The 54,328-nt window shown below is 73.7% G+C and carries 62 protein-coding genes, 1 pseudogene and 1 riboswitch (2 of these 64 running past the window's edge); of the genes and pseudogenes, 34 read left to right on the top strand and 29 right to left on the bottom strand.

Translation table 11 applies throughout. The features are described 5' to 3' along the window. Both Q2K19_RS23265 and Q2K19_RS23270 read right to left on the bottom strand, forming a co-directional pair. Nucleotides 1-1,111: the 5' portion of an alkaline phosphatase family protein gene (locus Q2K19_RS23265; RefSeq protein ID WP_302763685.1), read on the bottom strand. It extends 641 nt beyond the left edge of the window; the window shows 1,111 of its 1,752 coding nt (coding positions 1-1,111); it begins with the start codon at nt 1,109-1,111; its stop codon lies off the left edge, out of view. Between the two features lie 46 nt (nt 1,112-1,157). Next, nucleotides 1,158-2,042 (bottom strand): CDP-alcohol phosphatidyltransferase family protein, encoded by an 885-nt coding sequence (locus Q2K19_RS23270; protein ID WP_302763687.1) that lies wholly within the window; start codon nt 2,040-2,042, stop codon nt 1,158-1,160. 91 nt (nt 2,043-2,133) lie between these two features. Between Q2K19_RS23270 and Q2K19_RS23275 the strand changes: the two genes are divergently transcribed. The 7 genes from Q2K19_RS23275 (at nt 2,134) to Q2K19_RS23305 (ending at nt 7,809) form a co-directional block, all read left to right on the top strand. After that, the gene (locus Q2K19_RS23275) at nt 2,134-3,111 is read left to right on the top strand and encodes a zinc-dependent alcohol dehydrogenase (protein ID WP_302763688.1); all 978 of its coding nucleotides are present in this window, start codon (nt 2,134-2,136) and stop codon (nt 3,109-3,111) included. Nucleotides 3,112-3,114: 3 nt separating this feature from the next. Beyond that, a complete protein-coding gene (locus tag Q2K19_RS23280; RefSeq protein WP_302763690.1) occupies nt 3,115-3,513 on the top strand; it encodes a 6-pyruvoyl trahydropterin synthase family protein in 399 nt (132 codons plus the stop codon). A gap of 3 nt (nt 3,514-3,516) precedes the next feature. Then, nucleotides 3,517-4,554 (top strand): glycosyltransferase family 4 protein, encoded by a 1,038-nt coding sequence (locus Q2K19_RS23285; RefSeq protein ID WP_302763692.1) that lies wholly within the window; start codon nt 3,517-3,519, stop codon nt 4,552-4,554. Then, on the top strand, nt 4,551-5,360 hold the full coding sequence (locus tag Q2K19_RS23290; RefSeq protein WP_302763693.1) for a class I SAM-dependent methyltransferase: 810 nt from the start codon (nt 4,551-4,553) through the stop codon (nt 5,358-5,360). The genes Q2K19_RS23285 and Q2K19_RS23290 overlap by 4 nt, the downstream gene beginning before the upstream one ends. A 50-nt stretch (nt 5,361-5,410) precedes the next feature. After that, nucleotides 5,411-6,397, top strand: coding sequence for a lysylphosphatidylglycerol synthase domain-containing protein (locus tag Q2K19_RS23295; RefSeq protein ID WP_446839605.1), 987 nt, complete (start codon nt 5,411-5,413; stop codon nt 6,395-6,397). Between the two features lie 69 nt (nt 6,398-6,466). After that, complete coding sequence (locus tag Q2K19_RS23300; protein ID WP_302763694.1) at nt 6,467-7,120, top strand: GTP cyclohydrolase II; 654 nt, start codon at nt 6,467-6,469, stop codon at nt 7,118-7,120. Then, nucleotides 7,117-7,809, top strand: coding sequence for a RibD family protein (locus tag Q2K19_RS23305; protein ID WP_302763695.1), 693 nt, complete (start codon nt 7,117-7,119; stop codon nt 7,807-7,809). Before Q2K19_RS23300 ends, Q2K19_RS23305 begins: the two co-directional genes overlap by 4 nt. A gap of 8 nt (nt 7,810-7,817) precedes the next feature. Here the strand turns inward: Q2K19_RS23305 and Q2K19_RS23310 are convergent, their stop codons facing one another. The 6 genes from Q2K19_RS23310 to Q2K19_RS23335 form a co-directional block, all read right to left on the bottom strand. Beyond that, a complete protein-coding gene (locus Q2K19_RS23310; RefSeq protein WP_302763697.1) occupies nt 7,818-8,924 on the bottom strand; it encodes an FUSC family protein in 1,107 nt (368 codons plus the stop codon). Between the two features lie 186 nt (nt 8,925-9,110). Beyond that, nucleotides 9,111-9,860 (bottom strand): amino acid ABC transporter ATP-binding protein, encoded by a 750-nt coding sequence (locus Q2K19_RS23315; RefSeq protein ID WP_302763699.1) that lies wholly within the window; start codon nt 9,858-9,860, stop codon nt 9,111-9,113. Continuing rightward, the gene (locus Q2K19_RS23320) at nt 9,857-10,654 is read right to left on the bottom strand and encodes an amino acid ABC transporter permease (RefSeq protein ID WP_302763700.1); all 798 of its coding nucleotides are present in this window, start codon (nt 10,652-10,654) and stop codon (nt 9,857-9,859) included. Before Q2K19_RS23320 ends, Q2K19_RS23315 begins: the two co-directional genes overlap by 4 nt. A gap of 35 nt (nt 10,655-10,689) precedes the next feature. Next, complete coding sequence (locus tag Q2K19_RS23325; RefSeq protein ID WP_302763701.1) at nt 10,690-11,547, bottom strand: ABC transporter substrate-binding protein; 858 nt, start codon at nt 11,545-11,547, stop codon at nt 10,690-10,692. Nucleotides 11,548-11,650: 103 nt separating this feature from the next. Then, entirely contained in the window at nt 11,651-11,782 is a 132-nt protein-coding gene (locus Q2K19_RS23330; RefSeq protein ID WP_302763702.1) for a hypothetical protein, read from the bottom strand. Between the two features lie 32 nt (nt 11,783-11,814). Then, nucleotides 11,815-11,925, bottom strand: a riboswitch (SAM riboswitch). A 68-nt stretch (nt 11,926-11,993) separates the two neighbouring features. After that, nucleotides 11,994-13,469: an NAD(P)/FAD-dependent oxidoreductase gene (locus Q2K19_RS23335; protein WP_302763704.1), complete on the bottom strand. Its 1,476-nt coding sequence runs from the start codon at nt 13,467-13,469 to the stop codon at nt 11,994-11,996. Nucleotides 13,470-13,666: 197 nt separating this feature from the next. On the opposite strand from Q2K19_RS23335, the gene Q2K19_RS23340 reads away from it, so the two are divergent. From Q2K19_RS23340 to Q2K19_RS23360, 5 genes are all read left to right on the top strand, one after another. Next, complete coding sequence (locus Q2K19_RS23340; protein WP_302763707.1) at nt 13,667-14,926, top strand: hypothetical protein; 1,260 nt, start codon at nt 13,667-13,669, stop codon at nt 14,924-14,926. Nucleotides 14,927-14,968: 42 nt separating this feature from the next. Further along, nucleotides 14,969-15,544, top strand: a complete 576-nt coding sequence (locus Q2K19_RS23345; RefSeq protein ID WP_302763709.1) for a PadR family transcriptional regulator — start codon at nt 14,969-14,971, stop codon at nt 15,542-15,544. After that, the gene (locus Q2K19_RS23350) at nt 15,541-17,262 is read left to right on the top strand and encodes an acyl-CoA dehydrogenase family protein (RefSeq protein ID WP_302763712.1); all 1,722 of its coding nucleotides are present in this window, start codon (nt 15,541-15,543) and stop codon (nt 17,260-17,262) included. The genes Q2K19_RS23345 and Q2K19_RS23350 overlap by 4 nt, the downstream gene beginning before the upstream one ends. Before the next feature lie 81 nt (nt 17,263-17,343). Next, complete coding sequence (locus Q2K19_RS23355; RefSeq protein ID WP_302763714.1) at nt 17,344-17,886, top strand: GNAT family N-acetyltransferase; 543 nt, start codon at nt 17,344-17,346, stop codon at nt 17,884-17,886. 60 nt (nt 17,887-17,946) lie between these two features. Continuing rightward, nucleotides 17,947-18,357, top strand: coding sequence for a type II toxin-antitoxin system Phd/YefM family antitoxin (locus Q2K19_RS23360; RefSeq protein WP_302763716.1), 411 nt, complete (start codon nt 17,947-17,949; stop codon nt 18,355-18,357). A gap of 45 nt (nt 18,358-18,402) precedes the next feature. On the opposite strand, the gene pgi is transcribed toward Q2K19_RS23360, so the two are convergent. Beyond that, nucleotides 18,403-20,037, bottom strand: a complete 1,635-nt coding sequence (pgi, locus tag Q2K19_RS23365; RefSeq protein ID WP_302772722.1) for a glucose-6-phosphate isomerase — start codon at nt 20,035-20,037, stop codon at nt 18,403-18,405. A gap of 215 nt (nt 20,038-20,252) precedes the next feature. Between pgi and Q2K19_RS23370 the strand changes: the two genes are divergently transcribed. Further along, nucleotides 20,253-20,918, top strand: coding sequence for a DUF402 domain-containing protein (locus Q2K19_RS23370; RefSeq protein ID WP_302763717.1), 666 nt, complete (start codon nt 20,253-20,255; stop codon nt 20,916-20,918). Nucleotides 20,919-20,958: 40 nt separating this feature from the next. Here Q2K19_RS23370 and Q2K19_RS23375 read toward each other — a convergent pair whose 3' ends face one another. Further along, the gene (locus tag Q2K19_RS23375; protein WP_302763719.1) at nt 20,959-21,795 is read right to left on the bottom strand and encodes an IS5 family transposase; all 837 of its coding nucleotides are present in this window, start codon (nt 21,793-21,795) and stop codon (nt 20,959-20,961) included. A 547-nt stretch (nt 21,796-22,342) separates the two neighbouring features. Between Q2K19_RS23375 and Q2K19_RS23380 the strand changes: the two genes are divergently transcribed. Together Q2K19_RS23380 and Q2K19_RS23385 are read left to right on the top strand one after the other, a co-directional pair. After that, nucleotides 22,343-23,614, top strand: coding sequence for a hypothetical protein (locus tag Q2K19_RS23380; RefSeq protein WP_302763722.1), 1,272 nt, complete (start codon nt 22,343-22,345; stop codon nt 23,612-23,614). 42 nt (nt 23,615-23,656) lie between these two features. Beyond that, the gene (locus Q2K19_RS23385; protein ID WP_302763724.1) at nt 23,657-24,196 is read left to right on the top strand and encodes an RNA 2'-phosphotransferase; all 540 of its coding nucleotides are present in this window, start codon (nt 23,657-23,659) and stop codon (nt 24,194-24,196) included. Nucleotides 24,197-24,209: 13 nt separating this feature from the next. Here the strand turns inward: Q2K19_RS23385 and Q2K19_RS23390 are convergent, their stop codons facing one another. The 3 genes and pseudogenes from Q2K19_RS23390 to Q2K19_RS23400 form a co-directional block, all read right to left on the bottom strand. Then, a complete protein-coding gene (locus Q2K19_RS23390; RefSeq protein WP_302763726.1) occupies nt 24,210-25,493 on the bottom strand; it encodes a sulfite oxidase in 1,284 nt (427 codons plus the stop codon). Nucleotides 25,494-25,602: 109 nt separating this feature from the next. Further along, on the bottom strand, nt 25,603-26,118 hold the full coding sequence (locus tag Q2K19_RS23395) for an NUDIX domain-containing protein (protein WP_302763728.1): 516 nt from the start codon (nt 26,116-26,118) through the stop codon (nt 25,603-25,605). Nucleotides 26,119-26,217: 99 nt separating this feature from the next. Continuing rightward, nucleotides 26,218-26,337, bottom strand: a pseudogene (locus tag Q2K19_RS23400) (NADAR domain-containing protein); the annotation flags it as partial. A gap of 105 nt (nt 26,338-26,442) precedes the next feature. On the opposite strand from Q2K19_RS23400, the gene Q2K19_RS23405 reads away from it, so the two are divergent. Next, complete coding sequence (locus tag Q2K19_RS23405) at nt 26,443-26,787, top strand: ADP-ribosylation/crystallin J1 (RefSeq protein WP_302763731.1); 345 nt, start codon at nt 26,443-26,445, stop codon at nt 26,785-26,787. Nucleotides 26,788-26,883: 96 nt separating this feature from the next. Here the strand turns inward: Q2K19_RS23405 and Q2K19_RS23410 are convergent, their stop codons facing one another. The 5 genes from Q2K19_RS23410 to Q2K19_RS23430 all read right to left on the bottom strand — a co-directional run bounded on the left by Q2K19_RS23410 (nt 26,884) and on the right by Q2K19_RS23430 (nt 30,406). After that, the gene (locus tag Q2K19_RS23410; RefSeq protein WP_302763733.1) at nt 26,884-27,525 is read right to left on the bottom strand and encodes an SRPBCC family protein; all 642 of its coding nucleotides are present in this window, start codon (nt 27,523-27,525) and stop codon (nt 26,884-26,886) included. After that, on the bottom strand, nt 27,522-27,884 hold the full coding sequence (locus Q2K19_RS23415; protein ID WP_302763735.1) for an ArsR/SmtB family transcription factor: 363 nt from the start codon (nt 27,882-27,884) through the stop codon (nt 27,522-27,524). Before Q2K19_RS23415 ends, Q2K19_RS23410 begins: the two co-directional genes overlap by 4 nt. Nucleotides 27,885-28,052: 168 nt before the next feature. Beyond that, nucleotides 28,053-28,727, bottom strand: coding sequence for a peptidoglycan recognition protein family protein (locus Q2K19_RS23420; RefSeq protein WP_302763737.1), 675 nt, complete (start codon nt 28,725-28,727; stop codon nt 28,053-28,055). A 70-nt stretch (nt 28,728-28,797) separates the two neighbouring features. Next, a complete protein-coding gene (locus tag Q2K19_RS23425; protein WP_302763739.1) occupies nt 28,798-29,544 on the bottom strand; it encodes a lysozyme in 747 nt (248 codons plus the stop codon). 151 nt (nt 29,545-29,695) lie between these two features. Beyond that, entirely contained in the window at nt 29,696-30,406 is a 711-nt protein-coding gene (locus Q2K19_RS23430; protein ID WP_302763741.1) for an MBL fold metallo-hydrolase, read from the bottom strand. A gap of 146 nt (nt 30,407-30,552) precedes the next feature. Here Q2K19_RS23430 and Q2K19_RS23435 point away from each other — a divergent pair, with 146 nt between their 5' ends. The 3 genes from Q2K19_RS23435 (at nt 30,553) to Q2K19_RS23445 (ending at nt 32,935) form a co-directional block, all read left to right on the top strand. Beyond that, nucleotides 30,553-30,903, top strand: coding sequence for a YciI family protein (locus Q2K19_RS23435; protein WP_302763742.1), 351 nt, complete (start codon nt 30,553-30,555; stop codon nt 30,901-30,903). Next, nucleotides 30,900-32,126 (top strand): RNA polymerase sigma factor, encoded by a 1,227-nt coding sequence (locus Q2K19_RS23440; protein ID WP_302763743.1) that lies wholly within the window; start codon nt 30,900-30,902, stop codon nt 32,124-32,126. The genes Q2K19_RS23435 and Q2K19_RS23440 overlap by 4 nt, the downstream gene beginning before the upstream one ends. 95 nt (nt 32,127-32,221) lie before the next feature. Next, nucleotides 32,222-32,935, top strand: coding sequence for a hypothetical protein (locus Q2K19_RS23445; RefSeq protein ID WP_302763744.1), 714 nt, complete (start codon nt 32,222-32,224; stop codon nt 32,933-32,935). Between the two features lie 46 nt (nt 32,936-32,981). Here the strand turns inward: Q2K19_RS23445 and Q2K19_RS23450 are convergent, their stop codons facing one another. After that, on the bottom strand, nt 32,982-33,659 hold the full coding sequence (locus tag Q2K19_RS23450) for a TetR/AcrR family transcriptional regulator (RefSeq protein ID WP_302763746.1): 678 nt from the start codon (nt 33,657-33,659) through the stop codon (nt 32,982-32,984). Next, a complete protein-coding gene (locus tag Q2K19_RS23455; protein WP_446839604.1) occupies nt 33,656-34,870 on the bottom strand; it encodes an acyl-CoA dehydrogenase family protein in 1,215 nt (404 codons plus the stop codon). The genes Q2K19_RS23450 and Q2K19_RS23455 overlap by 4 nt, the downstream gene beginning before the upstream one ends. Nucleotides 34,871-35,200: 330 nt before the next feature. Here Q2K19_RS23455 and Q2K19_RS23460 point away from each other — a divergent pair, with 330 nt between their 5' ends. The 6 genes from Q2K19_RS23460 to Q2K19_RS23485 all read left to right on the top strand — a co-directional run bounded on the left by Q2K19_RS23460 (nt 35,201) and on the right by Q2K19_RS23485 (nt 40,902). Then, nucleotides 35,201-36,028: an ABC transporter ATP-binding protein gene (locus Q2K19_RS23460; protein ID WP_302763748.1), complete on the top strand. Its 828-nt coding sequence runs from the start codon at nt 35,201-35,203 to the stop codon at nt 36,026-36,028. Continuing rightward, nucleotides 36,025-36,741 carry an ABC transporter ATP-binding protein gene (locus Q2K19_RS23465; protein ID WP_302763750.1) on the top strand — a complete coding sequence of 239 codons (717 nt, stop codon included), beginning with the start codon at nt 36,025-36,027 and terminating at the stop codon, nt 36,739-36,741. The genes Q2K19_RS23460 and Q2K19_RS23465 overlap by 4 nt, the downstream gene beginning before the upstream one ends. Before the next feature lie 28 nt (nt 36,742-36,769). Then, entirely contained in the window at nt 36,770-37,648 is an 879-nt protein-coding gene (locus tag Q2K19_RS23470; RefSeq protein ID WP_302763751.1) for a branched-chain amino acid ABC transporter permease, read from the top strand. Beyond that, nucleotides 37,645-38,784 carry a branched-chain amino acid ABC transporter permease gene (locus Q2K19_RS23475; RefSeq protein WP_302763753.1) on the top strand — a complete coding sequence of 380 codons (1,140 nt, stop codon included), beginning with the start codon at nt 37,645-37,647 and terminating at the stop codon, nt 38,782-38,784. Before Q2K19_RS23470 ends, Q2K19_RS23475 begins: the two co-directional genes overlap by 4 nt. Nucleotides 38,785-38,834: 50 nt before the next feature. Then, nucleotides 38,835-40,106: an ABC transporter substrate-binding protein gene (locus Q2K19_RS23480; protein WP_302763755.1), complete on the top strand. Its 1,272-nt coding sequence runs from the start codon at nt 38,835-38,837 to the stop codon at nt 40,104-40,106. A gap of 169 nt (nt 40,107-40,275) precedes the next feature. Next, nucleotides 40,276-40,902 (top strand): TetR/AcrR family transcriptional regulator, encoded by a 627-nt coding sequence (locus tag Q2K19_RS23485; protein ID WP_302763758.1) that lies wholly within the window; start codon nt 40,276-40,278, stop codon nt 40,900-40,902. Nucleotides 40,903-40,938: 36 nt separating this feature from the next. Here the strand turns inward: Q2K19_RS23485 and Q2K19_RS23490 are convergent, their stop codons facing one another. Further along, nucleotides 40,939-41,358, bottom strand: coding sequence for a MarR family winged helix-turn-helix transcriptional regulator (locus Q2K19_RS23490; RefSeq protein ID WP_302763759.1), 420 nt, complete (start codon nt 41,356-41,358; stop codon nt 40,939-40,941). 121 nt (nt 41,359-41,479) lie between these two features. Here Q2K19_RS23490 and Q2K19_RS23495 point away from each other — a divergent pair, with 121 nt between their 5' ends. Both Q2K19_RS23495 and Q2K19_RS23500 read left to right on the top strand, forming a co-directional pair. After that, on the top strand, nt 41,480-43,231 hold the full coding sequence (locus Q2K19_RS23495; RefSeq protein ID WP_302763762.1) for an ABC transporter ATP-binding protein: 1,752 nt from the start codon (nt 41,480-41,482) through the stop codon (nt 43,229-43,231). A gap of 70 nt (nt 43,232-43,301) precedes the next feature. Next, complete coding sequence (locus tag Q2K19_RS23500; protein WP_302763764.1) at nt 43,302-43,988, top strand: VOC family protein; 687 nt, start codon at nt 43,302-43,304, stop codon at nt 43,986-43,988. 6 nt (nt 43,989-43,994) lie between these two features. On the opposite strand, the gene Q2K19_RS23505 is transcribed toward Q2K19_RS23500, so the two are convergent. Further along, complete coding sequence (locus Q2K19_RS23505) at nt 43,995-44,210, bottom strand: hypothetical protein (RefSeq protein ID WP_302763766.1); 216 nt, start codon at nt 44,208-44,210, stop codon at nt 43,995-43,997. Nucleotides 44,211-44,239: 29 nt separating this feature from the next. Here Q2K19_RS23505 and Q2K19_RS23510 point away from each other — a divergent pair, with 29 nt between their 5' ends. After that, nucleotides 44,240-44,764 (top strand): M23 family metallopeptidase, encoded by a 525-nt coding sequence (locus tag Q2K19_RS23510; RefSeq protein WP_302763767.1) that lies wholly within the window; start codon nt 44,240-44,242, stop codon nt 44,762-44,764. A 25-nt stretch (nt 44,765-44,789) separates the two neighbouring features. Here the strand turns inward: Q2K19_RS23510 and Q2K19_RS23515 are convergent, their stop codons facing one another. The 4 genes from Q2K19_RS23515 to Q2K19_RS23530 form a co-directional block, all read right to left on the bottom strand. After that, on the bottom strand, nt 44,790-45,800 hold the full coding sequence (locus tag Q2K19_RS23515; protein ID WP_302763768.1) for a hypothetical protein: 1,011 nt from the start codon (nt 45,798-45,800) through the stop codon (nt 44,790-44,792). Between the two features lie 296 nt (nt 45,801-46,096). Beyond that, nucleotides 46,097-46,306 (bottom strand): type II toxin-antitoxin system VapB family antitoxin, encoded by a 210-nt coding sequence (locus Q2K19_RS23520; RefSeq protein ID WP_302763769.1) that lies wholly within the window; start codon nt 46,304-46,306, stop codon nt 46,097-46,099. Between the two features lie 68 nt (nt 46,307-46,374). After that, nucleotides 46,375-46,677 (bottom strand): hypothetical protein, encoded by a 303-nt coding sequence (locus Q2K19_RS23525; RefSeq protein WP_302763771.1) that lies wholly within the window; start codon nt 46,675-46,677, stop codon nt 46,375-46,377. 2 nt (nt 46,678-46,679) lie between these two features. After that, nucleotides 46,680-46,958: a DivIVA domain-containing protein gene (locus Q2K19_RS23530; RefSeq protein ID WP_302763772.1), complete on the bottom strand. Its 279-nt coding sequence runs from the start codon at nt 46,956-46,958 to the stop codon at nt 46,680-46,682. A gap of 318 nt (nt 46,959-47,276) precedes the next feature. Here Q2K19_RS23530 and Q2K19_RS23535 point away from each other — a divergent pair, with 318 nt between their 5' ends. The 5 genes from Q2K19_RS23535 (at nt 47,277) to Q2K19_RS23555 (ending at nt 52,090) form a co-directional block, all read left to right on the top strand. Then, entirely contained in the window at nt 47,277-47,516 is a 240-nt protein-coding gene (locus Q2K19_RS23535; protein ID WP_302772725.1) for a winged helix-turn-helix domain-containing protein, read from the top strand. 139 nt (nt 47,517-47,655) lie between these two features. Beyond that, entirely contained in the window at nt 47,656-50,586 is a 2,931-nt protein-coding gene (locus Q2K19_RS23540; protein ID WP_302763776.1) for a M36 family metallopeptidase, read from the top strand. Nucleotides 50,587-50,850: 264 nt separating this feature from the next. Then, nucleotides 50,851-51,222, top strand: coding sequence for a ribonuclease domain-containing protein (locus tag Q2K19_RS23545; RefSeq protein WP_302772727.1), 372 nt, complete (start codon nt 50,851-50,853; stop codon nt 51,220-51,222). Between the two features lie 61 nt (nt 51,223-51,283). After that, on the top strand, nt 51,284-51,709 hold the full coding sequence (locus Q2K19_RS23550; RefSeq protein ID WP_302763778.1) for a barstar family protein: 426 nt from the start codon (nt 51,284-51,286) through the stop codon (nt 51,707-51,709). A 51-nt stretch (nt 51,710-51,760) separates the two neighbouring features. After that, nucleotides 51,761-52,090 carry a nucleoside triphosphate pyrophosphohydrolase family protein gene (locus Q2K19_RS23555; protein ID WP_302763780.1) on the top strand — a complete coding sequence of 110 codons (330 nt, stop codon included), beginning with the start codon at nt 51,761-51,763 and terminating at the stop codon, nt 52,088-52,090. Nucleotides 52,091-52,099: 9 nt separating this feature from the next. Here Q2K19_RS23555 and Q2K19_RS23560 read toward each other — a convergent pair whose 3' ends face one another. Both Q2K19_RS23560 and Q2K19_RS23565 read right to left on the bottom strand, forming a co-directional pair. Beyond that, the gene (locus tag Q2K19_RS23560) at nt 52,100-52,819 is read right to left on the bottom strand and encodes an HD domain-containing protein (RefSeq protein WP_302763781.1); all 720 of its coding nucleotides are present in this window, start codon (nt 52,817-52,819) and stop codon (nt 52,100-52,102) included. A 7-nt stretch (nt 52,820-52,826) separates the two neighbouring features. Next, a complete protein-coding gene (locus Q2K19_RS23565; protein ID WP_302763783.1) occupies nt 52,827-53,321 on the bottom strand; it encodes an ATP-binding protein in 495 nt (164 codons plus the stop codon). 185 nt (nt 53,322-53,506) lie between these two features. On the opposite strand from Q2K19_RS23565, the gene Q2K19_RS23570 reads away from it, so the two are divergent. Next, nucleotides 53,507-54,145 carry a DedA family protein gene (locus Q2K19_RS23570; protein WP_302763786.1) on the top strand — a complete coding sequence of 213 codons (639 nt, stop codon included), beginning with the start codon at nt 53,507-53,509 and terminating at the stop codon, nt 54,143-54,145. Nucleotides 54,146-54,182: 37 nt separating this feature from the next. Here the strand turns inward: Q2K19_RS23570 and Q2K19_RS23575 are convergent, their stop codons facing one another. Further along, nucleotides 54,183-54,328: the final stretch of a LacI family DNA-binding transcriptional regulator gene (locus Q2K19_RS23575; RefSeq protein WP_302763788.1), read on the bottom strand. It continues 862 nt past the right edge of the window; the window shows 146 of its 1,008 coding nt (coding positions 863-1,008); the start codon falls outside the window, past its right edge — the gene reads right to left on this strand; its stop codon occupies nt 54,183-54,185.

Genomic DNA, 54,328 nt, shown 5'->3' on the forward strand with positions numbered 1-54,328 from the left:
CGCCGACGGTCTGCCAGCCGGCCCGGTGGAACGCGCCGTTGAGCGTGAGCCGATCCCCGGCCAGCAGATCCCGGTGGCGCTGGTCGTTGTCGATCCACAGGCCGGAGAGCAGGGTGGCGTGGGCCAGCCAGCTCCCGCCGCCGAACGTGGGCGAGGTGAGGAAGCCGCTGCGGGCGTCGTACCCGGCCGCGCGCAGTTGCCGGTAGCCGTCGTCGAGCACCGCGGTCACGCCCGGCGCGAGCGCCGGGTCCTCCACGGCGTCCCGGCCGTAGCTCTCCACGAACGCGACCAGCACGTCCTTGCCGCGCAGCCCGGTCAGCAGCCGGTCGCCGGGGACGTCCCGGTAGGCGTCGGCGGCGGCCTCCCCGGCGAACACCGTCCGGTCCCGCAGGCCGTGCCGGATCTGGCCGGCGTGCGCCGCGACCAGGGTGGTCGCCTCCCGGTCGGCGACCGGGACGCCGGTGGCGAGGCGTACGCCGAAGACCGCGCAGCCCAGCCAGAGCACCGCGAGGGCCGCGACGACCCGCGCCGACCCGGCCCGGTGCCGGGCCAGCAGCCGGGTCAGCCGCAGCACCGCCAGGGTGACCAGGACGAGCAGGCCGACGACGAGCAGCCCGGCGCCGAGCGCCGTGACGACCGCTGCGGCCCGGCCCGTCGAGTCGGTGAGGTAGCCGAAGGCGTCGTCGAACAGCCCCCAGTCGAGCAGCACGTCGAACGGCCGGTCCCGGGCCACGAAGAAGCCCATGTCCAGCAGCTTCAGCACGGTGAGCAGGCCGAGGAGCAGGCCGGTCAGCGCGGCCACGGGCCGGCGTGCCCGGGGCGGGAGGACGAGCAGCAGGGCCACCGCGACCAGCGCCTCCGCCGGGATCCGCAGCACGGCGGCCGGCCCGACCCGGTCCAGCTCGTCCGGCGTCACGAGCGCCGCCACCACGAGCAGCGCGGCGAGTCCGGTCAGGAGACCGGTGGCGATCCGGCGGGCCCGCGACGGCGGTGGCCCCGCCGCGGGCGGTGCGGTCCCGTCGGATGCGGAGGTCGCGTCCGAGGTGGCGGAGGTGGCCGCGTCGGTCGGGGAGTTCCGGGTCGGCCGGCGCAGGCGGGCGAGAGGCGACAAGAGGGGGTCCTTCGGCTGCGAGGGGAGGGGGTCGGGCGGCGCGGCGTCAGACGGGTTGGTGGGCGGCGATCCGGGCGGCCAGCGGCCGGGCCACCGGATCCGCTGGGCGGGCGTCCCGGAGGGTGGGCTCGAGAACGATCCGGGCGGGTTGCGCGGGAGTTCGCGCGGCGTCCCCGGCCAGCCGGGCGCGCCCGCCCGCCGGCCCGGTGGCGGCGGGGAGGCCGGCGGTGACCGGCCGCGCGGCCGGTCGGTGCCGCCACAGCCAGGCCACGTCGTGGCCGAACGACTCGACCAGCAGGGCCAGCGCGCCGGCGACCAGCGCGGTGGTGGCCACCGGGGGCAGCGCCAGGCCGGCCGCGACCGCCAGGACCACGCCCTGCGCCGCCGCGACGACCTTGCGCCAGTACCGGGGTGGCAGCCCCTGCCGCATCCAGGGCAGCACCCAGCTCGCCGCGACGAAGGCGTACCGCATCCCGCCGATGGCCAGCACCCAGCCGCCGACGGACGGCGCGAGGTGGACGCTGAGCACCAGGATCAGGAACGCGTCGACCTCCATGTCGAAGCGCGCGCCCAGGGCGCTGGTGGTGCCGGTGCGCCGGGCCACCCAGCCGTCGACCGCGTCCAGCGCCAGCGCCACTGCGGTGAGCGGGACCAGCACCGCCACCGGGGCCGGCCCGCCGCCGGCGTGCGCGACCAGGGCGAGCACCCCGCCGACCAGCAACGCCCGGGCCAGGGTCACCCGGTCGGCCGGGCCGAGCCGCCGCGCGCCGGCCGCCCGCAGGCCGCGCCGGAGCAGGCCGCAGAGCACCCCGGCGTACGCCAGGCCGGCGAGCCAGCCCGCCACGCCGATCCCCACCGTGCCGGAGAGCGCGGCCAGCAGCAGGAACTGGACGGCCAGCCCGAGCAGTGGGCCGTTTCGAACCGCGGACACCCTGCCTCCGTGTCTATGATCGACAACCCTGCCCCCCATTACGCGGAAACCGCCCGTTCGGTTCGGCCCGATGCGGAAAAGAGGAGAATTCGTGACCCGCGACGCCCGCGCCTTCTGGCTCCGCGCCCCCGGCGAGGGTGAGCTCCGCCCGGTCGAGCTGCCCCGGCCCGGCCCCGACGAGGTGCTGGTCCGGACGCTTTTCTCCGGCGTCAGCCGGGGCACCGAGACCCTGGTCTTCACCGGCCGGGTCCCCGCCGACCAGTACGCCACCATGCGCGCCCCGTTCCAGGAGGGCGACTTCCCGGCCCCGGTGAAGTACGGCTACCTCAGCGTCGGCACCGTCGAGCAGGGACCGCCGGCGCTGCGCGGGCGGACGGTCTTCTGCCTGCACCCGCACCAGACCGCGTACGTGGTCCCCGCCGACGCCGTGGTGGTCGTACCGGACGGGGTGCCGGCGGCCCGGGCGGTGCTGGCCGGCACGGTGGAGACCGCGGTGAACGCGCTCTGGGACGCCGCGCCGCTGGTCGGGGACCGGGTGAGCGTCATCGGCGGCGGCATGGTCGGCTGCTGCGTGGCCGCCCTGCTGGCCCGCTTCCCCGGCGTACGCGTCGAACTGGTCGACGCGGACCCGGCGCGGGCGGAGGTGGCCGCCGCGCTCGGCGTCGACTTCGCCCGGCCCGCCGACGCGGCCGGCGAGCGCGACCTCGTGGTCCACGCGAGCGCCACCGCCGACGGCCTGCAACGCGGGCTCGACCTGCTCCGGCCGGAGGGCACGGTGCTGGAGCTGAGCTGGTACGGCGACCGCCCCGTCACCCTCGCCCTCGGCGGCACCTTCCACTCCCGGCGGCTCGCCATCCGCAGCAGCCAGGTCGGCACGGTGTCGCCCCGGCGGGCCGACCGCAGCTACGCCGACCGGCTGGCGCTGGCCCTGGAACTGCTCGCCGACCCGGCGTTCGACGCGCTGCTCACCGGCCCGTCCCGCTTCGCCGAGCTGCCCGACGTGCTCGACCGGCTCGCCTCGGGCCGGCTGTCCGCGCTCTGCCACCTGATCCGCTACGACGAGGAGTGATCCGTGTTCAGCGTGACCGTCCGGGACCACATGATGGTCGCCCACAGCTTCCGCGGCGAGGTGTTCGGCCCCGCCCAGCGGCTGCACGGCGCCACCTTCGTCGTCGACGCCACCTTCCGCCGCCCGGAGCTCGACGCCGACGGGATCGTGGTCGACATCGGCCTGGCCACCGAGCAGCTCAAGGCCGTGCTCGGCGAGCTGACCTACCGCAACTTGGACGACGAGCCGGCCTTCGCCGGGGTCAACACCACCACGGAGGTGCTGGCCCGCACGGTCGCCGACCGGCTCGCCGAGGCGGTGCACGCCGGGCGGCTCGGCGCCGGGGCGCGCGACCTCGCCGGGATCACCGTCACGCTGCACGAGTCGCATGTCGCCTGGGCCAGCTACGAGCGGTCGCTGTAGCGGATGACCCTCGTCCACGTGGTGCTGCCGGGCGACATCGACGACCCGGCCAGCCCCAGCGGCGGCAACGGGTACGACCGGCGGGCCTGCCGGGGCCTGGCCGCGCTCGGCTGGACCGTACGGGAGCACCCGGTGCCCGGCGGCTGGCCCCGCCCGGGGGCGGGGGAGCGGGACGCGCTCGCCGGGCTGCTCGCCGCGCTGCCCGAGCACGCCCTGGTGCTGCTCGACGGCCTGGTCGCGTCCACCGTGCCGGAGGTGCTGACCCCGCACGCCGGCCGGCTGCGCCTGGTGGTGCTCGTGCACCTGCCGCTGGACGACGAGGTCGAGGCGCGCGCGCTGGCTACGGCCACCGCCGTGGTCACCACCAGCGAGTGGACCCGGCGCCGGCTGCTCGACCGCTGTCCGCTCGCCCCCGACCGGGTGTCGGTGGCCGCGCCCGGCGTGGACCCGGCGCCGCTCGCGGCCGGCTCGCCCGCCGGCACCCGGCTGCTCTGCGTCGCTGCGGTCACCCCGGTCAAGGGCCACGACGTGCTCGCCGCCGCCCTGGCCGAGGTCGCCGACCTGCCCTGGACCTGCGAGTGGGTCGGCGCGCTCACCCGCGACCCGGGCTTCGTCGACCGGCTCCGCCGGCAACTCGCCGATGCCGGCCTGACCGACCGGGTACGCCTGCCCGGCCCGTGCACCGGGCGAGCGCTGGACGCCGCGTACGCGGGCGCCGACCTGCTGGTGCTGCCCTCCCGGCGGGAGACCTACGGGATGGTGGTGACCGAGGCCCTCGCCCGGGGCCTGCCGGTGCTGGGCAGCGACACCGGCGGGCTGCCCGATTCGCTCGGGCACGCCCCGGACGGCACCCGACCCGGCCTGCTCGTGCCGCCCGGCGACCCGGGAGCCCTGGCCGGCGCGCTGCGTACCTGGCTCACCGGGCCGGCGCTGCGGGCCCGGCTGCGCCACGCCGCCCGGCAGCGGCGGGACACCCTCACCGACTGGACGGTCACCGCGGACCGGCTGGCGGCTGCCCTGAAGGAGGCGACGGCGGCATGACCACCCAACTACCCCCTCAGTTCGCCGACTGGCTGCGGTTGCGGGAGCCGGTGGACGGGGCGGCCCGCTCGGCGGACCTGGTCGACCTGGTCCGCCGCCGGCTGCCCGCCGACCGGCCGCTCGTGGTGCACGACCTGGGCAGCGGCACCGGGTCGATGGCCCGCTGGCTGGCGCCGCGGCTGCCCGGACCGCAGCGCTGGGTGCTGCACGAGCGCGACGCCGACCTGCGGGCGCTCGCCGCCGACGAGGCGGTGCTCGCCGCCGACGGCAGCCCGGTCATCGTGGCGACCCGCGGCTCCGACATCACCCGGTTGGGTGACGCCGACCTGGCCGATGCCCACCTGGTCACCGCGTCGGCGCTGCTGGACATGCTCACCGCCGAGGAGATCGAGCGGGTGGTGGCCGCCTGCGCCGGCCACCTCACGCTCTTCGCCATCTCCGTGGTCGGCCGGGTGGAGTTCGCCCCGGCGGACCCGCTCGACGCCGAGTTCGCCGCCGCCTTCAACGCCCACCAGCGCCGCACCGTCGCCGGCCGCACCCTGCTCGGGCCGGACGCCGTGCCCGCCACCGTGGCGGCGTTCCGGCGTCGGGGGGTCGGCGTGCGGGTCCGCGCCACGCCGTGGCGGCTCGGCCCCGACCAGTTCGCGCTGACCGCCGACTGGCTGACCGGCTGGCTCGAGGCGGCCGTGGCGGAGCGGCCGGAGTTGGCCGGCGCCGCGCCGGCGTACCGGGAGCGGCGGCTGGCGGAGGCGGCGGCCGGGCGGCTCCGGGTGGTGCTGCACCACGCCGACCTGTTGGCCGGGTGAACCGCGCGGCGTCGGAGCACGTGACATCTGGTGGATCGAGGGAGGACCGCTTGTCACACGCCACCGCGGCGCCCGCCGACCCGGCCGCGCCGCCGGCCGGGAGCGCACCGGCCCGGTCCCACTGGGCCTGGGTACGCCTGCTCGGCGGGCTCGGCGTCCTCGCCCTCCTGGTCTGGTCGGTGGGCACCGGCCCGTTCCTGGCCGGGCTGCGGCTGATCGACGCGCCCGCGCTCGCCGCCGCGCTCGGCATCGGCGCGCTCACCACCGTCTGCTGCGCCTGGCGCTGGTCGCTGGTCGCCGGCGGGCTGGGCGTACGGCTCCCGCTGGCCGCCGCGGTCGCCCACTGCTACCGGGCGGTATTCCTCAACTCCACCCTCCCCGGCGGGGTGCTCGGCGACGTGCACCGGGCGGTCCGGCACGGCCGGGACGCCGGCGACGTGGCCCGGGGCGTCCGGGCCGTGGTCTGGGAGCGGACCGCCGGGCAGGTGGTGCAGCTGGTCATCGCGGTGGCCGTGCTCGCGGCGCTGCCCTCCCCGGTCCGGCCGTACCTGCCGGCGCTGGTCGCCGGGCTGGCCGGCGCCACGCTCGGGCTGGTGCTGCTGGCCCGGGCGGTGCCCCGCTCCGGCGCCTCCCGGTGGGCCCGGACGGTCCGGACCGCCGTGGCCGACGTCCGCGCCGGCCTGCTGGCCCGCCGCACCTGGCTGGGCGTGGTGGCCGCCTCCGCGGTGGTGGTCGCCGGCCACCTCGCCACCTTCGTGGTCGCGGCGCGCACCGCGGGCGCGGACGCGCCGCTGGCCCGGCTGCTGCCGCTGACCCTGCTGGCCCTGCTCGCCATGGGGCTGCCGATGAACGTTGGCGGCTTCGGGCCGCGCGAGGGGGTGGCCGCGTGGGCGTTCGGCGCCGCCGGCCTCACCGCCGGCCAGGGCGTCGCCGCCGGCACCGTGTACGGGGCGTTGGTCCTGGTCGCCAGCCTGCCCGGCGCGGTGGTGCTGCTGCGCCGTCGGCCCGTTGCCCGGCTGCCCGGCGACTGTCGGTGATCCGGCCTACGGTGTGGATGCGAGGTGTGCGTTGCCGGTCCGTCCGGCAGCCCCGGACGGAGGAGAAGCATGGACGAACCCCTGCCCACGGCCACGGTCCGCACCCAGGTCATGGTCCCGCTGCGGTTCCCCGACGGCTACCTGACGACCGCCCGGGTCTACTCCTTCCACGGGCTGGTGGACGGCCGCGAGCACCTCGCGTTCGGGCTCGGTGACCGGGCGGTCGGCGGCGACCGGCGGGCGGCGGACCTGCCCCCGCCGCTGGTCCGACCGCACAGCGAGTGCCTCACCGGGGACGTCTTCGGCAGCCAGCGCTGCGACTGCGGGCCGCAGCTGCGGGAGGCGGTCGAGCGGATCGCCGACGCCGGGGGATACCTGCTCTACCTGCGCCAGGAGGGCCGGGGCATCGGCCTGTACGCCAAGCTCGACGCGTACGCCCTCCAGGACGGGGGCCTGGACACGTACGAGGCGAACGTGGCGCTCGGCCGGGGCGCCGACGAGCGCGACTACACCGTGGCCGCGCAGATGCTCGCCGCGCTGGGCGTGACCCGGGTGGCCCTGCTCAGCAACAACCCGGACAAGGCGGCCCAGCTGGACCGGCTGGGCGTGACGGTGGTCGCCCGGGTGCTCACCGGCGTGCACCTGTCCCCGACGAACGCCGGCTACCTCGCGGCCAAGGTGAGCCGCGCCGACCACGCCCTCGACCTGCCGTTCGTGCCGTGACCACCCGGCCGTACGTGCTGCTCAGCTGCGCGATGTCGATCGACGGCTACATCGACGACGCCTCGGCCGAGCGGCTGCTCCTCTCCAACGACTCCGACCTCGACCGGGTCGACGCGGTCCGGGCCGCCTGCGACGCGATCCTGGTTGGCGCGGCCACGGTCCGGCGGGACGACCCCCGACTGCTGGTGCGCTCCGCGCGGCGGCGCGCCGACCGGATGGCCCGCGGCCTGCCGCCGTCCCCGGTGAAGGTCACCGTCACAGGCAGCGGCGACCTCGACCCGGCCGCCCGCTTCTTCACCTTCGGCGACGGGACGAAGCTGGTCTACTGCGCGAGCGGCGTCGTGGAGAAGGCCCGGGAGCAGGTGGGCGAGGTGGCCACCGTGGTCGACGGGGGCGACCCCGTCACCCCCGACGTGGTGCTCACCGACCTGGCCGACCGGGGCGTACGCCGGCTGATGGTGGAGGGCGGCGGCAGCCTGCACTGCCAGTTCCTCACCGCCGGCCTCGCCGACGAGCTGCACCTCGTGGTCGCGCCGTTCTTCGTCGGAGACCGCCGGGCGCCGCGCTTCGTCGGGGACGGCCGCTTCCCCTGGCACCCGGGCCGGCGCGCCCGGGTCGTCGAGGTACGCCAGATCGGCGACGTCGTGCTCACCCGGTACGCCCTCTCCGACCGCTGCGCCGGCGGCTGAGCGGCGGGTCACCGCGTCGGCAGGCCGAGCACCTCGTCCACCCGGCTCAGCACCGCCACGTCGTCCTTGCCGAGCCCGCGCACCAGGTCGATGGCGGTGGCCCGGATCTGGCCCACGATCATGACCACGGGCAGGGGCGGCTGGGCCCGGAGCAGCTCGGCCGCCATCCGCACCGCGGTCAGCGCGGTGTCGTCGGCCCGCACCGCGTGGGCGTCCGCGTCCTCCCCGGTCAGATCGGTGGCCAGGGCCGCCCCGGCAGCGCGGACCGCCTCGGCCAGGCACCGGATCGCCGCCCCCAGCTCGGGCGGGGTGGCGATAGGCAGCCGGGTCAGCGTGAGCCCGTTGCGGGCCAGCACCCGCACGTTGCGTACCGCGTCGTCGAGCTGCTGGGCGGTGGCGTCGACCTGGGCGAGCTGGCCGAGGCGCCGGCGGCGGCGGACCCGCAGCCGGAGCGTTTCGGCGGACGCGTGCAGGGCACCCCGCAGCCGTTCCATGCAGCCCTCCAGCTGCCGGGCCCGGACCAGCGCGGCCTGGGCGGCCTCCTCGTCGCGGCGCCGCAGCGCGTCGCCCACCCGGTCCAGCACGTCGGCCAGGTCGGTGTACGTCTGCCGGGCCTCCGCCACCAGCGGGGCGAGCGGGTTCCGGGCGACCATGAGCTGGCTCACGGCCAGGGCGACCGCGCCGCCGATCAGCGCGTCGACGAAGCGGAACGGGGTGAACTCGCCCTTCGGCACGGCGACCGCCACCAGGTAGAGGGCGGAGATCGTGGTCTGCACGATCAGGGTGCTGCTCGCCCCGGCCGCCACCGTGACGCCGAGGGTCACCAGCAGGACGAGGAGCATGGTGGCCGTACCCGGACCGAGGGCGTGGACCACCAGGTCGGCGATGAGCACCCCGGCGGCCACCCCGAGGATCAGCTCGATGCTCTGCCGCACCCGCTGCCCCCGGGACTCGCCGAGCACGATCAGCGCCGCGCTCGGGGCGAAGAACGGGTCCGGGTGGCCGATCAGCCGGGCGGCGATGAGCCAGGCCACGGTCGCCGCGAGCGCGGCCTCCACCACCGGCGCCCACGCGCCCCGCACCCGCCCCACGGCGGCCGTCCACCATCTGCCCACTGACGCCGGTCCTCCCCTGGCGGACCGGCGCACCCACGGACCCTCCGTTCCGGCCGGATCTCCTCCTACCCGCGAAGTTGATCGTCTTAACCGGAGCGTTCGGAGCGGTGTGGATCTGGCTCCGGGACCGGACCACCCGGCACCGCTACCGGAGGACGGGGCGGCGGGGCCGGGCGGTCGCGGAGGTCAGAGCACCTGGGACAGGAAGCGCCGCAGCCGCGGGTGTTCCGGCGCCTCGAAGACGGCGGCCGGCTCGCCGGCCGCCAGCACGACACCCCGGTCCATGAAGGCCACCCTGTCGGCGACCTCGCGGGCGAAGCCCATCTCGTGGGTGACCACCACCATGGTCATGCCGGCGGCGGAGAGGTCGGCCATCACCCCGAGCACGCCCTTGACCAGTTCCGGGTCGAGCGCCGAGGTGGCCTCGTCGAAGAGCATCACCTGGGGCCGCAGGGCCAGCGCCCGGGCGATCGCCACCCGCTGCTGCTGCCCGCCGGACAGGTGCGCGGGCCGGGCGTCGGCCTTGCCGGCCAGCCCGACCAGGTCCAGCTGGGCCCGGGCGATCTGCACCGCCTCGTCCTCGGGCAGCTTCTTGAGCTTGCGCAGCGCGAGGGTGAGGTTGCGCAGCACGGTCATGTGCGGGAAGAGGTTGAACTGCTGGAAGACCATGCCGATCCGCTGGCGCAGCGCGTCCGGGTCGTCGCGCAGCACGCTGCGGCCGTCCAGCAGCACGTCGCCCCGGTCCGGCTCGATGAGCCGGTTGATGGTGCGCAGCAGGGTCGACTTGCCGGAGCCGGACGGCCCGATCACGCAGGCGGTGGCGCCGCGCGCGACCTCCAGGTCGGCGCCGCGCAGCACCTGGTGCGCGCCGAAGGCCAGGTGCACGTCGCGGACGGCGAGGCTGACCGAGGTGGCGGTGGCCGTGGCGGTGCTCATCGCGGGTCCTTCCGTCCGGTGCTGGGCAGGGCGGTCTCGCCGGCCAGGGCCAGGCCGGCGTCGTCGGCGTCGTCGGGTGCCACGGCGACCGTGCGGCCCTGGCGCAGCCGCCGGTCGATCCAGTTGACCGCGTGCGTCAGCGGCACGGTCAGCACCAGGTAGAAGAGGCCGGCCAGCAGCAGCGCGGACTCGTTGCCGGTGGTGGCCGCGTAGTCCTGGCCGATCCGGAACAGCTCCCGCTGGCTGGCCACCAGGCCGAGGAAGTAGACCAGGCTGGAGTCCTTGATCAGGGCGATGAGCTGGTTCACCCAGGCGGGCAGCACCCGGCGTACGCCCTGCGGGACGATGACCAGGCGCATCGCCTCACCCCAGGAGAAGCCGAGCGCCCGGGCCCCCTCCAGCTGGGCGGCCTCCACGCTCTGGATGCCGGAGCGGAAGATCTCCCCGATGTAGGCGGCGGCGATCAGCGACAGCGCCAGGACGCCCAGCGGGTACGGGTTCGGGCCCCACACCTGCATGCCCAGCGGTGCCAGTCCGACGCCGATGAGCAGGATCGTCGCCGCCGCCGGCAGGCCGCGGAACACATCGGTGTAGACCCGGGCCGGCCACCGCAACCAGCGGGTACGTGAGATGCCGGCGACGGCCAGCAGCATGCCCAGCACCGAGCCGAGCAGGGCGGCGGAGACCGCCAGGATCAGCGTGTTCGGCAGCCCGACGGTCAGCATGTCGGGCAGCGCCTCGCGCATGGAGTCCCAGTCGAAGAAGGTCTCCCAGAGGGTGCTCAGTGGATCCATCTCTCCGTCCGCCCTGCTCGTTCTCGTCGCTCCGGTCAGGAGGCCGCCGACGGCGACGGCACGGCGACCGTGCCGCTGCCCGGCTTGAAGTCGGCCGGGATGGGCCGGCCGGGGTAGTACTGCGCCTGGAGCTTGCTCCAGGTGCCGTCGGCGATCACCTCGTCGAGGCCCTTGTTCAGCGCCTCCCGCAGCTTGTCGTTGCCCTTGCCCACGGCGTACGCGGTCGGGGCGGGGCTGAGCTGCTTGGCGGCCACCTTGATCTTGCCGTTGCTGTCGGCGGCCGACGTGTCGCCGATCTCGGCCGGGGCGATCCAGGCGTCGGCGGTCCCGGCCTTGAGCTGGTTGACCGCACCGTTGTAGTCGGGCACCCGCACCGGGTTCAGGTTCTGCTTGGTGGCGTAGTCGTCCTGCACGGTGCCCTGCACGACCACCACCCGCTTGCCGGCGAGCTGGTCGAAGCCGGTGATCGACGAGCCGGCCGGCACGTCGAGTCCGAAGTAGCCGAAGTCGTAGCCGTTGCCGAAGTCGACGGTCTTCTTCCGCGCCTCGGTGATCGTGATGGAGGAGCTGCCGACGTCGAACTTGTGGTTGTTGACCTGCGCCAGCAGGGCCGAGAAGTCGGTGCCCACGAACTCGACCTTCAGGCCCACCTTGGCGGCGACCGCGGTCAGCAGGTCGTTGTCGAAGCCGGTGAACTTGCCGTCCTTCAGGTACACGTTCGGCGGGGCGTCGGTGAGCGTGCCGGTCCGCAGCACGCCGGCCTGGAGCAGGCCGTACGGGTTGGCGGCTTCGCTGGTGGAGCCGTCGTCGCCGCAGGCGGTGAGGGCGGTCGCGGCGAGCACGGCGGCGGCGCCGAGCGCGGCGACGCGGGTCAGGGTGGATCGGATGCGCACGTTGTTCTCCAGAGGTGACACCGTTGGCGCGGACGCGCGCCGACGACGGCTGCGCCGGGCAGCGGCGAGCCGTAAAGGTGGATCTAGGGAAGGGTGGTGGCGCTCAGCGCGCGCCGGCGCGGCGACAGGCGTCGCTGCACACCCGCATCAGGTCGACGTGCCGCCGCTTGACCAGCGCGAAGCGGGCCGGGTAGGCGACGCCGTCGGCGAGCGGGGTGCGGAGCTGTGCAGACATGGTTCTCCCTGGTCGGTGATGACCTGGGTACCAGGCCACGCTTGCACCGGTGGCTGCCGGTGCCTGGTCCTCACCCGGGGCACCCCACCGCGGAGGAGGGTTGCCGGCCAGCGAGCCGGGGCTTGGCGCTGGCGCTCATGACCTGCCGAGAAGGCTAGCAGCAGCCCCGCCCGGCCCGTCCAGCCGTTATGACCACCCTCACGTGCGTGCCTCACCGCCGGGCGGGCATGACCGGCGCGTCCCGGCCGGTGCCGTGCCGCGACGGGCTGCGCTGCTCGTGGTAGTCCTGCTCGACGTTGACCGTCCAGACGTCGTGGCCGGCGTCGTGGGCGATGTTCTCGGCGGCGAGCATCGCGGTGAGCATCGAGTGGTCCGCGTTGTTGTAGCGGTGCATGCCGTTGCGCCCGACCGGGTGCACGTTCGGCACCTCGCGGGCCAGCCAGTCCCGGATCACGTCGACGTTGTGCTGGTAGCGCTCGTCGTAGACCGGGTACGCCTTCGGCATGCGCACCACGTAGCCGGCCTCGACGCAGCCGCGGCGGACCAGGCCGAGCCGCTCCAGCTCGGCGGTGGCGAAGGTGACCAGCTCGGCGTCCGGGGTCCGCCACATCTCGTCGTCCTCGAAGACGAAGTACTCCAGCCCCAGGCAGGTCCGCCCGTTCTTGACCAGGTACGGCGACCAGGAGCCGAAGTTCTGGATCCGGCCCACCTTCGCGGCCGGATCGTGCACGTAGATCCAGTTGTCCGGGAAGGAGAACTCCTCCGGCACCACCAGCGCCACGGTCAGGAAGTCCCGGTAGCGCAGGTCGTCGGCGGCGGCCCGGACCTCCGGCGGCGCCTGCGGGCGCATGGCGTGCACCAGCGCGGAGATCGGCATCGAGGAGACCACGTGGTCCGCGGGCTCGGTCCGCTCCCCGTCCCCGTCGGCCACGGTCACCCCGGTGGCCCGCCGGTCCGCCGGGTCCCGGTGCACCACGGTCACCCGGGTGCCGGTGCGCACCGTGCCGCCCTGCTTCTCCACCTCCTCGGTGCAGCGTTCCCACATCATCCCGGGGCCGTGCTTCGGGTACTGGAACTCCTCGATCAGGCTGGTGACGTCCTTGCGGTTGCGCCGGGGCAGCAGGGCGTTGAGCACCGCCGTGGAGAGCGACAGGTTCTTGATCCGCTGGGCCGCCCAGTCCGCCTGCAACTGGTCGGCCGGCATGCCCCAGACCTTCTCCGTGTAGGTCTTGAAGAAGATCGAGTAGAGCCGCCAGCCGAACCGGGCGGAGACCCACCCCTCGAAGTGCGACTGGTCCTTCGGCGGGCGCAGCCGGGCCCGCCCGTACGAGCCGACGCAGCGCAGCGCCTCCAGCAGGCCGAGGTTGCGCAGCGCGTTGCCGGCGTTGAGCGGGTAGTCGTAGAGCGCGCCGCGGTAGTAGATCCGGCTCATCCGCGGCCGGAGCAGGAAGTCCTCGTCCGGCAGGATCTCGTGCCAGAAGTCCTCCACCCGGGAGACCTTGGTGAAGAACCGGTGCCCGCCGATGTCGAAGCGCCAGCCGTCCCGCTCCACCGTGCGGCTGATCCCCCCGACGACGTCGTCCCCCTCGTAGACGCGGACCGCCTCCCCGTGCCGCAGCAGCTCGTACGCGGCGGTCAGCCCCGCCGGTCCCGCCCCGATGACCACGGTCCCGTTGCCGTAATCCATGCCGTCCGCGCCCCCCGCCAGCGTGCCGATGCGGCACCGCCCTTACCCGTCCTGACCGCCGTCTCACCTGCGTCCGGCGAGGCCACCGCGGCCCGGTCACCCGTTCGGGTCGGGCGGGTGTGAACCGGGACGGAACGGGGATGCGGGTCGGGTTTCCCGGTCCGGGGGTCGGTCGCGGGGCGACCGGTGGGAGCGGGATGGCGGACGAGCGGCGGGCCGGGACGGCCGGCGCACCCGCCCCGGCGCGACGGCCGGGCGCACCCGCCCGACTGGTGTCGGCGGCCGGGCGGGTGCCCGCGCCCTGGGGTTTCGTGCTCGCCGTCTTCGCCGGCTCGAAGCTCGTGCTCAGCCTGGTCGGCGTGCTGGTGCTGACCGCCTGGGACGGGGTGCCCGGCGCGCCGCCCGCCGACGAGACGATGATGCGGGCCCAGCAGGACGCCGTCTCGCCGCACCGCTGGTTCTCGCTCTGGTTCGCCTGGGACTCGTTCCTCTACGACCACCTGGCCCGGATGCCGCTGGACCGGCCGTGGACCGAGTTCGGCTTCCCGCTGCTCTACCCGTTCCTGGCCCGGCCGGTCGCGCCGCTGCTCGGCGGGCACCCCGACTGGGCGCTGCTGCTGGTGAGCAACGTGGCGCTGCTGTTCGAGCTCTACTACGCGTACCGGCTGGGGGTCCGGCTGCTCGGCGGCGACGACCCGGACGGGTCCGGCGCGGACGGCCGGCGGGTCGTGCGGTACCTGCTGCTCCTGCCGGCCGCGTTCCTGTTCCAGGCGGCGCTGACCGAGTCGCTCTTCGTCTGCCTGGCCCTGGCCGCGTTCTGGTACGCCGAGCAGCGGCGCTGGCTGGTGGTCGGGATCGTCGGCTACTTCCTGGCCCTGAGCCGGTCGATCGGCTTCGTGGTGGTGATCCCGCTGGCCCTGGTGCTGCTGCGGCAGCACGGCTGGCGCCTCGATCCCCGTACCCTGCTGCGCTACCTGCGGGAGGGCTGGGCGCTGCTGCTGGTCCCGGCCGGCTGGCTGAGCTTCATGGCGTTCTGCCGCTGGCAGGGCGGCGACTGGTTCGCCTACCAGCACGCCCAGGAGAAGGGCTGGGGGATCCGGCTGCAGAACCCGCTCTGGGTGGCCTGGCACGCGCTGACCGACGGCAACTCGGCCGACGCGCTGCGGGTCTGGATCGCGGTGGCGATGCTGCTCGTGGCGATTGTCGGGCTGCGCCGGCGGGCCGAGTGGCCGTATCTGGTCTACACGGTGATCGTGGTGCTGGTGCCGCTGTCGATGGGCCCGTCGGTGTACAAGAGCCTGCTGCGCTACCTGCTCGCCGCGTTCCCGGTGGCGCTGGTGCTGGCCCGCTGGGCCCGCCGGCCCGGCCTCGATCCCTGGCTGACCGCCGGCCTGGCGCTGCTCCAGGGCGCGCTGTTCGCGGTCTGGCTCGCCTACTGGACCCACCTCATCATCTGACCGCCCTTGCTATGCAACTCGTTGCATAGCAAGATGGGCGGCATGTCGCTGGAGCACGCCATCCTGGTCTCGCTGCTCGAGCAGCCCGCCTCCGGCTACGAGCTGGCCCGGCGCTTCGACCGGTCCATCGGCCGCTTCTGGACCGCCACCCACCAGCAGATCTACCGGGTGCTCAAGCGGATGGAGGGCGACCGGTGGATCACCGGGGAAGAGGTCGGCCAGGAGGGCCTGCCCGACAAGAAGATCTGGTCGGTCACCCCCGACGGGCGGTCCGCGCTGGTCGCCTGGCTGCGCGCCCCGGTGCAGCCGGAGGCGGTCCGGCACGAACTGGCCGTCAAGATCCGCGGCGCCGCGTTCGACGATCCGGCGGGCCGCACCGCGCTGGTCGCCGAGGTCGAGCACTACCGCGCCGACCACGAAGCCACCCTCGCCGGCTACCTGGCCGGCGAGCGCCGCGACTTCCCCGACCCCGCCGCGCTGGACGCCCGCGGATCGCTCCAGCACGTCGTGCTGCGCGGCGGCATCGCGTACGAGCGGATGGTGCTGGCCTGGCTCGACGACGTCCTCGCCACCCTCCGCGACCTCGCCCCCGACCCCCTCAGGAAGGCCGACTCGTGACCGATCCGCTGCTGTTCCACCCGCCCACCTACGACCCCGCCCACCTCGACGACACCTCCCGCCGACTGCTGCGCGCCACCGTCGACTGGTTCGAGCAGCGCGGCAAGCAGGCCCTGGTCGACAGCTACAACCATCACGAGTGGTACGCCGACTTCCTCGACTTCGCCGCCAAGGAGGGCCTCTTCGCCACCTTCCTCACCCCGACGGCCGACGCCGGCGGCGACCCGGACAAGCGCTGGGACACCGCGCGCAACGCCGCGCTCAGCGAGCTCCTCGGCTTCTACGGCCTCGGCTACTGGTACACCTGGCAGGTCACCGTGCTCGGCCTCGGCCCGGTCTGGCAGAGCGGCAACGCCGCCGCCCGAGCCCGCGCCGCCGCGCTGCTCGACGAGGGGCACGTGATGGCCTTCGGCCTCTCCGAGCGGCCGCACGGCGCCGACATCTACTCCACCGACATGCTGCTCACCCCCGACGGCGAGGGCGGCTTCCGGGCCACCGGCGGCAAGTACTACATCGGCAACGGCAACGTCGCCGGGCTGGTCTCCGTCTTCGGCCGGCGCGCCGACGTCGAGGGCCCCGAGGGGTACGTCTTCTTCGCCGCCGACAGCCGGCACCCCGCCTACCGGCTGGTCCGCAACGTGGTCAACGCGCAGATGTACGTCAGCGAGTTCCGGCTGGAGGACTACCCGGTCCGCGCCGAGGACGTGCTGCACACCGGGCCGGCCGCCTTCGACGCCGCGCTGAACACGGTCAACGTCGGCAAGTTCAACCTCTGCACCGCCTCCATCGGCATCTGCGAGCACGCCATGTACGAGGCGGTCAGCCACGCCCACCACCGCGTCCTCTACGGCCGGCGGGTCACCGACTTCCCGCACGTGCGGCGCGAGCTGACCGACGCGTACGCCCGCCTGGTGGCGATGAAGCTGTTCAGCGACCGGGCGGTCGACTACTTCCGCTCGGCCGGCCCCGACGACCGGCGGTACCTGCTGTTCAACCCGATGACCAAGATGAAGGTCACCACCGAGGGCGAAAAGGTCATCGACCTGCTCTGGGACGTCATCGCCGCCAAGGGCTTCGAGGCCGACACCTACTTCGACAAGGCCGCCAAGGACATCCGCGGCCTGCCGAAGCTGGAGGGGACGGTGCACGTCAACCTCGCGCTGATCCTCAAGTTCCTGCCGAACTACCTGTTCCGGCCGGCCGAGCACCCGCCCGTGCCGACCCGGCAGGACCCGGCCGACGACGAGTTCCTCTTCCGGCAGGGCCCGGCCCGCGGCCTCGGCGCGATCCGCTTCCACGACTGGCGCGGCCCGTACGACGCGCACGCCCACGTGCCCAATGTGGCCCGGTTCCGGGAGCAGGCCGACGGTCTCCGCGACCTGCTCGCCGCGCACGCCCCGGACGAGGCCCAGCAGCGGGACCTGGATTTCCTGCTCACCCTGGGTCAGCTCTTCGCCCTGGTCGTCTACGGCCAGCTGATCCTGGAGCAGGCGGAACTGACCGGCCTCGACGCGGACCTGCTCGACGAGATCTTCGACCTGCTGGTCCGCGACTTCTCCGGCTACGCCACCGAGCTGCACGGCAAGGCGGCCACCAGCGACGAGCAGGCCGCCTGGGCCCTCACCCAGATCCGCCGCCCGGTCCGCGACGCCGAGCGCACCGCCCGGGTCTGGGAGCGGGTCGTCGCCCTCGCCGGCGCGTACGAGATGAACTCCTGACGGCTCCGGCCGGCCGCAGCCGAGGCACCCGTCGTCCGACCGGCCGACAGCCACGTTCCCGCCCTGCTAGCGTTTCTCCGCGTGTTCGCTCTTCCCCTGACTGATGATGCCGAGCTGCGGCCGCTCCAGCCGTGGCACTCCGACGAGTTTCTCGCCAACCTCGACCGGTGCCGGGCGCACATCTCCCCCTGGGTGGGGGCGTCCTTCGTGGCCACCGACGCCGAGTCCGCCCGCAAGGTCCTGCAGAACTACGCCGACCGCTGGGCCCGGGACGACGGTGGCATCTGGGGCATCTGGCAGGGCGGCACCCTGGTCGGCGGCGTGCTCTTCGTGTCGCTCAGCACCACCACCGGCGTCTGCGAGGCCGGGTGCTGGCTGGAGCCGGCGGCCGAGGGGCAGGGCCTGGTCACCCGCGCCGCCCGCGTGATCATCGACTGGGCGATCCGGGAGCGTGGCATCCACCGGGCGGAGTGGGTGACCAAGGCCGGCAACGAGCGCAGCATCGCCGTCGCGCGGCGATTGGGCATGCGCCGCGACGGTGTCCTCCGCGAGGCGGCTCCGGGGCCGGACGGCCGGGCCGACATGGAGGTCTGGTCGGTGCTGGCCCCGGAGTGGAAGCCCTGACGGGACAGGCCTTCGAGCCGGCGGCGGAGTTCTGTCGTACCCGGACGTCAACATCTGTCCATGGCTGCCCCCGCACTGGCCGACCGGTCCCCCCAGCCGCGCGCCCTGCCGCTGCGCGAGGTCCGCACCCGGCTCACCCAGCTCGTCGCCCTGGCCGAGCTGACCGACACCGTCACCATCGTCACCCGCGACGGCGACCCCCGACCGATCGCCGCGATCGTGCCCGCCCCGGCCGCTCGTACGGCGACGCAGACCCGCGCCGACGCTGACCGGATCGCCGCGATCAGCGCCGGCTGGTCGCGCCGGCTGGAGGAGCAGCACCGGCAGAGCAGCCGGCGGCACGCCGCCGAGCGGCGTGCGCTCGTCGACGCGCTCGCCGAGGTCTGGGCCGAGCTGGACCGCCGCGCCCCGGCCGGCGACCCGGCGCTCGCCCGGCTCCGCGCCGCCCACGCCGACCTGCTACGCGACTGACCCGGCGGCGGCCACCCCGACCCGGGGCCGCCGCCGGCGTATGCGTCAGTCCCGGCCGCGCTGCTCCCGGTAGCGGCGGATCAGGGCGCTGGTGGAGGAGTCCACGTCGCCGAGGTCCGGCGCGCCGCCGGTGAGCTTCGGCGCGAGCTGGTTGGCCATCACCTTGCCCAGCTCCACACCCCACTGGTCGAACGCGTTGATGTCCCAGACCGCGGCCTCGGTGAAGACGATGTGCTCGTAGAGGGCGATCAGCTGGCCCAGCGTGGACGGGGTGAGCTTGGGGGCGAGGATCGAGGTGGTCGGGTGGTTGCCCGGCATGACCCGGTGCGGCACCACCTCGGGCGCGGTGCCCTCCGCCTCGACCTGCTCCTTCGTCCGGCCGAAGGCCAGCGCCGCGGTCTGCGCGAAGAAGTTCGACATGAACAGGTCGTGCATGTCGCCGAGGTCGTGGTTGGGCTGGCTGAACGCGATGAAGTCGGCCGGGATCAGCCGCGTCCCCTGGTGGATGAGCTGGTAGAAGGCGTGCTGTCCGTTGGTGCCGGGCTCGCCCCAGAAGATCTCCCCGGTCGGGTAGGTCACCGGCCGGCCGTCGACCGTCACCGACTTGCCGTTGCTCTCCATGGTGAGCTGCTGCAGGTACGCGGGGAACCGGTGCAGGTACTGCGCGTACGGCAGCACCGCGTGCGTCTCGGCGTCGAGGAAGTCCGTGTACCAGACGTTCAGCAGGCCCAGCAGCGCCGGCACGTTGCGCTCCACCGGCGTGCTGCGGAAGTGCTCGTCGACGGCGTGGTAGCCGGCCAGCATCTCCCGGAACCGCGCCGGCCCGATCGCCAGCATCACCGACAGGCCGACCGCCGAGGGGAGCGAGTATCGCCCGCCCACCCAGTCCCAGAAGCCGAACATGTTCTCCGGGTCGATGCCGAAGTCGCGGACCCGCTGCTCGTTGGTGCTGACCGCGACGAAGTGCCGGGCGATCGCCGACTCGTCGGCGTCCAGCCCGGCGAGCAGCCAGCGCCGCGCCTGGTTGGCGTTGGCCAGCGTCTCCTGGGTGGAGAAGGTCTTGGAGACCACGACGAACAGCGTGGTGGCCGGGTCCAGATCGGTGGTCTTGTCGTGGATGTCGGTCGGGTCGATGTTGGACACGAACCGGCAGCTGATCCCCGCGTCCCGGTACGCCTTGAGCGCCTCGTACGCCATCACCGGCCCGAGGTCGGAGCCGCCGATGCCGATGTTGACCACGGTGCTGATCCGCTCGCCGGTGTGGCCGCGCCACGTGCCGGAGCGGACCCGCTCGGCGAAGGCCGACATCCGGTCCAGCACCCGGTGGACGTCGGCGACCACGTCCTGCCCGTCCACCACCAGCGACGCGTCGCCGGGCAGCCGCAGTGCGGTGTGCAGGACCGCCCGGTCCTCGGTGGAGTTGATGTGCTTCCCGGCGAACATGGCGGCGATCCGATCGCTCAGCCGGACCCGCTCGGCCAGGACGGTGAGCAGGGCGATCGTCTCGTCGGTGACCAGGTTCTTGCTGTAGTCCACGTGCAGGTCGGCGACCTCGCCGGTGAGCCGCTCGCCCCGCTGTCCGTCGGCGGCGAACAGCTCCCGCAGGTGTGTGCCGCGCATCGCCTCGGCGTGCTTGCGCAGCGCCTGCCATTCGTCGGTGGTGGTGACGTCCACAGCCATCGGGTCGATCTTCTCCTTCACGACGGGTCTGCCAGCGGGCCGTCGTTGCCCCGCTGCCGGCGACCCCACCAGCCTGCCACCCGGGACAGGTACGCGCGACGCGACCCGACATCGCCCACCTCTCGGGCGCGCTCGGACGGGCCACCCGGGGCAGGTCGTTGGGACGCCTGTTCGAGATGCCGGGTTACCGGGCCTTGGTTGGGTATCGTGCTCGAATGATCTTTGAGCGGGGGCAGACGATCGTCCGTCGGCACCTGTACCCGGACGGCCGGGTCGGCTCGGTGCTGTGCGGGCGGGTGGTCAGCGACGACGAGCGCGGGCTGGCGCTGTGGGTCGAGGCTGGCTCACAGGCAATGCGTCGGGTTGACGGCGCTGGCCAGTCGACGCGGAAGCTGTCGCTGCTCACGTCGTTGCGGATGACTACGATGCTCAGCCTGGATACGTGGCAGCCTTTCCGGACTCTGATGTTGATGCCGCCTGGTGCGGCCCACTCGGTCTGGTGGAGCTGGCGAACCGACGGCGACTTCGACGGCTGGTACGTCAACCTGGAGCGTCCGGTCACCCGGTGGGCCGGCGGGGTCGACGTCTACGACCAGGAGCTCGACCTGCTCGTCTATCCGGATGGCAGGTGGTCGTGGAAGGACGAGGACGCCTTCGCCGAGTACACCGGCGAGCCGGCGTTCTGGGATGAGGTCGAGGCCGCCGAGGTCCGGGCCGAGGGCGAACGACTGCTTGCCTTGGCTCGCGCCGGGGCCGCGCCCTTCGACGGTCAGTGGATGGACTTCCAGCCGGATCCGGCGTGGCGGCCGACGTTGATGCCGCACTGGTGGGAGTTGCCGGCGGACGCGACCTGCTGGGGTCCCGAGTACTTCCAGGCCTGAGAGGGCGTCTGATTCACGTATTTTGTGAGTGATGTGATCTTCAGATGTCTCGCCAGGTTGGGGTGGTTTCGTCGGTGACCCGTTTGGTGAGGTTGTCGATCATCGCGATGCGGATCATGCTGGCGGAGTGGTCGGGTAGGGCTTCGTAGTCACGGGCCAGGCGCCGGTGGAGCATGATCCAGCCGAGGGTGCGTTCGACGACCCATCGGCGTTTGACCACCGAGAATCCTTTGATGTGCGGGTCTTTGGCGACGACCTCGACGTCGATGCCGAGGGTGGCACCGTGTTCGATGACCTTGTTCTTGAAGCCGGCGTCGACCCAGGTCTTGGCCAGGGCGGGATGCGCGGCTTTGGCCTGATCGAGGAGGTCGACGCCGATGGTGTTGTCGGTGACGCTGGCCGCGGTGACGATGACGGCGAGGAGCAGACCGAGGGTGTCGGTGACGATGCCGCGTTTGCGTCCGACGATCTTCTTGCCGGCGTCGATGCCCTGGCTGGCCAGCGGCGCGTTGGTGGAGGTCTTCACGCTCTGGGTGTCGATCACACCGGCCGACGGCTGAGCGGCGCGTCCGGCCTTGGCGCGGGCCAGTCCGGTGAGCTCGTAGTTGAGCTGGGTGAAGATGCCATCGCCTGTCCAGGCGGTGAAGTAGCCGTAGACGGTCTGCCAGGGCGGGAAGTCGTGCGGCAGATAGCGCCACGCGATGCCGGTGCGGTTGACGTAGAGGATCGCGTTGAAGATCTCCCGCAGGTCGTAGGTGGGTTTGCGTCCCCCGACGCCAGCATCGGTGCGCGCCTGGCGCCAGGCGTCCAGTCGTGGTGCGATCAGCGCCCAACGGGCGTCGGACAGGTCGGAGGGGTAGGCAGGTCGTTCGGCCATACGAGATGTCTACTGTGGACCACGAGGTGGATCGCACTCGGGGTCCGCCGATTCCCGAACTTTGTGAACCAGACACGATCTGCGGATCAAAGCAGGGCATCTCGCATCGACATCAATCAGGCGAACCTGGCCCCAGTAGTGATCATTCGACCCTGCCGACGCCTCACCGACCAGGCCCACGAAAGCAGCAATATGCAGCGAGAGTGATCAAAACGCCCAGTGAGAGCGTGCTTGAGAAGAGTCATCCTGGTGAGGTCCGAGGAGTAGCGACGCTCGCACGGCATCCGACCGCCGTGGACGATCAATCGATCGGTGCCACACGACACGCGACCAATCACGAGAACCACGCTCTCACGGGTGCCAGGGGCGGACCTGGTTGTTGCTGCCTGTGGACCTGATGTCGTAAACGACTCACCCAGGCCAGGCGGGGCTCGTTCTGCCGGCTTCTCGCGCTGGCAGGGGGTGGCGCCGATTCGTTTGTGATGTCAGCTCCAAAGGCAGCGACAAGGTATGACGCCGGAACCGCGGGACTGGCTACGCTGCCTCGATGTTCTTCGAGCCGGGCGAGATCATCAAGCGTCGCTATCTTCGCGGGCGGTGGTGCACGTGGGCGCAGCCCATGCGCGTCGTTGCCGACGATGATGGGCTGCTCGACCGAATGATCAGCCGCCGGTGCTTGCTCGGAATGGCCACCCCAACCGCCCGCCGCGCCGTCGTGGCCTCGTCGGCCCGCCGCGCCACCGCCGTCGTGGCCTCGTCGGCCCGCCGCGCCACCGCCGTCGCGGCCTCGCTCGCGCTCCTCGCCGCTGGCTGCTCCCGGCCGGCGACACCGCCGGCCGCCGCACCCGCCCCCGCCGCCCCGCCGGCCGGGGCCAACCCCTCGCCGTCCGGGGCCGTCGCCCCGTCGACGCCGCCCGCGCGTGCCGGCCTCGGTGCCCGGCCGAGCCCGGCCGCCCGGGCCTGCACCATCTTCCCGGCGGACAACGTCTGGCATTCCGACGTATCCCGGCTGCCCGCGCACCCGCGCTCCGCGGCGATGGTCACCGCGATCGGCGCGCAGGCCGCCGTGCACGCCGACTTCGGCTCCGGTACGTGGCAGGGCGCGTCCATCGGCATCCCGGTCACCGTCGTCCCCGCCGGGCAGCGCCGGGTCCCGGTCTCCTTCCAGTACGCCGGCGAGAGCGACCCCGGGCCTTATCCCGTCCCGGCCGACGCGGCGGTCGAGGGCGGGCCGGCGGGCACCGGTGACCGGCACGTGATCGTCTGGGACCGGGCGGGGTGCAAGGCGTACGAGCTGTTCGACGCGCACCGGGCCGGCGGCGGCTGGCGGGCCGGCTCGGGCGCCGTCTTCGACCTCCGGTCCAACCGGCTGCGCCCGACCGGATGGACCTCCGCCGACGCCGCCGGGCTCTCCATCCTGGCCGGGCTGGTCCGCTACGACGAGGTGGCCGCCGGCCGGATCGACCACGCCATCCGGGTGACCGTGCCGCGTACCCGCACCGGCTGGACCTGGCCGGCCACCCATTCCGCCTCGTCCGCCACCGACCCCGGGCTGCCGCAGCTCGGCCAGCGGCTGCGGCTCAAGCGCTCGGTGGACGTCTCGCGGCTGCCCCGGCAGGCCCGGATCGTCGCCGAGGCGATGCAGCGGTACGGGCTGATCGTCGCCGACCACGGCTCGGCCTGGTACCTGTCCGGCGCGCCCGATCCCCGCTGGGACAACGACGCGCTGCACGCGCTCGGCGGCCTGCGCGGGAGCGACTTCGAGGTGGTGGACGCGTCCGGGCTGACGGTGCGCCGGACCTCGGCCGCGGTCGGCTGATTTCGGGTCGCCGCCGACCCGACGGTGCCGCAGACTGGCGGTGTGGATCATCGTGACCTGGTCCGGGTGAGCAAGCGGATGTCCCTGGCCCTGCGGCACCGGCCGGACCGGTTCGGCCTGACGCTCGACGGGGCCGGCTGGGTGTCGGTCGCCGACCTGCTCGCCGCGCTGGGGATCACCCGGGCCGACCTCGACGCCGTGGTCGCCGGGAACGACAAGCGACGCTTCGCCGTGGCCCACGGGGCCGACGGCGTCGACCGGATCCGAGCCAGCCAGGGGCATTCCATCCCGGTCGACCTCGGCCTGGCCCCGGCCAGCCCTCCCGAGCTGCTGTTCCACGGCACCAGCGACAGCGCCCTGCCGGCGATCCGGGTCGAGGGGCTGCGCCGGGGCCGCCGGCACCACGTGCACCTGTCACCGGACGTGGCGACCGCCCAGCGGGTCGGGGCCCGCCGGGGCGGCGCGGTGGTGATCCTGACCGTGGCGGCGGCCGCCATGGCCGAGAAGGGCTTCGTCTTCTACCGCAGCGACAACGGGGTCTGGCTCACCGACACCGTCCCGCCCGCGTACCTGCGACGCTGAGGCCGCGCGGCGGTCAGACCACGGTGACCGGGTGGCGGACCACCCCGTCGAAGAGGTAGCCGAGGTCGTTGGGGGCGGCCCGGTCGGGCTGGCCGGCGCCGGTCACGTCGGTGGCGCGGGCGCGCAGCGTCCACCGGCCCCGCGCCGGAGGCCGCCAGGCGGCCGTCCACCGCTGCCAGGGCCCGCCCCGGTCGGCGGCGACCAGTTCGGCGGGGCGCCAGCCGTCACCGGTGTCGACCTCGACCCGGTCGATCGGCCCGGCCCCCGACCAGGACCGGCCGTGCAGCCGTACCTCCGTGCCGGCCGGTAGGTGGGCGTCCCAGGCGAGCTCGAACGCGCTCTTCACCGACTGGGTGCCCAGGGCGTCGCCGTCGGCCGGGTGCCCCGGACCGAACATCCGGTAGAACTGGGTGTTCCACGGGGAGAACAGGGGAGTGGCGGAGACCTCGACCGGGCCCACCCACTTGATCGAGGAGATGCCGATCCAGCCGGGTACCACGACACGGACCGGGAAGCCGTGGTCGGCGGGGAGCGGCTCGCCGTTCATCTCGTACGCCAGCAGCACGTCGTCGAGGGCCTTGGCGATCGGCAGCGGGCGGCGGACCCGGCCGAGGTTGACCCCGCCGGTCACGTAGTCCGGGTCCAGTCCCTCGGGCATCACGTCGACCGCGTCGTCGGTGAGCCCGGCGAGGCGGAGCACCGTGCCCAGCCGTACGCCCCGCCACCGGGCCACCCCGACCCCACCCAGGTCCCAGGCCACGCCCGGGGCGGGGGCGTCCTGCTGGTCGGCGAAGAAGCGCCGGCCGTTGCCGGCGCACTCGAGCAGCGCGGTGCTCTCCTCGGCGGGCAGCCGGCGCAGCTCATCGAGGGTGAACTCGACCGGGGCGTCCCGGGTGGGCGCGTCGCGCAGCCCGGTGCCGAACAGGCGCAGCCGCCAGGCGTCGGCGTCCAGGCGGGGCGTCACCGTGTGGTTGCGGACGAAGAAGCGGTCGTTGGGCACCACGTACCCCTGCCCGGCCATCGCCGGCCAGCGCATCTCCGCGTTGGTCTCCAGCGGGCGCAGCAGCTCGGGCGGCAGCGGCTTGGCGATCGGCGATCCTGGGTCGACGCCGACCGGCGCCGGGGCCACCGCGACCGGCTCCCGTTCCGCCGCGGCGGCGGTCAGGGCGGCCATGGCCGAGCCCAGCTCCAGCAGGTCGTCGCGGGCGACGCCGGCGCCGTGGGCCTCCCCGGCCAGCCACTGCCGGCCCCGCCGGGCGTCGTGGTCGGCTTCCTCGGACGACAGGGGACGGGACACGACTGACCTCCGGCTCGGCGACGCTGCCACCGCATTCAACCAGGCGGGGTTTCCGTCCGGTCGGCCCAGGTCACGGCTCAGGTGGCGAAGATCGACGTGCGCAATCCCGTCACGGCTCGCGCCGGTCGGCGAGGAAGTCGGCCAGCACCCGGGTGTGCGTGGAGAAGGCCAGCTCGACCGGCTCGGTGAGGACCAGCCACTCGGTGGCCTCCTCCGTCGGGGCGGACGCCGGCAGGTCACCGACCGCGCGCTCGGGCAGCACACCGAAGACCATCATGGTGCCGCCGGCCGGTGCCCCGTGCACCGCGAACAGCCGCGCCTCGTCGGCCTCGGCCAGCAGACCGGTCTCCTCGCGCAGCTCCCGGACCAGCGCCTCGGACCACTCCTCGCCGTACTCGATGAACCCGCCCGGGAGGGCGAGCTGACCGCGGGCCGGCTCGATGTCCCGGCGGACCACCACCACGCCGAGGCCGGTCGGCGTCCGCACCGGCAGCACCGCCACCGCGACGGGCAGCGGGTTGCGCCACACCGTCTCGCCGCAGACCGCGCAGAGCCTCGGCCAACCGACCTCGGTGGGGTAGGCGGAGCCGCAGTACGAGCAGTGGGAGAACGGTGCAGCGGTCACGCCGCAGCACGTTACCCGGCGGCGCAGCGGATCGCTGCCGTCACTCCTCGGACGCGGAGTGTCGCTCCGGGTGTGGCAGCCTGGCCCATCGTGCCGGGGTCAGGCCTCTCGGAGCGCGGCGCGGGCGTCCATCAGGGCGAAGCCGAGCAGGTTCTCGCCCCGCCACCGCGCCGGGTCCGCGGCGCGCGGGTCGTCCGCGGCCAGGCCGATGCCCCAGATCACCGACAGTCCGCCGCCGTGTTTCGTGGCCGCCGGAAACCGTTGGCCGGGCCGTCGTCACCGCCGGTAGCCTGCGCCGATCGGCGAGCAGGAAAGGGGGAGACCGTGGAGACCATCACGCTGTGGCGGCCGACCGGGCCGGAGGAGTTGGCGCTGGTCGAGGCGTCCGATTGGCGGGAGTGGCCGCCCCGGCTTCCGGACCAGCCGATCTTCTACCCGGTGCTCACCGAAGACTACGCCGTCATGATCGCCCGGGACTGGAACGTTCCGGCCTCCGGCGTCGGCTACGTGACCCGCTTCGAGGTGGACCGCGACTTCGCCGCCCGCTACCCGATACGCCAGGTCGGCGGCAGGGAGATCCGCGAGCTGTGGATCCCGGCCGAGGAGCTGCCCCTGTTCAACGAGCACCTCGTCGGCCGGATCGAGGTCGTCCACGAGTTCCGCGCGTAGCTCGCTGCCGATCGTCGAGTTGTGGTGCCTGCCGAAAGCCGCGAACAACTCGCAACGGGCGCCACAACTCCACGATCGCCGGGGGCCAGGGTGGGGTCAGGACGCCGGTGCGCCGGTGTAGAAAGCGGTGACGCGGTCCCGCGCGGCCCGCGCCTCATCGCTCGGAGTGCCCGCGGCGATGCTCGCCTCCGCCCACCGCTCGCTGCTCAGCGTCATGAACCGCCGCCCCTCGTCGGAGGCCATCCACGCGACGGCCGCGGCCGGGTCGACGCCGCTGCCGTCGGCCGCGAGGTGGGAGGCCAGGCCGAGCAGGGCTCCGTCCCACCCGACGCCGACCGCGCCCGGCCCGTACTCGGCCCAGCGCTGGTCGTCCACGTGCGCGACGTGCTCCAGCTCGAACCGGGTACGCCCGCCCTCGACCTCGGTGAGGCGTACCTCGATCCAGCTCACCTCGCCGCCAAACTCCCAGGTCGCGGCGAAGCTGTGCGGCGGGTCGCAGCGCTCCACGGTGCCGCCGGCGTTCCCCTCCAACTGGTAGCGCCCGCCCACCTTCAGCTCACCGGAGACGGGCAGGAACCAGCGGGGGATCCGTTCGGCGCTGGTGCAGGCGTCCCAGACGTCCTCCACCGGTGCGGCGTACGTCTGGCTGATCGTCATCACCCGCGCCTGCCCGGCGGGCAGCGTACGGCTGCCGAGGGTGCGCTCGACGTCGCTGATCTGCCCGATCACGTCAATCATGATGTCTTCCTCTCCTCGGGATCGCTGTCGCGCAGTCGCCGCTCCCGCCGGCCACGGGCCAGCTCGGTGGCGAGCGCCTCCAGCGGTGGCGTCCAGAATCGGCGGAAGCCCGCCAGCCACGCGTCGACCTGCCGCAGCGGGCCGGGGTCCACCGCGTAGAGGCGGCGGGTGCCCTCGGGTCGTACGGTGGCGAAGCCGTTCTCCCGAAGCACCTTGAGGTGCTGGGACACGGCCGGCTGGGAGATGCCGAACTCCTGTTGGATCGCGGCGCAGAGCGCGCCGGCGGTCCGCTCGCCCTCGGCCAGCAGCTCCAGGATCCGGCGGCGGACCGGATCCCCGAGGACGTCGAAGGCGTGCACGATCCTTTCTATCAGATTCCACTTATATAAGCGAGCACCTGGTGCCGGCGGAGCCGGTCGGCGGATGCGGCGTCGGGCGGGAGAGGGGCGGCCGGACGACCTGCTGCCACCGGGTGGCCTGGGCGGTGCGGGTGGGCGGGGCGGTGCGGTGGGCGCCCCGCCCATCGGTCAGCCGCCGAGCCGGGCCGCGACGGCGCTGCGCAGCTCGGGCAGCCGGTCGTGCAGCAGCCCGGGGCACTGGGTGTTGTTGAAGTCCATGTGCCCGTAGATCTCGGTGGACGGGATGCCGTACTGCTGGCAGGTGAACGCACAGAACCACACCAGGCTGTCCCAGAGCGCCTGCGGGGGCTGCACGTCGAGGTAGGTGCCGTCGTTCTCGATGCCGATGGCCTGGCTGTTCTGCCCGACGCAGTGCGCGCCCTGCACCATGGTCTGCCCGTGCAGCAGCGCGTACAGGCTGCCGTGCCGGCCCTCGGTGAGGAAACCGCCGCGGCTGTTGGTGAAGTGCTGGCCGGAGTCGATCCAGCCGTTGGTGTCCATATGCAGGTTCTGGATGTCGCGCGAGTTCCGGTAGGCCTGCGCCAGGCTGTAGTCGGTGGTGTTCGGGAACGCGGTGTGGTGAATGATGATCTTGTTGGGCCGGCTCTGCACCACGCTCACCGCGGACGAGGGCGGGCGGGCGCCCCAGGTCGCGCAGTTGGCGATGGTCGGCTGGTCGACCCGGGTGGCGACGGCTCGGGCGCCCTGGTCGGCGCCGAACTGGGTCAGCGCGCTGGCGCCGGCGGCGGCGCCGAGCAGGACCGCGCCGCGCAGCACGGCCCGTCGGGGGACGGGGACGGACATCGGGGCCTCCTCGATGCGGGACGGACGCCGCGCCGGCGGCGGGCCGTGCGGCCCGCCGCCGGCGAACGGGTCAGCAGGGTCCGTTGCAGGCCAGCACCTTGAGCCGGTCCAGGGTGCCGTTCCAGACGTTCTGGTCACCCGGGAAGGTGCCCGAGGAGGCCCACTGCCAGAACGAGTACGTCCCCCAGCCGGCCGGCAGGGTGCCGACGCTGCTGGAGTAGCGCGCGATCCAGAGCGGGTTGTTGGCGGCGAACTGCGAGGTGTTGCCCGTGCAGGTGGTCCACCAGTCGGTGGTGGTGTAGATGGTGGCCCACCGGCCGGTGCGGGCGTAGTACTGGTTGACGAACGAGGCGATCCAGCTGCGCATCGAGGCCTGGCTCAACCCGTAGCAGGTGGCGCCGTACGGGTTGTACTCGATGTCGAGCGCGCCGGGCAGCGTCTTGCCGTCCTTGGACCAGCCGCCGCCGTGGTCGACGAAGTAGTTGGCCTGGGTGGCGCCGCTCGAGTTGCCCGGCAGGGCGAAGTGGTACGACCCGCGGATCATCCCGACGTTGTAGGAGCCGTTGTACTGCTGGGCGAAGTACGGGTTGGTGTAGGACGTACCCTCGGTCGCCTTCACGTACGCGAACCGGGCGCCGTTGTTCCAGGCGGCGGACCAGTTCACGTTGCCCTGGTGGCTGGAGACGTCCATGCCGGGCAGGCCGGCCGGCGCGGCGCTGGCGGGAGTCGCGCCGACGACGGCCGAGGCCGCCAGGGTGACGGTGGCGAGCAGGGCCGTGGCGGCCGTACGCAGCGCCGATCGAAGGGGACGGTTCATGCTTCCTCCCTGGGGGTTACCGCTTGTGGCGGCGGGACGAAAGGAACTGTCAGTATTAGGTCACACGGTGGAGAATTCTTGCAATAGATACATGGAAGTTTTTCTCTGTCTGCGGACAGGGTGGCGGGTGGCCCGGTGCCGGGGTGGCGGCTCAGCCCAGGCGGCGGAGGAAGGCCCGGACCTGCTCCCGGGCCCGGTCGGTGAGCTCGGGGCCGTGGGTGAAGGCGGCCACGTCGTAGTCCAGCTCGCCCAGCACGTGCGCGGTCCGCTGGGTCATCCGGAAGTCGGTGCAGAACGACCGCACCGGCCAGCGCACGCCAGCCACGTTGAACAGCGCGTCCCCGGTGACCAGCACCCGGGTCGGCTCGTGCAGCAGCGACACGTGCCCCGGGGAGTGGCCCGGGGTGTGCACCACCCGCAGGCCCCCGCCGACGGGCAGCACATCGCCGTCGGTCAGCGGCTGGGCCACCGCGACCGCCGGGAACCGGCCGCCGGCCAGGCGGGTGAGCAGACGCCCGACCGTGTTCCCGCCGCCCTGCGGCGGCACCCGACCGGACTCGGCGTAGGGGACGTCGGCCCGATGCGCGGCGACCGGTGCGCCGGTGCGCCGGGCCAGCTCCGCGGCCCCGCCGGCATGGTCCGCGTGCGCGTGGGTCAGCACGATCCGGGTCACATCGGCGGGGGTCTTGCCGATGGCCGCCAGCCCGCGCACGATTCGGGCCGGGGCCCGTCGCATCCCGCAGTCGACCAGCGTGACCGAGCCGTCGTCGTCGACGAAGGCGTAAGAGTTGACCATGGCGCGACCGACGGTGGGGATGCGCCATACCCCGGGGGCGAGCGGAACCGCTGCGGCTCGTGCCATGCCCCCGAGTGTCGGGCGCTGGCGACGGTCGATCAACACCCGGGTCGGGGAAATCCGTCGGGCCGGCGTGTCGATCCGGGGGGTCCTGGTTCGTGTGGAGGGTGTAGGGGCCGGGAGAGACCGGCCGCCGGACGAGGAGGCAACCCGTGAAGCAGTACCTGATCAGCATGTACCAGCCGGCCGGTGAGCAGCTGCCGGACCCGGAGTTCCTCGCTGACGTCATGCGCAAGGTCGACGCGATCGGCCGGGAGCTGAAGGAGTCCGGGGCCTGGGTCTTCGGCAACGGCCTGCACGCGCCCGAGACCGCCACCGTGCTCCGCCCGCAGGGGGACGAGGTGCTGGTCACCGACGGGCCGTACGTCGAGGGGAAGGAGTACCTGGGGGGCGTCACCATCGTCGCCGCGCCCGACCTCGACGCCGCCCTGGAGTGGGGCCGCCGCTACGCCCTGGCGACGACCCTGCCGATCGAGGTGCGCCCCTTCCAGGGCGAGGTATGACCGCCCCCACCGACGTCGAACGCGTGTTCCGCGCGGAGTACGGCCGGGCGGTCGCGGTCCTGGTCCGCGTCCTCGGTGACATCGACCTCGCCGAGGAGGCGGTCCAGGAGGCGTTCGCCACCGCGGTGGACCGGTGGCCCACCGACGGGCCGCCGCCGAGCCCGGCCGGTTGGCTCATCACCACCGCGCGGAACCGCGCGATCGACCGACTGCGCCGTGAGGCGTCCCGCGCCGACCGGCACGCGCAGGCCGCCCTCCTGTACGCCCCGGACCCGCCGGCCGAGGAGGGCCCCGTGCGTGACGACCGGCTCCGCCTGATCTTCACCTGCTGCCACCCGGCCCTCGGCAGCGCCGCCCGGGTGGCGCTGACCCTGCGGCTGCTCGGCGGCCTCAGCACCGCCGAGATCGCCCGCGCCTTCCTGGTGCCCGAGTCCACCATGGCGCAGCGCCTGGTCCGGGCCAAGGCCAAGATCCGCGACGCCCGGATCCCGTACCGGGTGCCGCGCGAGGCGGACCTGCCCGACCGGCTCCGGGCGGTGCTGGCCGTGCTCTACCTGATCTTCACCGAGGGGCACACCGCCAGCTCGGGGGAGGGGCTGGCCCGCGCCGAGCTGTGCGCCGAGGCGATCCGGCTGGGCCGGCTGCTGGCGGAGCTGATGCCGGACGAGCCGGAGGTGCTCGGGCTGCTCGCGCTGATGCTGCTCACCGAGGCGCGGCGGCCGGCGCGGACCGGATCCGACGGGGCGCTGGTGCCGCTGGGCGAGCAGGACCGGGGTCGCTGGGACGCGGCCCTGATCGCCGAGGGGCAGACCCTGGTCCGGCGCTGCCTGCGGCGCGACCGGCCCGGCCCCTACCAGATCCAGGCGGCGATCAACGCGGTGCACAGCGACGCGGCCACCGCCGCCGACACCGACTGGGGGCAGATCCTCACCCTGTACGACCAGCTCCTGGCGTACACCCCCGGGCCGGTGGTGGCGTTGCACCGGGCGGTCGCGCTGGCCGAGGTGGCCGGGCCGGCCGCCGCGCTGGCCCAGGTCGACCCGCTGGACCTGCCCGGCTACCACGTCTTCCACGTGGTCCGCGCCGACCTGCTGCGCCGGCTCGGCCGGCCCGCCGAGGCCGCCCGGGCCTACGACGCGGCGATCGAGCTGACCCACAACGCCGTCGAGCGGGCGCACCTGCGGCACGCACGTGACCTGCTGCCCGGCCCCGTCGTCGGCTGACCGGTGGCCCACCACCCGCCGGTTCGGTGGAACCGGAACCGGGCCGCCGGTGGGAGCGTCTGAGGTGGACAATGGGCGCGTTCCGGGGGTGGGGGATGAGCCGGAACCGGGTGTGGGGTTGGGTGCTCCTGGCGCTGCTCGCCACGCTGGTGGCGGGCGGCTGGCTGCTCGTCGCCGATCTGCTCTGGACGGTGCCGGCGCCACGGCTGGTGCTGGCCGCGGTCCTCATGACGACCGCCGCGCCCGGGCTGCTGGCCTGGCGGCGGCGCGGCGACCGGTGGCCCCCGGTGGTGACCTTCCTGGTGGCCGCCCTGGTCGGCGTCGGCGTCGTGCGGAGCATCGAACCGAGCACCGGGGTGGTGGCCCGGGTGCTCGCGGACATCCCGGTGCCCCCGGACACGGCCAACCCGATCGACACGTCCGGCTGCCGGTGGTGCGTCGGGCTGCTGTCGCCACCGCCGGCGCCCCGCGCCGATCGCGGGGTCGTGACCACCGACCCCGATCGGCTCTGCCGGGAGATCGTCGCCCGGGCGCAGGGTTCCGGGTGGACCCTGCGCGGCTGGACGGACGCCTCCTGCGGCGCCTACCTGACCCGGCCGGCGCCGTTCGGCGCGTACGGTCTTGAGGTGACCGCCAACGAGTCCATCCCCGGTTTGGCGCAGACGATCAGCCAGGTCGGCGACTACTGGCTCGGGCCCGCGGTGTGGCTGACGGTGATCGCGCATCCGCCGCAGGACGGTCGCGCGATCCCGGTGGCGGACCCGTCACTCGGTCCGACTCGGCCGGTGGCACCGTGCTGGACCGCTTGAGGATCCTGCCGGTGGGTCCCGCCGGCAGGGTGGGGTAGCCGTCCGCTCATCGGTCGCGCGCTGGCGTCGGCGTGTCCCCCGGGGCGCGGAGGCCACTGACGAAGAGCGCGACGAGCTGCTCGCCGACCTCGGCGAAGGACAGCGGCCCGCTCGGGTGGAACCAGGTGTGGATGTTGCCCAGGGCGCTGAGGAACGTGTGGGTGATGACCGTCGCCGAGACGTCGGTCCGCACCGCGCCGGCGCGCTGGCCCTCGGCGACCAGGTCACGGAAGAGCTCGTGGTAGCGCCGCCGCTCGCGGCGGGTGGCCTGGGCGTGCTCGTCGTCCAGCAGGTGTGCCGACCGGGCCCAGACGGTGAGTTCGTCGAGGTGCTCGGCGGTGTGCCCGACGACGTCGCGGGCCGCGGCGCGGATCCGCTCCTCGACCGGCCCGGCGCCCTGGGCGATCTCCCGCAGCCGCTGGGTCTGCTCGGCCAGCAGGTCCCGGTAGATGCTCGTGAGCAGCTCCGACTTGGAGCCGAACCAGTGGTAGAGGGCGCCCTTGGTGACCTCCGCCGTCGCCACGATCTCCTGGACGCTCGTCGCGTCGTAGCCGCGCCGGGCGAACAGCTCCGTCGCGGCCGCCACCACGCGCTGCCGGGCCGACCCGCGGGGCGCCCGCCGCCGGCCGCCCACCGGCCCGTCGGTCGGGGGAGCCGTGACGGGCTCGGTCGCCGCAACCGTCACCGCGACCCCAGCTGCCGGCGGATCTCCTGGCGGGCGACGTCGCGGACGTGCACCTCGTCCGGCCCGTCGGCGATGCGCAGCGTACGGGCGCCGGCGTACATCGCCGCGAGCGGGAAGTCGTCGGAGACGCCGGCTCCGCCGTGCACCTGGATCGCCCGGTCCAGGACCTCCAGCGCGACCCGCGGCGCCACCACCTTGATCGCGGCGATCTCGGTACGCGCCGCCTTGGCGCCGTACCGGTCGATCATCCAGGCCGCCTTGAGCGTGAGCAGTCGGGCCTGCTCGATGGCCATCCGGGACTCGGCGATCTGCTGCTGCACCACGCCCTGCCGGGCCAGTTCCTGGCCGAAGGCGACCCGCGAGGCGGCGCGGTGGACCAGCATGCTCAGCGCCCGCTCGGCCAGGCCGATGGCGCGCATGCAGTGGTGGATCCGGCCGGGGCCGAGCCGGGCCTGGGCGAGCGCGAAGCCGCCGCCCTCCTCGCCGAGCAGGTTGGCCGCCGGCACCCGGACGTCGGTGAAGACGACCTCGCCGTGGCCGTGCTGGTCGTGGTAGCCGAAGACGGGCAGCGAGCGGATCACCTCGATCCCGGGGGTGTCCACCGGCACCAGGACCATCGACTGCTGGCGGTGCCGCTCCGCCGCCGGGTCGGTCTTGCCCATCAGGATCAGCACCGCGCAACGCGGGTCGGCGATGCCGGTGGTCCACCACTTGCGGCCGTTGATGACGTAGCTGTCGCCGTCCCGCTCGATCCGGGTGGAGATGTTGGTGGCGTCGCTGGACGCGACGTCCGGCTCGGTCATCGCGAAGGCCGACCGGATCTCGCCGGCGAGCAGCGGGCGCAGCCAGCGCTCCTTGTGCTCGTCGGTGCCGAACATGTGCAGGATCTCCATGTTGCCGGTGTCCGGCGCGGCGCAGTTGAGCGCCTCCGGGGCGAGCTCGATGGAGCGGCCGGTCAGCTCGGCGAGCGGGGCGTAGTCGACGTTTGACAGCCCGGACAGGTCGGGCAGGAACAGGTTCCACAGGCCGCGGCGGCGGGCCTCGGACTTCAGGTCCTCGACCACCGGCGGCAGGTGGTGCCGCTTGCCGGCGGCGGCCAGCTCGGCGCGCTGGGCCGCGTAGACCGGCTCGGCCGGGTAGACGTGCTCGTCCATGAACTCCTGGAGGCGCTTGAGGTGCTCGCTCGCCCGGGCGCTGGGTTCGAAGTCCACGAATGCCTCCCATTGACTGGCCGGTCGGCCGCTCGCTACCGTCGCCGGACGCGAACATACCGGCTGGTCGGTATGCCGTCCAGACTGCCCGACGCGACCGGCAAGCTGCTCAAGCGGGAACTCAAGTCGGCCGGGAACCCCGCACCGGAAGTGCAATAGTCGCGGCCGGTGGGGGCGGCGCCGTCCGCCTGGACCTGCGCTGTTACGGCACCGTAACGAAGGCATTGACGAACTGCTCTTGAAAAGTACACTCCCGGTGTAATAACCGCCCCATGCTTCGCCCGAGCCGCACCGCGCACCCCCGACGCCGCGTCTTTTCCGAGGTGAAGGATGACCCCACCACCGACCCCCGCGGACGGCATCGACCTGGCGCTGCACCACGTCGGCGTGCGGTTCGGCGGCCTGGTCGCCCTCGACGACGTCTCGCTGCGGGTCCCGCCCGGCCGGATCGTCGGCGTGATCGGCCCCAACGGCGCCGGGAAGACCACCCTGTTCAACGTGGTCTGCGGGTTCGTCCCGCCCACCGACGGTTCGCTCACCCTGGACGGCCGGCCGTTCCGGCCCCGCCCGCACCGGCTCACCCGCCTCGGCATCGCCCGGACCCTTCAGGGCGTCGGGCTGTTCCCCGGCCTCACCGTCCTGGAGAACGTGCTGGCCGGCGCGAGCCACGCCGCCCGGGCCGGCTTCGCCGCCGCCCTGTTCGGCCTGCCCCGCAGCGACCGCGACGAGCGGCGGCTGCGCGGGCAGGCCCTCGACCTCCTCGCCGAGCTGGGCGTCGGGCAGCACGCCGCCGCGGTCCCGGCCACCCTGCCGTATGCGGTGCGCAAACGGGTCGCCCTGGCCCGCGCCCTGATCGCCCGGCCCCGCCTGCTCCTGCTCGACGAGCCGGCCGGCGGGCTCAGCGCCGAGGACGTCGCCGAGCTGAGCGAGCTGATCACCACCCTGCCCGACCGGTCCGGCGGCGCCTGCTCGGTCATGCTCGTCGAGCACCACATGGATCTGGTCATGTCCGTCTGCCACGAGATCGTGGTGCTCGACTTCGGCCGGGTGATCGCCGCCGGGACGCCGGACCAGGTGCGCGACGACCCGCTGGTGACCGAGGCCTACCTCGGCGCCGAGGTGCCGGCCGAGGCGTCCCCGACGGGAGCCGGCTCGTGAGCGCCATCCTGGAGGTGGCGGCGGTCAGCGCCGGCTACGGGCCGGTGCCGGTGCTGCGGGACGTGACGTTCACCGTGCCCACCGGGACCATCGCCGCGGTGCTCGGGGCCAACGGGGCCGGCAAGACCACCCTGCTGCGTACCCTGTCCGGGCTGCTGCGGCCCACCGCCGGCCGGGTCCGCTTCGACGGCGCCGACCTGCGCGGGGTCCGCGTCGAGCACCTGGTGCGGCGCGGCCTGGCGCACGTGCCCGAGGGCCGCGGCGTCGTGGCCGAGCTGACCGTGCAGGAGAACCTGCGCCTGGGTGGGCTCTGGCGGCGGGACCGGGCCGACGCCCGGCGGGCCCAGGACGAGGTCTACCAGCTCTTCCCGGCGCTGGCCCGGCGGCGAGGGCACGCCGGGCACCAGCTCTCCGGCGGGGAGCGGCAGATGCTCGCCCTCGGCCGGGCGTTGATCGCCCGGCCCCGGCTGCTGCTGCTCGACGAGCCGTCGCTCGGCCTCGCCCCCCGGGTGACCGCGCAGATCATGGCGCTGCTGCGGCAGCTCTGCGACGGCACCGGGCTGACCGTCCTGCTCGTGGAGCAGAACGTGCGCGGCGCCCTCGCCATCGCCGACCAGGGCGTGGTGATGTCGCTGGGCCGGGTGGTCACCGCCACCCCGGCGGCCCAACTGCGCGACGACGACCAGCTCCGGCACGCGTACCTCGGGTTCTGACGGCCCGCCTCGCAGGAAGGATCCGCGGTTGGACCGGTTCTTGTTCCTCACCTTCGACGGGCTGTCCACCGGCGCCGTGTACGCCGCGTTCGCCCTGGCCCTGGTGCTCATCTGGCGGGCGGCCCGGCTGGTCAACTTCGCCCAGGGCGCGATGGCCGTGGCCACCGCGTACGTCGGCTACGCGGTGGCCTCGGCCACCGGCTCGTACTGGCTGGGGCTCGGCGCCGCCATGCTGGCCGGCCTGGCCCTGGGCGCCCTCGTGGAACGGGTCCTGATGCGCTTCGTCGGGCATGCCAACCCGCTCAACGAGGTGATCGTCGCGCTCGGCCTGGTGCTGCTGATCCAGGCCGTGCTCGGCATGGTCTTCGGCAACGGGTACCGGCCGGCGGCCGCGCCCTTCGACACCGACGCGCTCACCGTCGGCGGGATCGCCGCGCTGTCCCCGTACGACCTGTGGGTGCTCGGCGCGGTGCTGGTGGTCGTGGCGCTGCTCGCGCTGCTGTTCACCCGGACGCCGATCGGCCTGCGGATGCGGGCGTCGGCGTTCGCGCCTGAGGTGTCCCGGCTGCTCGGCGTCGACGTCGGCCGGATGCTCACCCTGGGCTGGGCGCTGGCCGCCGCGGTCGGCGCCCTCGCCGGCATGCTGGTCGTCCCCACCGGGCTCGGGCTGCACCCGCACGCGATGGACCTGGTCTTCGTCGTCGCGTTCACCGCCGCCGTGGTGGGCGGCCTGGACAGCCCGCCCGGCGCGGTGGTCGGCGGCCTGCTGGTCGGCCTGATCCTGTCGTACGTCACCGGCTACCTCGGCCCGGACACCACCCCGCTGGCCGTCCTCGTCCTGCTGCTGGCGGTGCTCCTGGTCCGCCCCGGCGGGCTCTTCTCCAGCGCGAGAGCGAGGCAGGTATGACCGCCACCCGGCCGGAGACCTCCACCGTGGACCCGCGACCCGGCGGAGCCCGGGCGCTGCGCCGGCTGCTTCCCGGCCCGTCCGGGAGCAGCGGTGCGGGCGGGTCCACCCTGCTGCGCCACCTGGTCCGCGCGGTGCTCGCCGGCACCCTGGTCGTGCTGGCCACGAACCAACTGCCGCCGTACCAGAACCTCCAGGTGGCCCGGGTCTGCGCGTTCCTCTGCGTCACCGCCGGCTACACGGTCCTGGTCGGGCTCAACGGTCAGCTCTCCCTCGGGCACGGGGCGCTGATGGCGACCGGCGCCTACACCGTCGCCCTGGTGCAGCGGGGCGTCGACGAGCGGGGCGGGCAGGGCCGGTGGATCCTGCCGCTGTCGCTGCTGCTCGCCGTCGCGGCGACCACGCTGGCGGGGCTGGTCATCGGGCTGGCCGCGGCGCGGCTGCGCGGGCCGTACCTGGCCGGCGTGACCCTCGCGGTGGCGACCCTGGTGCCGGCGCTCACCACGATCTTCACCGGGGTGTTCAACGGCGAGCAGGGGCTCCGCTTCCCGGCGGAGACGCCGCCGGCGTTCCTCAGCGCCTACTTCCAGCCGGAACGCTGGCTGGCCTGGATCGCGCTGTGCGCCTCGCTGCTGACCGTGCTGCTGCTGGCCAACCTGGTACGCAGCCGGTTCGGCCGGTCGCTGCGCGCCGTCCGGGACGACGAGGTGGCGGCCCGGCTCGCCGGTATCCACGTCGCCCGCACCCAGGTGCTCGCCTTCGTGGTCAGCGCCGGCTGCGCCGGCCTGGGCGGCGGCGTGTACGCGGTCCTGACCGCCACCGTCGCCCCGGGCAAGTTCGCCCTCGACCTGTCGCTGTTCCTGCTGATGGCGATCGTGATCGGCGGCCTGGGCAGCCTCGCCGGCGCGGTCTGGGGAGCGGTCCTGCTGGTCGCGCTCCAGGAACTGCCCAGCCTGGTCACCGAGACCCTCAGCCTGCCGCCGGGCCTGGCCCAGCGGCTGGAGGGGAACCTCGCCCTGGCCGTGTTCGGGCTGATCCTCATCGTCGTCATGCTCGTCGCCCCGGGCGGTCTCCAGGGCGCCGCGCGGGCCCTCGCCGCCCGGCTCCGACCCCGCCGCCGGGCGCCGAGCCGCTGACCCACCCGGTTCCACCCACCCGTTCGCACGCCGCACCGGATTGGAGAACCATGCACCCCACCGCCCGCCGCGTTCTCGCGGCCGCCGCCGGCCTCACGCTGCTGATCGGCGTGTCGGCCTGCGCCAACGACGAGCAGCAGGCGACCGAGAACGTCCCCGGCGTCACCGACACCGAGGTCGTCATCGGCACCCACCAGCCGCTCACCGGTCCCGCCGCCCCCGGCTACTCGAAGATCTCCGCGGCCACCAAGGCGTACTTCGAGCACGTCAACAGCAAGGGCGGGGTGAACGGCCGGAAAATCGTCTACAAGGTCATGGACGACGGCTACAACCCGGCCAACACCGAGAACGTGGTCCGCAAGCTGGTGCTCGACGACAAGGTCTTCGCGCTCCTCGGCGGCCTGGGCACCCCCACGCACACCAACGTGCTGGAGTTCGTGAAGGCGCAGAAGGTGCCCGACCTCTTCGTCTCCTCCGGCAGTCGCAACTGGAACCAGCCCGACAAGTACCCGACGACCTTCGGCTGGCAGCCCGACTACACAGTCGAGGGCAAGATCCTGGCCACCTTCGTGAAGCAGCAGTTCCCGGGCAGCAAGGTGTGTCACTTCGGGCAGAACGACGACTTCGGCCGGGACTCCCTGGCCGGGGTCGAGAAGGTCCTCGGGTCGGTGGCGGCCAAGCAGACGTACACCACCACCAACCAGCAGGTGGGGCCGGCGATCGGGGCGCTCAAGGCGGCCGGGTGCCAGGTGGTGATCTCGGCGAGCATCCCCGGCTTCACCGCGCTGGCCATGGGCCAGGCGGCCGGGCAGGGGTTCCGCGCGCAGTGGGTGGTGTCCAACGTGGGCGCCGACTACACCACGCTGGCCGCTCAGCTCGGCGACAAGAAGGTGATCCTCGAGGGCATGATCGCCGACAACTACCTGCCCATGGCCGGCGACACCGCCAACCCGTGGATCCAGGAGTTCACCAAGATCCACCAGCAGTACAACGCCGCCAATCCGATCGACGGCAACGCGATCTACGGCTACTCCATGGCGTACACCTTCGTGCAGGCGCTGCTCGCCGCCGGCAAGGACCTCACCCGGGAGAAGCTGGTCGACGCGGTGGAGCGGGGCGGCTTCCGGGGGCCCGGCCTCACCCCGTTCCGGTACCGCGGCGACGTGCACGCCGGGTACAGCGGCGTGCGGTTGAACAAGGTCGAGAACGGCGCGCAGACCTACTTCGGATCGACCTGGACCACCGACGACGGCGACGGGGCGGTCACCGAATTCACCGAGCAGCCGACCACCCCGCCGGCGAACGCCATCCCGACGACCTGACCGCGAGCCGGCCGGGCCCGACCGCGGGCCCGGCCTGGCCGCTCGGTACGTTCTCCCGTATGCCGGTCGCGCCGTGCCGCGTGCCGCTGCCGTTCCTGCTCACCGATGGCACCGGGTCGATACACTGCCGGTGCAAATTTCCGGCAGGGCGTACCCAGGGAGCCGTCGCATGATCGAGGTGGACGCCGACGTGCCGGCGCGGGTGGACGGGCGGGCGGCGCGGGCCGAGCGCACCCGGGCCGCCATCGTCGAGGCGCACCTGGCGCTGATCGACGAGGGTGACCTGCGGCCCACCGGGGAGCGTATCGCCGAACGGGCCGGGGTGTCGCTCCGTACCCTGTGGACCAACTTCAAGGACATGGAGACCCTGTTCGCCGCGACCGGGCGGCGGGTCGGCGAGCGGCTGGACGCGCTCTGGCGGCCGATCCCGCCGGCGCTGCCGCTGACCCGGCGGATCGCCGAGTTCTGCGACGAACGGGCCCGGATGCTGGAGGTGTTGGCCCCGTCGGCGCGCGCCTCCGCGCTGCGCGAGCCCTTCTCGCCCCAGCTGCGCCGCAACCGCGAGCTCGCGATCACCCGGGTGCGGCGGGAGATCGAGCTGGTCTTCGAGCCGGAGCTGGCGCACGCGGGGCAGGGGCGGGAGCAGTTGCTGGACGCGCTGACCGTGGCCAGCACCTGGGCGGCCTGGGCGATGATGCGCGACGCGATGGGGCTCGACGTCGAGGCCGCCCGGGCGACCCTGGCGCGTACCCTCGGCGCGCTGCTGGTCGACGCCATCGCCGCCGGCCTGCGCTGACGGGGAGGCTGGCCGGGTCGGCCGGCACGCCGTCGGTCAGTCGTCGCGCAGCCGGCGCAGGATCCGGGTCAGCTCGGCCCGGTCGTCCGCGTCGAGGGCGCCGAAGAACCGCTCGGCCTCGGCGGCCCGGGCCACCCGGATGGCCTCGCCGACCCGGCGGCCCTCCGCGGTGGGCGCGACCAGGGTGGCCCGCCGGTCCACCGGGTCGGGCCGCCGCTCGACCAGCCCGCGCTCCTCGAGGCCGTCGACCACCTCGGTGGCCGAGCGGGGGGCGATGCCCAGGTGCTCGGCGAGGACGCTGGGCCGGACCGCGCCGTGCCGCATCAGCACGGCGAGCGCCCGGGCGTGCCCCGGGTTGATCTCCCACGGTTCGAGGGTGCGCTTGGACTGGTGGCGCAGCCGTCGGGCCACCGCCCAGAACGTCTCGGCCAGGCTCTCCTCGTCGCTGCCGGTCACCGGAATACGGTAGCAGCGCTTCCTGTTGTTACCTCATGATGAGGTAGCCTCAGCAATATCCCCCGACGAGAGAGAGCACCCCTTGGATGGACTCCGTGGCGGCCGCGGCGGCGGCCGAACAGTGACCCCCGCCGAGAAGGCCCAGGCACGCGAGGTTTCGCTGCGCCGGGTCGGCGGCCTCTTCGCCGTCCACCGCGGCCGGCTCGTCGTGGTGGTGGCGATCATCGTGGCGTCGTCGATCATCGCGATGGCGTCGCCCTTCCTGCTCCGTACGGTGATCGACCGGGCCCTGCCGGAGCGCGACCTGACCCTGCTCGCCTGGCTCGTCGCCGGCATGGTGGGGGTGGCGGCGGTGACCGCCGTGCTCGGCGTGGCACAGACCTGGATCTCCACCCGGGTGGGCCAGGAGGTGATGCACCGGCTGCGCACCGACGTCTTCACCCACCTCCAGCGGCAGTCGATCGGGTTCTTCGTCCGCACCCGCACCGGTGAGGTGCAGTCGCGGATCACCAACGACATCGGCGGCATGCAGACGGTGGTCACCTCCACCGCCACCGCGATCGCCGCCAACCTGACCACCGTCGTCGCCACGGCGATCGCCATGGTGGCGCTGAGCTGGCGGCTCTCGCTCGTGTCGGTGGTCGTGCTGCCGCCGGCCATCTGGCTGACCCGCCGGGTCGCCCGGCTGCGCCGCGAGATCACCGCCCAGCGCCAGCGGGAACTGGCCGACCTCAACGTCACCGTCGAGGAGGGGCTGTCGATCAGCGGGGTCCAGCTCGCCAAGACCCTGGGCGCCGGAGCCGCGCTGATCGACCGATTCACTGCCTCCTCGGCGCGCCTGGTCGACCTGGAGCTCCGCTCCGAGCTGGCCGGCCGCTGGCGGATGGCCTCGATGACGGTCATCTTCGCCGCCATCCCCGCCGTCATCTACCTCGGCGCGGGCCTGCCCGGCACCGCCGGCACGCTGACCATCGGCACCCTGGTCGCCTTCACCGCCCTGCAGGGCAGCCTGTTCCGCCCGCTGATGGGCCTGCTCAACGTGGGCGTCTCGCTGACCGCCTCGCTGGCGCTCTTCGCCCGGATCTTCGAATACCTCGACCTGCCGGTCGAGGTCGCCGACCCGCCGCGGCCGGTGGCACTCGACCCGGCGCGGACCCGCGGTCACCTGCGCTTCTCCGACGTCACCTTCAGCTATCCGGGCAGCGACACCGCGGCGGTGGCCGGGGTCAGCCTGGACGTCCCGGCCGGCACCAGCCTGGCCCTGGTCGGCGAGACCGGGTCCGGCAAGAGCACCCTCGCCGCGCTGATCAGCCGGCTGCACGATCCCGACGCCGGCCGGATCACCATCGACGACGTCGACCTGCGCGACCTGCGCCTGGCCGACCTGGCCGCCGTGGTCGGCGTGGTCAGCCAGGAGACCTACCTGCTGCACGCCACCGTGCGGGAGAACCTCCGGTACGCCCGCCCGGACGCCACCGACACCGAGATCGAGGCCGCCGCGCGCGCCGCGCAGATCCACCACCTGATCGCCGCGCTCCCCGACGGCTACGACACCATGGTCGGCTCCCGCGGCCACCGGTTCTCCGGCGGCGAGAAGCAGCGGCTGGCCATCGCCCGCACACTGCTGCGCGACCCGCGGATCCTGGTGCTGGACGAGGCGACCAGCGCGCTGGACACCGAGACCGAACGCGCGGTGCAGCGCGCCTTCGACGAGCTGGCCCGGGGCCGCACCGTCGTCACCATCGCGCACCGCCTCTCCACCGTCCGCGACGCCGACCAGATCGCCGTGCTCGACCACGGCCGGATCGTCGAGTCCGGCACCCACCAGGGCCTGCTCGACCGCGCCGGCCGGTACGCGTCGCTCGCCGCCTGAGCGCTTGTACCGGAAAAACACCCGATCTCCAAGACCCGAGTTACAGGTCCGTGGTGGGTACAGTGGCGCGGTGCATAACGGAGTGCAGGCCCAGGTGCCGGTGCTGTACGTCGCGGACGCCGACCTGGCCCGGCCGTTCTACGAGTGTTTCGGCTACTCCGAGGTGCGCTCCGGCGGTGACGGCGACTCCCGCTGGTCCTATCTGCAGTGCGGGGAGCTGACCCTGCTGCTGGCGGCGGTGAAGCCGCGCCTGGTCACCGTCGCGCTGCCCCTGCTCGTCTACCTCTACGTCGACGACCTCGCCGCCACGATGGCCCGGCTGACCGCCGCCGGGCACGCCGTCGAGCGGGCCGGTCACCCCGAGCACGCCCCCGGCGGCGAATGCCGCACCGCCGACCCCGACGGCAATGTGGTGGTCTTCGGGCAGCGCCGGGGCGCCCCCGAGCAGTCCCGGGGCGCGGAGTCCGGCAGGGAGGCGCGCTTCTCGCTGATCCGGGAGGCCGCCGCGGCGGCCAGCCGGCGCGGTCTCGCCCCCGCCCGCTGCCAGATCGGCGGCCCGCGCGGCGAGCCCTGCGAGGAGCCGGCCGAGGTGAAGCTCGCCGACGCGTGGGGCGACACGGTGTGGGGGTGCCTGGCCCACGCCGACGAGACGCTGCTCAACGCCCGCGGCGCGTTCCTGGCCACCGAGGACGGGATGGGCCTGGCCGCCTTCCTGCGCGCCCGCCAGGCCCAGCCGGACCGGGCGGCGCAGAGCTGACCCGGGTCACCGCCGGCCGAGGCGGGAGGCCAGGTCCGGGGCGGCCCGGATCGGGTCGTCCGCCCAGCGGCTGGCGAACACGTCGTGCAGCCGCCACCCGGCCCGGGTCAGCGTCCGCTGCCGCTCCAGGTGCGCCGACACCCCCTCCGGATGCACCGCGCAGACCACCCCCACGGCGTTCGCGTCCGCACCCACGCAGAGGTCGACCCGCCACCGGCCCACCGGGTTCGTTCACCGGCGCCCGGTGGCGCTTGCTCGCGCTGCTCACGGTCGGCGTCGTCGTCGGGGCGCTGCTGGGAGTGCAGCCCGCGCAGGCGGCCGGGCCGGGCTTCCGGATGCCGTTCCTGTGCGGCCAGACCTGGCAGGGCAACAACTGGAACGGGCACAGCCCGGCCCACTCCATCGACTGGAACCACTACGACGCGAACGGCAACCCCGACGACTTCGGCCGGCGGGTGGTCGCCAGCGCCGGCGGCACCGTGCTGGAGTCGTACTACTCGACCACCACCGGCTACGGGAACACCATCGTCATCGGGCACGGCGACGGCTGGCGCACCCGGTACGCCCACCTCAGCGAGCGCCTGGTCGCCGAGGGCGACACCGTGAACCAGGGCACGGTCATCGGCAAGGTCGGCGCCTCGTCGGCCAAGTACGACCTCAGCCCGCACCTGCACTACGAGCAGATCCACTACGGCAGCGTCGTCGTCTCGGTCATCCAGGGTGTCACCTGGTCCGACTACCTCAAGCGCAACCAGACCAGCACCAACAACTGCTGACCCGGCGGCCGGTTGCCCGCCGGACTCAGGCCTCGGGGGGCTCGTCCTCCGGATCGCCCCGCTCCGGGTCGTCCGGCGACGGCGTCTCGCCGGGCTCGGGCCCGGGTGGCGGAGCGGTGGGTGGCTGCAGGAAGGGGTCGCTCAGGGGGAACTGCAGCTCCACGCCGGAGTCCGGCCGGGGGCCCGGGGGACGCTGCTTCCCGGCCGGCTGCGGCGCGGCTTCGGCCTCCGGCGGTGCCTGCCGCTGTCGCGGCGGTCGCTCCTCCCGCAGCGCCTCCGGCATGCCGTCCGTCGCCGCGGTGCCGTCGTCCTCCGTCTCCGCCTGCTCGCGTCGGCGCCGCTCCCTGGCATACGCCGCTCGCTGGCGCTCGAGTTCGCGCTCCCACTCGAGAGCGATGCGCTGATCCCAGTACGGCTGCAGGAGCTTGCGGACCGGCTCGTCCAGGTGCACGGACACGTCCGGCTCACAGCTGAAGGTGAAGTCGTCGCGCTCGTAGCTCCGGGGGAAGGCGTTGCGGTCGGTCAGTGCGGCCTCCAGCGCCTTCGCGAGCTCACGGGGGCGATCCGGCGGGATCTCGGCGGCGCACCGGGCGACGATACGTCGCAGTCGCTGTGTCGCCTGGGGCTGGAAGTAGTCGACGTACCAGCCGAACAGTTCCGGCCGAGTGTTGTCGGAGGACCAGGTGACCGTGGCGCGGACGACGAAGTTGTACACCTGCCCCTGGGCCGGCACCACCATGGTCGGGGAAACCCGCCGGTCGACGAGCGTCACCGCGGTCGGCTCCGGTTCCTGGTCCGGCCAGCTCAACTGCTTCAGGATGGGCTTGGCGGCCGTCCACAACTCCTTCGCCCGGCGCCGCGCCGTCGTCCAGAGTTCACGGGCGCGGGCGAGCCACCGCTCCCACCGGCCCGGCGCCGGCTGCGGACTGTCGGCGACCGGGCCGCCCTCCGAGGTTCCGCTGCTGCCGCCCGCTGGGCTGGTGTCGTCCTCCTTGCCAGCGCGGGAGCCGTCGTCGGCGCCGGACGTCCCGGTCATCGCACCCCTCTCCGGTCGAGCAGCCGCGCGTCGCCCGGCAGCAGGGTGTGCGCCGGGTGCGGTCGGGCGAGGGGTGCGCGGAGGCGCCCGTCGGCGCTCCGCCGCCCCACGCTAACAAGTCGGCACGGCGGGGCGCGGCAGCCGCGCGGGCGGCGAGATTGGGGCGTGTGGATCACCTCGCTCTCCACCGCACCGCACATCGCCAGCAGCGCCCGGCCGGACAAATCGTCGAGCACGGGCGCCACCGTGTGTGCGGGCCAGCGGACGAGCGCCGTCGAGAGACAAGGTTCGTGGGCTCACACTGTGTCCGGCTTGGCTGCACCCGTTCCACGGGTCAGGGCGGGAAGCCCTCCGGTCTTGAGCCAACCGGCGAACTCGCGCCGCTTCTCCCGGTTGACCACGGCCTCAAGAGCGGCGTTGACCGTGGCCCTTTTCGTCGTGGTGCCGAGGATCTCCGACGCCGCCGCAAGCAGGTTGTCGTCAACGTCCAGGATGGTTCGCGACATGGTACGGACCTCCCCTCCTACTGACGGCCAGTCAACACCGATGACCTCAGGACTCCCCGTAGTTGATATCACCGCCGCAGCGGGCCCGCCTGGCTCGATGGACCGGGTGCCGCGTAGGGGTGGGTGACACGGGAGCCGTTCAGGGCCGGGGTGCTGACGGCGCGGCGGAGGCCGGCGAGCTGGACGAAGACCTCGCGCCGGTCGACCGCCTGGCCGCGCCGGTCGATCACGTAGCCGGTCAGCCAGACCCAGCCGGTGTAGGTCGGACGAGGGCAGACCGCGACGACCCGGAAGGTCAGGGCGCGGTCGCCAGCGAACTGCACCGAGGCGCGGCCGTCGATCCGCAGCAGGTCGCCCGGTTGCGGCCGCACCGCTACCAGGGGCCTTCGTTCGGTGGCCGGCACTCCCGCGCGTGCATGGTCTGCCAGTCGCGCAGCGCCCGCTTGAGCCGCTCGTTCTCCTCGCCGAGCTGGCGGATCCGCCGGTGGAGATCGGTCAGCTCGTCGGCGACCAGGGCCTGGAACTCGCGTACCTGATCGGGGTCGACGCCCCGCCGGCGCAGGTCGAACGTGCGGGTCCGCGCCTCGTGCGCGGTCAACCGGGCCGGCAGGCCGGTCCCGTAGGGCTGGCCACCTCGATACACCTGGGCCACGTCGGTCCTTTCTCGGGCAGGCGGGAACGCGGAGGGTCGGTGCGGTGGGTCTGGAAGGGCGGGCCGTCCGCATGCCGGCCGCGGACGGCCCGCCGGCTACGCCGCCGCAGCCCGGTTCAGCGGTACGACAGCGGAGCAGTTCGGTGGGTCGGGACGGGCACGCGCACCCGCCCCGACCAGGGGGATGCCTCTGCACCTTGTTGCCACGCAAGGGGAGAGGCACTCATCAACTTAGCTGTCCCAGTCGGCTGAGTCAAACGATGAGTTGTTGCGAGGTGTCGGTGCGTGATCGAATTGGCGTGCCACGCAGGGGGAGTCATGCCGATCACCGCCGACTACATCCGCATCGCCGACGAGATCGTTGCCGACATCAGAGCTAAGAAGCTCAAGCCGGGAGACAAGCTGCCCTCGATCGTGCAGCTCGCGGCGAGGTACAAGGTCAGCCCGTCCACCGTCAAGCAGGTCTACGTGCGGCTTGAGGCGCTGCGTGTGATCTGGCGTCACCAGGGCAAGGGCGTCTTCGTGAATGACCCCAAGCTCTGGATGCGGGAGCCGTAGTCGGCCTGACAGCAGCTGGACCTCGTCGGACCCGCGGCATCGATGCAATGCCATTTGTGGATGTTCGGCCGGTGTCGACGGTCCTGATGAGCTGGTCGGATGGCAGGACGAACACTGCCGTTCGACGACAGGAGGGACCGTGCGCACACCATCGCGTGCGACGACGGGAGCCACCGCGCTGCTACTCGCGGCCGGGCTGGTCCTGACCGCAGGAGCTGGCGGCCAGGCGGCACCCAGGGACGAGATCCGGACCCAGGCGCAGCCCGGCACCCTGCCGGGTGACAGCCACGACAGCAAAGCCAGGGACAACCGCACGGGGCGGACCGCGCCCACCGACCGGCAGCGGGACCGGGCCGCCGCGCTCGGGGCCCGGGTCCGCTGGACCGACTTCGGCACCCCGGCCATGCTGACCTCGACCGGCCGGCCGCTCGCCACCGGGCTGCCCGCCGACCCGGCCGCCGCGGCGCGGGCGTACGTGGCGGCCAACCGGGACCTGCTGGGGCTGACCGCCGACGGCGCCGCGGCCCTGGAGCAGTTGACCGTCGCCCCGATGGGCGAGGGCGCCACGGTGCTGTTCCGGCAGCGCTTCGGCGACCTGCCGGCCGCGGTGGACGGCCTCCTCGCGGTCGGCGTACGCGACGGCGCGGTGTGGCACGTCAGCTCGTCGCTGGCCCGGGACGGTGGCGCCCCGGCCGCGGCCACGCTCAGCGCCGAGCAGGCGCGGCAGGCCGCCGTGGCCGACGCCGCGCTGACCGACCCGACGATCCTGCGGACCTCACTGGTCGCGGTGCCGACCGCCGACCGGGGCGCGCGGGCCGCGTACGAGGTGGTTCTCGGCGCGGACGTCTCCGGCGCGGAGCCGGCGGCCTTCGCGACCTACGTGGACGCCCGGGACGGCAGCGTGCTGGTCCGCGAGGACCTGGTCGACCACGACTCCGACAACCCGTCGTGGGACGTCTTCCCGAACTCGCCGTCGGTCGACAAGTCCTCCACCGACACCCGGGTGCGCTGGTGCTTCCAGCCGGGCGCCGGGTGTGACGAGATGGTCGGCACTTCCGCCTCGCTGCCCTGGGACGTGGGCCCGGCCACCGGGACGTCCACGGCCACGACGAAGGGCAACAACGCGACCGCGGTGCAGAACTGGTTCAGCAACGACCCGTTCAGCGTGGGCACCGAGACCGCCACGCCGCGTCCGGACCGCACCTTCGCCTACCCGTGGACCAACCAGTGGTACGAGCAGAAGTGCAGCCCGGACACCTTCACCTCGCCGCAGGCCAACGACATCGACGCGGCCCGGGCGAACCTGTTCGCGATGCACAACCGGATGCACGACTGGTCGTACCACCTGGGCTTCACCGAGGCGACCTGGAACCTGCAGCAGGACAACCTGGGCCGCGGCGGGCTGGGCAGCGACGCCGAGCAGGGCAACGCGCAGGCCGGTGGGGTCAGCGGCGGCCCGCCGAACTTCGCCGCCCGGGACAACGCCAACCAGATCACCCCGCCGGACGGCATCGCCCCGACCACCAACATGTACCTGTGGCAGCCGATCGCCGGCTCGTTCTACGCGCCCTGCGTGGACGGCGACTTCGACATGTCGGTCATCGCCCACGAGTACGGCCACGCGATCAGCAACCGCATGATCGCCGGCCCGAACGGCGGGGTGAGTTCGCCGCAGGGGATGAGCGAGAGCTGGTCGGACCAGCTCGCCATGGAGTACCTCTACGAGCACGGGTACGCGGCGCCGGGCCGGAAGGGCTTCACCATCGGCGAGTACACCACCGGCGACCCGGACGCGGGCATCCGCAACTACAACATGAGCGACAGCCCGCTCAACTACAGCGCCATCGACTACGACTTCGTCGGCCTCCAGGTGCATGCCTCCGGCGAGGTGTGGTCGGCCACCAACGCCGACATCCGCGCCGCGATGCTCGCGCGGTACGGCACGGGCGACGCCGCGCTGCAGAAGTCCTGCGCCAACGGGGCGACGCCGGTGACCGCCTGCCCGGGCAACCGGCGCTGGATCCAACTGGTCTTCGACTCGTTCCTGCTGATGGCCGTCAGCCAGGTCAGCATGGTCGACGCCCGGGACGCGATGCTCGCCGCCGACCGGATCCGCTTCGGCGGGGCCAACCAGGACCTGCTCTGGAACGCCTTCGCCGCCCGGGGCCTCGGTGAGGCCGCGGCCAGCGCCGGCAACGCCGACGTCAACCCGACGCCCGGCTTCACCTCCCCGTACGCCGACGAGGCGGTGCTGACCTTCAAGCCGGTCGACGACGACGTGGCCGTGCCGGGAGCGCAGCTCTTCGTCGGGCCCTACCAGGCGCGGGCCGTGCCGGTCGCCGACTCCGACGCGGCCACCCCGCTCACCGACCAGGTGCGCCTGGTCCCCGGCACGTACGAGTTCGTCGTCCGGGCGCCCGGTTACGGGCACGTCCGGGTCGGACCGCTCACGGTCAAGGCCGGGCAGGTCCGCGACCTGGCGGTGCAGCTGCGGCGCAACCTCGCCTCGACCACCGCGGGCGCGACGGTCAGCGGTGACGGGATCAACCTGGCCCGGATCGCCGACGACGACGAGGCCACCAACTGGGCCTCGCTCGGCACGCCGGTCGCCGGCCGGCAGGTCACCGTCGACCTGGCCGGCGGCGCGCAGCAGGTCCGCCGGGTGCAGGTCAGCGCGATGCTGCGTCCGCCGGTCGCCGGTGACCCGGACGCCGGCACGCAGAGCCGGTTCTCGGCGCTGCGTCAGTTCCGGGTCCTCGCCTGCACGGCGGGGGCCGGGGTGACGTGCGCCGACGCGGCGGACTTCCAGGTGGTCTACACCAGTCCGGCGGACGCCTTCCCGTCGGTGGCGCCCCGGCCGCGGGCCCCGGAGCTGCTCGTCCGGTCGTTCGACATCCCGCGGACCAAGGCGACCCACCTGCGGGTCGAGGTGGTGACCAACCAGTGCACCGGCGCGCCCGACTACGCCGGTGAGCAGGACGCCGACCCGCGGGCGGCGACCGACTGCGCCACCGCCAGCCCGCAGGCGGGCAACGTGCGGATCGCCGAGTTCCAGGCGTTCGCGCAGTAGGCGACGGGGTGCGGGTGGGCGGCGATCGCCGCCCACCCGCATCCTTGCCATGCAGCGTTCACCCGGCATTGTGGAACGGTTTCCGACGGGGGTCTGTACGGCGGAGAGGATCACCGCCAGACTGGGCGTGATCAGCAAACGAAGCTGATCGATGTGTTGTCGCTCCAGGACAGGGAGGATCCCTTGACCGCACCCGCGACCCCGCGCCCCGCCACTGGCCCCCGCGTGCGCCGCTTCTTCGGCGCGTTCGCCCTGCTCACGGCCATGGTCGCCACCGCGCTCGTCGGCCCGTCGGTGGTGTCGCCGAAGCTCGCCGAGCCGGCCCAGGCCGCCGTCTACAGCTCCTGCACGATGACCCGCTGCACGGACGCCCGCACCGCGCGCTCCGGCTGGTCCGCCAAGGGCTTCCCGACCACCCGCGGCTGGTACTCGTGGAGCGGCGGCCTGTGCAACTTCGCCGGCGGCCGGTTCTACAACTACGAGGGCCAGCTCCCCACCAACGCCACCTACTACGAGTACGACGTCTACCCGCGCGCCTGTGGCGCGTCCCGCGACGCGTACCGGATCGTGGTCAACAAGAGCACCGGCGCTACCTGGTTCTCGCCCGACCACTACGCGAACTTCTACCGGCTCTGACGGCGGCGGTCGGGCCGGACCGCCCCGGCGGCCCGGCCCGACCGACGGGAAGGATGGACGGATGCCCGCAGCCAACCCGCCGGCCTGGCTCGCCTTCGACGACGGGTCCGGCGCGGACCCGACCGCGACCACCCTCGCCGGGCCCGGCGCCCGCGACCGGGCCGGGCTCTTCGACGCGCTGACGGCGGCACTCGCCCTGCCCGACTGGTTCGGGCGCAACTGGGACGGGCTCGCCGACGTGCTGGCCGACCGGCTCGACGCCGGCCCGCTCACCCTGGTCGTCGAGGACGCGGGGGAGTTGCTGGTCGACGAGCCCCCGGCGCAGCTCGGCACCCTGCTCGACGTGCTCGGCGGGGTCGCCGCCGGCGGGCACCACCCGCTGCGTGTGGTGCTGCGCGACCGGGCGGACCGGCTGCCCGCGCTGCGACACCGGATCGCCGCCGCCCTGGGCGGCCACGTCGGCGCCCCACCGCCCGACCCCCGCTGACCACCCCGCGAAGCGGGGCGGGTGAGCGGGGTTCGACCATACTGGTCCGCCATGGACCTGGACGAGTATCAGCGCGGCGCCCTCCGTACCGCCGCTCCACGTGACAGAAGGAACGAGCTGCTCCATCTGGTGCTCGGGCTGGTCGGCGAATCGGGCGAGATCGCCGAGAAGTTCAAGAAGTGGGTCCGAGACCTCGACAGCGACGAGTCGCGGATCGACCGGGCCGACATCGCCAAGGAACTCGGTGACGTGCTCTGGTACGTGGCGGTGCTCGCCGACTACCTCGATCTGTCGCTGGACGACATCGCGGCGGCCAACCTGGCCAAGCTGGCCTGCCGCCAGGGCCGTGGCGTGCTGGGCGGCAGCGGCGACAACCGCTGAGCCGGAGGGTCAGTTGGGCTGGTCGAGGATCGCGCTGAAGCGCTCCTCGGCCAGGTCGAGCTGGCCGAAGATGTGCCGCTTCACCGGCGCGGACAGGGGCGTGTCGGGGCGGGCGATGAGATCGCGGTAGACCGGCACCAGCGGGCGGTACTTGGCGGCCGAGCGGGCGACCTTCGGCCCGATCGTGTGGATCACGCCGACGCCGTTGTCGGTGAAGTCCGACACCTTGATCACCCGCGCCCAGGGCTCCCGGTCCAGGCTCGCCGCGACGTGCTCCCGGTACTGCGCGTGCCGGTCGCGCCCCGGGTCGTACGCCGGGTTGGTGACCGCGCCGACCAGGCGGGCGACCCGCGGGCCGAACCGGGCGGCCAGCGCGGCCAACGCCGCCGCCGTCGGGTTCTCGGCAGTGCCCGGGCCGGCCAGCTCCGCCGGGTGGTCCTCCACCGCGTCGTGCAGCAGGCCGGCGACGATCACGTCCACGTCCCGCACCTGGTAGTGGTGCATCATCCGGATCGCCACCCGGAGCAGGTGGTTGAGGTACGGCTCGCGGACCCGCCGGTCGTCGCGGTGCAGGTCGGCGGCGAGGTCGAGGGCGGCGGTGAGGCGGCCCCGGGCGATGTCGTCGAACGCCTCGATCTCCAGCCGGAACCGGGCCAGCAGGCCCGGCTCGCCGTGGATCTCGGTGATCGCGTGCATCGGCATGGTCGCCAGGTACGCCGGGAACTCCATGCGTTTCTTATAGCTGATCTTCGCCGCCGGCGGGCCCCGCCGTCGGGCACCCGACCGACGTCAGCCGCTTGACCAGGCGCACGGTGGTCCCCTCCGGGGTGCCGACGATGGTCGTCTCGTCCATCATCCGCGCCATGATCAACCGCCCCCGGCCCCGATCGGTGCCGTCGCCGCCCGCGTTCTCCCGCCAGCCGCCGTGGTCGCGCACCTCGACCTCCAGCCGGTCGTCGCGCAGCTCGGCCCGCAGGGTGGTGATCCCACCAGGCGCGAAACGGTACCCGTGCTCGATCGCGTTGGCGCACGCCTCCCCGGTGGCGATCAGCACCGTCTCGACGTCCCACTCGTCCACGCCGTGAGCGTGCAGCCAGCGCCGCAGCCGGGCCCGGGTGGGGGCGAGCTGCCCCGGGTCCGCCGGCACGCCGAGGGTGAGCACCGGGTCGGGCCGGCGGACGGCCGGCGCCGGGTCGTCCCGGCCGGACCCGGCGGCCGTCCCATCCTCCACCCCGGCCCCCTGTCCCGTGCGCGCCCCCCGGGCCCGCCGGTCGCCGGCTGCCCCGTCCCGGGCTATTGTCCCCGCCGGTCCCGGGCTTCAATCCCCGACCCGGCGGTTCGGCCGGGACCGCGGGCCGCGCCGTCGATCGCGCCGGAGCCCGGGCGGGCCCGGCGGTCGCGGGCGACAATCGGCGGATGGACCGGCTGCTGAACCTCCTGGTGGCGCTGCCGCCCGCCCTGGTCCTGGCGCTGGTCTTCCTGCTCCCGGCGCTGGAGGCGTCGACCTTCCTCGGCCTGGTCGTACCGGGCGAGATCGCGGTGCTGATCGGCGGCGTGCTCGCCCACGAGGGGCGGCTGCCGCTCTGGGCGGTGATCGTGGCGGCGGTCGCCGGGGCGGCGCTCGGCGACCAGGTGGGCTACCTCGTCGGCCGGCGCTACGGCCGGCGGCTGCTGGACCGGGTGCCCCGACGGGTCGCCCGCTCGGGTGAGCTGCGCCGGGCCCTGGACCTGCTGCGCCGCCGGGGCGCGATGGCGGTGGTGCTGGGCCGGTGGGCGGCGGCGCTGCGGGCGTTGGTGCCCGGGCTGGCCGGGATGAGCGGCCTCCCGCGCCGCGCGTTCACCGTGGCGAACGTGGCCGGCGGCGCGCTCTGGGCGGCGACCGTGGCAGTGCTCGGCTACCTGGCCGGGGCGTCGTACCGGCTGCTGGAGCGGCGGCTGGGCTGGGGCGGCGAGGCGGTGCTGGCGCTGGTGCTGCTCCTGGTGGTGGTGCGGGTGATCCGGGCCCGCCGGCTCGCCGCCCGCGAGCGGGAGGCGGCCGGTTCCCCCCGCGGATGACCGGCCCCGAGGCGGGGAGGAACGCCGTCCGGGCGGCTCAGGCCGGGGCCGGGCCGAGGCTGTCCCGGCGGACCAGTTCGGCGGGGACGATCTCCACCCGGTCCCGCTCGTCGGCCGGCGCCAGGGCCAGGGTCATCGCCCGGGCGCCCAGCTCGGCCAGGGGGAGCCGGACCGTGGTGAGCG

Source organism: Micromonospora sp. NBRC 110009, assembly GCF_030518795.1.
GTDB lineage: Bacteria > Actinomycetota > Actinomycetes > Mycobacteriales > Micromonosporaceae > Micromonospora.

Bases quoted from the DNA above. Each gene is read 5' to 3' on its own strand.
- Q2K19_RS23285 (WP_302763692.1), top strand. From the start codon at position 3,517: ATGACCCTCGTCCACGTGGTGCTGCCGGGCGACATCGACGACCCGGCC.
- Q2K19_RS23520 (WP_302763769.1), bottom strand. From the start codon at position 46,306: ATGTCGCGAACCATCCTGGACGTTGACGACAACCTGCTTGCGGCGGCG.
- Q2K19_RS23290 (WP_302763693.1), top strand. From the start codon at position 4,551: ATGACCACCCAACTACCCCCTCAGTTCGCCGACTGGCTGCGGTTGCGG.
- Q2K19_RS23330 (WP_302763702.1), bottom strand. From the start codon at position 11,782: ATGTCTGCACAGCTCCGCACCCCGCTCGCCGACGGCGTCGCCTACCCG.
- Q2K19_RS23315 (WP_302763699.1), bottom strand. From the start codon at position 9,860: ATGAGCACCGCCACGGCCACCGCCACCTCGGTCAGCCTCGCCGTCCGC.
- Q2K19_RS23420 (WP_302763737.1), bottom strand. From the start codon at position 28,727: ATGTCCGTCCCCGTCCCCCGACGGGCCGTGCTGCGCGGCGCGGTCCTG.
- Q2K19_RS23425 (WP_302763739.1), bottom strand. From the start codon at position 29,544: ATGAACCGTCCCCTTCGATCGGCGCTGCGTACGGCCGCCACGGCCCTG.
- Q2K19_RS23360 (WP_302763716.1), top strand. From the start codon at position 17,947: ATGGCTGCCCCCGCACTGGCCGACCGGTCCCCCCAGCCGCGCGCCCTG.
- Q2K19_RS23430 (WP_302763741.1), bottom strand. From the start codon at position 30,406: ATGGCACGAGCCGCAGCGGTTCCGCTCGCCCCCGGGGTATGGCGCATC.
- Q2K19_RS23335 (WP_302763704.1), bottom strand. From the start codon at position 13,469: ATGGATTACGGCAACGGGACCGTGGTCATCGGGGCGGGACCGGCGGGG.
- Q2K19_RS23485 (WP_302763758.1), top strand. From the start codon at position 40,276: ATGATCGAGGTGGACGCCGACGTGCCGGCGCGGGTGGACGGGCGGGCG.
- Q2K19_RS23550 (WP_302763778.1), top strand. From the start codon at position 51,284: ATGCCCGCAGCCAACCCGCCGGCCTGGCTCGCCTTCGACGACGGGTCC.
- Q2K19_RS23570 (WP_302763786.1), top strand. From the start codon at position 53,507: ATGGACCGGCTGCTGAACCTCCTGGTGGCGCTGCCGCCCGCCCTGGTC.
- Q2K19_RS23380 (WP_302763722.1), top strand. From the start codon at position 22,343: ATGTTCTTCGAGCCGGGCGAGATCATCAAGCGTCGCTATCTTCGCGGG.
- Q2K19_RS23560 (WP_302763781.1), bottom strand. From the start codon at position 52,819: ATGGAGTTCCCGGCGTACCTGGCGACCATGCCGATGCACGCGATCACC.
- Q2K19_RS23320 (WP_302763700.1), bottom strand. From the start codon at position 10,654: ATGGATCCACTGAGCACCCTCTGGGAGACCTTCTTCGACTGGGACTCC.
- Q2K19_RS23300 (WP_302763694.1), top strand. From the start codon at position 6,467: ATGGACGAACCCCTGCCCACGGCCACGGTCCGCACCCAGGTCATGGTC.
- Q2K19_RS23440 (WP_302763743.1), top strand. From the start codon at position 30,900: ATGACCGCCCCCACCGACGTCGAACGCGTGTTCCGCGCGGAGTACGGC.
- Q2K19_RS23555 (WP_302763780.1), top strand. From the start codon at position 51,761: ATGGACCTGGACGAGTATCAGCGCGGCGCCCTCCGTACCGCCGCTCCA.
- Q2K19_RS23345 (WP_302763709.1), top strand. From the start codon at position 14,969: ATGTCGCTGGAGCACGCCATCCTGGTCTCGCTGCTCGAGCAGCCCGCC.
- Q2K19_RS23475 (WP_302763753.1), top strand. From the start codon at position 37,645: ATGACCGCCACCCGGCCGGAGACCTCCACCGTGGACCCGCGACCCGGC.
- Q2K19_RS23460 (WP_302763748.1), top strand. From the start codon at position 35,201: ATGACCCCACCACCGACCCCCGCGGACGGCATCGACCTGGCGCTGCAC.
- Q2K19_RS23375 (WP_302763719.1), bottom strand. From the start codon at position 21,795: ATGGCCGAACGACCTGCCTACCCCTCCGACCTGTCCGACGCCCGTTGG.
- Q2K19_RS23370 (WP_302763717.1), top strand. From the start codon at position 20,253: ATGATCTTTGAGCGGGGGCAGACGATCGTCCGTCGGCACCTGTACCCG.
- Q2K19_RS23535 (WP_302772725.1), top strand. From the start codon at position 47,277: ATGCCGATCACCGCCGACTACATCCGCATCGCCGACGAGATCGTTGCC.
- pgi (WP_302772722.1), bottom strand. From the start codon at position 20,037: ATGGCTGTGGACGTCACCACCACCGACGAATGGCAGGCGCTGCGCAAG.
- Q2K19_RS23445 (WP_302763744.1), top strand. From the start codon at position 32,222: ATGAGCCGGAACCGGGTGTGGGGTTGGGTGCTCCTGGCGCTGCTCGCC.
- Q2K19_RS23410 (WP_302763733.1), bottom strand. From the start codon at position 27,525: ATGATTGACGTGATCGGGCAGATCAGCGACGTCGAGCGCACCCTCGGC.
- Q2K19_RS23480 (WP_302763755.1), top strand. From the start codon at position 38,835: ATGCACCCCACCGCCCGCCGCGTTCTCGCGGCCGCCGCCGGCCTCACG.
- Q2K19_RS23515 (WP_302763768.1), bottom strand. From the start codon at position 45,800: ATGACCGGGACGTCCGGCGCCGACGACGGCTCCCGCGCTGGCAAGGAG.
- Q2K19_RS23340 (WP_302763707.1), top strand. From the start codon at position 13,667: ATGGCGGACGAGCGGCGGGCCGGGACGGCCGGCGCACCCGCCCCGGCG.
- Q2K19_RS23545 (WP_302772727.1), top strand. From the start codon at position 50,851: ATGGTCGCCACCGCGCTCGTCGGCCCGTCGGTGGTGTCGCCGAAGCTC.